At 70.4% G+C, this 54839-nt stretch carries 62 protein-coding genes and 2 tRNA genes (2 of these 64 cut by a window edge); 30 read left to right on the forward strand and 34 right to left on the reverse strand.

What is annotated here, in order from left to right; genetic code table 11:
* From VA596_RS19095 to VA596_RS19140, 10 genes are all read left to right on the forward strand, one after another.
* On the forward strand, positions 1-28 hold the end of the coding sequence (locus VA596_RS19095; RefSeq protein WP_323329002.1) for a dienelactone hydrolase family protein. The gene continues 602 nt to the left of window position 1, outside the view; the window shows 28 of its 630 coding nt (coding positions 603-630); its start codon lies beyond the left edge, outside the window; its stop codon occupies positions 26-28.
* A gap of 18 nt (positions 29-46) precedes the next feature.
* Positions 47-2026 (forward strand): acetoacetate--CoA ligase, encoded by a 1980-nt coding sequence (locus VA596_RS19100; RefSeq protein WP_323329004.1) that lies wholly within the window; start codon positions 47-49, stop codon positions 2024-2026.
* Between the two features lie 37 nt (positions 2027-2063).
* Positions 2064-3779 carry a phosphatidylglycerol lysyltransferase domain-containing protein gene (locus VA596_RS19105; RefSeq protein ID WP_323329006.1) on the forward strand — a complete coding sequence of 572 codons (1716 nt, stop codon included), beginning with the start codon at positions 2064-2066 and terminating at the stop codon, positions 3777-3779.
* Between the two features lie 66 nt (positions 3780-3845).
* Positions 3846-3935 (forward strand) — tRNA-Ser (locus VA596_RS19110).
* Positions 3936-3976: 41 nt separating this feature from the next.
* Positions 3977-4050, forward strand: a tRNA-Arg gene (locus VA596_RS19115).
* A 199-nt stretch (positions 4051-4249) separates the two neighbouring features.
* Entirely contained in the window at positions 4250-4792 is a 543-nt protein-coding gene (locus VA596_RS19120) for a hypothetical protein (protein WP_323329008.1), read from the forward strand.
* Positions 4793-4898: 106 nt separating this feature from the next.
* On the forward strand, positions 4899-5213 hold the full coding sequence (locus VA596_RS19125; protein WP_323329010.1) for a hypothetical protein: 315 nt from the start codon (positions 4899-4901) through the stop codon (positions 5211-5213).
* A 255-nt stretch (positions 5214-5468) separates the two neighbouring features.
* Positions 5469-7097 (forward strand): glycosyl hydrolase family 18 protein, encoded by a 1629-nt coding sequence (locus VA596_RS19130; protein WP_323329012.1) that lies wholly within the window; start codon positions 5469-5471, stop codon positions 7095-7097.
* Positions 7094-8446, forward strand: coding sequence for a cellulose binding domain-containing protein (locus VA596_RS19135; protein WP_323329014.1), 1353 nt, complete (start codon positions 7094-7096; stop codon positions 8444-8446). Before VA596_RS19130 ends, VA596_RS19135 begins: the two co-directional genes overlap by 4 nt.
* A gap of 105 nt (positions 8447-8551) precedes the next feature.
* On the forward strand, positions 8552-8935 hold the full coding sequence (locus VA596_RS19140; protein WP_323329016.1) for a VOC family protein: 384 nt from the start codon (positions 8552-8554) through the stop codon (positions 8933-8935).
* On the opposite strand, the gene VA596_RS19145 is transcribed toward VA596_RS19140, so the two are convergent.
* Positions 8922-10250, reverse strand: a complete 1329-nt coding sequence (locus VA596_RS19145; protein WP_323329018.1) for an aspartate aminotransferase family protein — start codon at positions 10248-10250, stop codon at positions 8922-8924. The genes VA596_RS19140 and VA596_RS19145 overlap by 14 nt on opposite strands.
* An 87-nt stretch (positions 10251-10337) precedes the next feature.
* Between VA596_RS19145 and VA596_RS19150 the strand changes: the two genes are divergently transcribed.
* Positions 10338-11249: a LysR family transcriptional regulator gene (locus VA596_RS19150; RefSeq protein WP_323329020.1), complete on the forward strand. Its 912-nt coding sequence runs from the start codon at positions 10338-10340 to the stop codon at positions 11247-11249.
* 4 nt (positions 11250-11253) lie between these two features.
* Complete coding sequence (gene hypF, locus VA596_RS19155) at positions 11254-13404, forward strand: carbamoyltransferase HypF (protein ID WP_323329022.1); 2151 nt, start codon at positions 11254-11256, stop codon at positions 13402-13404.
* Here the strand turns inward: hypF and hypB are convergent.
* The 16 genes from hypB to VA596_RS19235 all read right to left on the reverse strand — a co-directional run bounded on the left by hypB (position 13361) and on the right by VA596_RS19235 (position 25926).
* Positions 13361-14056, reverse strand: a complete 696-nt coding sequence (hypB, locus tag VA596_RS19160; protein ID WP_323329024.1) for a hydrogenase nickel incorporation protein HypB — start codon at positions 14054-14056, stop codon at positions 13361-13363. The two genes, hypF and hypB, sit on opposite strands and share 44 nt — an antisense overlap.
* Before the next feature lies 1 nt (position 14057).
* Positions 14058-14387 (reverse strand): hydrogenase maturation nickel metallochaperone HypA/HybF, encoded by a 330-nt coding sequence (locus tag VA596_RS19165; RefSeq protein WP_323329026.1) that lies wholly within the window; start codon positions 14385-14387, stop codon positions 14058-14060.
* Positions 14388-15464 (reverse strand): hydrogenase expression/formation protein HypE, encoded by a 1077-nt coding sequence (hypE, locus tag VA596_RS19170; RefSeq protein WP_323329720.1) that lies wholly within the window; start codon positions 15462-15464, stop codon positions 14388-14390.
* Positions 15465-15489: 25 nt separating this feature from the next.
* Positions 15490-16626 carry a hydrogenase formation protein HypD gene (gene hypD / locus VA596_RS19175; RefSeq protein ID WP_323329028.1) on the reverse strand — a complete coding sequence of 379 codons (1137 nt, stop codon included), beginning with the start codon at positions 16624-16626 and terminating at the stop codon, positions 15490-15492.
* Positions 16627-16635: 9 nt separating this feature from the next.
* The gene (locus tag VA596_RS19180) at positions 16636-16908 is read right to left on the reverse strand and encodes a HypC/HybG/HupF family hydrogenase formation chaperone (protein WP_323329030.1); all 273 of its coding nucleotides are present in this window, start codon (positions 16906-16908) and stop codon (positions 16636-16638) included.
* 4 nt (positions 16909-16912) lie between these two features.
* Positions 16913-17410: a hydrogenase maturation protease gene (locus VA596_RS19185; RefSeq protein ID WP_323329032.1), complete on the reverse strand. Its 498-nt coding sequence runs from the start codon at positions 17408-17410 to the stop codon at positions 16913-16915.
* Positions 17407-18555 (reverse strand): hypothetical protein, encoded by a 1149-nt coding sequence (locus VA596_RS19190; RefSeq protein WP_323329034.1) that lies wholly within the window; start codon positions 18553-18555, stop codon positions 17407-17409. Before VA596_RS19190 ends, VA596_RS19185 begins: the two co-directional genes overlap by 4 nt.
* Positions 18552-19181 (reverse strand): DUF6084 family protein, encoded by a 630-nt coding sequence (locus VA596_RS19195; RefSeq protein WP_323329036.1) that lies wholly within the window; start codon positions 19179-19181, stop codon positions 18552-18554. The genes VA596_RS19190 and VA596_RS19195 overlap by 4 nt, the downstream gene beginning before the upstream one ends.
* Entirely contained in the window at positions 19174-19791 is a 618-nt protein-coding gene (locus VA596_RS19200; protein WP_323329038.1) for a DUF5947 family protein, read from the reverse strand. Before VA596_RS19200 ends, VA596_RS19195 begins: the two co-directional genes overlap by 8 nt.
* Positions 19788-20309 carry a NifU family protein gene (locus tag VA596_RS19205; RefSeq protein WP_323329040.1) on the reverse strand — a complete coding sequence of 174 codons (522 nt, stop codon included), beginning with the start codon at positions 20307-20309 and terminating at the stop codon, positions 19788-19790. The genes VA596_RS19200 and VA596_RS19205 overlap by 4 nt, the downstream gene beginning before the upstream one ends.
* Positions 20306-22090 (reverse strand): nickel-dependent hydrogenase large subunit, encoded by a 1785-nt coding sequence (locus VA596_RS19210; RefSeq protein ID WP_323329042.1) that lies wholly within the window; start codon positions 22088-22090, stop codon positions 20306-20308. Before VA596_RS19210 ends, VA596_RS19205 begins: the two co-directional genes overlap by 4 nt.
* Positions 22091-22119: 29 nt before the next feature.
* A complete protein-coding gene (locus tag VA596_RS19215) occupies positions 22120-23169 on the reverse strand; it encodes an NADH-quinone oxidoreductase subunit B family protein (protein ID WP_323329044.1) in 1050 nt (349 codons plus the stop codon).
* The gene (locus VA596_RS19220; protein WP_323329046.1) at positions 23166-23855 is read right to left on the reverse strand and encodes a D-sedoheptulose-7-phosphate isomerase; all 690 of its coding nucleotides are present in this window, start codon (positions 23853-23855) and stop codon (positions 23166-23168) included. The genes VA596_RS19215 and VA596_RS19220 overlap by 4 nt, the downstream gene beginning before the upstream one ends.
* 18 nt (positions 23856-23873) lie before the next feature.
* Positions 23874-24110, reverse strand: coding sequence for a HypC/HybG/HupF family hydrogenase formation chaperone (locus VA596_RS19225; RefSeq protein WP_400539736.1), 237 nt, complete (start codon positions 24108-24110; stop codon positions 23874-23876).
* On the reverse strand, positions 24107-24727 hold the full coding sequence (locus VA596_RS19230; protein WP_323329049.1) for a D-sedoheptulose-7-phosphate isomerase: 621 nt from the start codon (positions 24725-24727) through the stop codon (positions 24107-24109). Before VA596_RS19230 ends, VA596_RS19225 begins: the two co-directional genes overlap by 4 nt.
* Before the next feature lie 143 nt (positions 24728-24870).
* Entirely contained in the window at positions 24871-25926 is a 1056-nt protein-coding gene (locus VA596_RS19235) for a tetratricopeptide repeat protein (RefSeq protein WP_323329050.1), read from the reverse strand.
* A 178-nt stretch (positions 25927-26104) separates the two neighbouring features.
* On the opposite strand from VA596_RS19235, the gene VA596_RS19240 reads away from it, so the two are divergent.
* The 4 genes from VA596_RS19240 (at position 26105) to VA596_RS19255 (ending at position 29701) form a co-directional block, all read left to right on the forward strand.
* The gene (locus VA596_RS19240) at positions 26105-26800 is read left to right on the forward strand and encodes an HNH endonuclease family protein (RefSeq protein WP_323329052.1); all 696 of its coding nucleotides are present in this window, start codon (positions 26105-26107) and stop codon (positions 26798-26800) included.
* 10 nt (positions 26801-26810) lie between these two features.
* A complete protein-coding gene (locus VA596_RS19245) occupies positions 26811-27449 on the forward strand; it encodes an alpha/beta fold hydrolase (protein ID WP_323329054.1) in 639 nt (212 codons plus the stop codon).
* Between the two features lie 142 nt (positions 27450-27591).
* The gene (locus VA596_RS19250; protein WP_323329056.1) at positions 27592-28341 is read left to right on the forward strand and encodes a 3D domain-containing protein; all 750 of its coding nucleotides are present in this window, start codon (positions 27592-27594) and stop codon (positions 28339-28341) included.
* 10 nt (positions 28342-28351) lie between these two features.
* Complete coding sequence (locus tag VA596_RS19255) at positions 28352-29701, forward strand: cellulose binding domain-containing protein (protein ID WP_323329058.1); 1350 nt, start codon at positions 28352-28354, stop codon at positions 29699-29701.
* A 92-nt stretch (positions 29702-29793) separates the two neighbouring features.
* On the opposite strand, the gene VA596_RS19260 is transcribed toward VA596_RS19255, so the two are convergent.
* Entirely contained in the window at positions 29794-30432 is a 639-nt protein-coding gene (locus VA596_RS19260) for a nitroreductase family protein (protein ID WP_323329061.1), read from the reverse strand.
* Between the two features lie 18 nt (positions 30433-30450).
* The gene (locus tag VA596_RS19265; protein WP_323329063.1) at positions 30451-31428 is read right to left on the reverse strand and encodes an aldo/keto reductase; all 978 of its coding nucleotides are present in this window, start codon (positions 31426-31428) and stop codon (positions 30451-30453) included.
* A 39-nt stretch (positions 31429-31467) separates the two neighbouring features.
* Between VA596_RS19265 and VA596_RS19270 the strand changes: the two genes are divergently transcribed.
* On the forward strand, positions 31468-31947 hold the full coding sequence (locus tag VA596_RS19270; RefSeq protein WP_410171914.1) for a MarR family winged helix-turn-helix transcriptional regulator: 480 nt from the start codon (positions 31468-31470) through the stop codon (positions 31945-31947).
* On the opposite strand, the gene VA596_RS19275 is transcribed toward VA596_RS19270, so the two are convergent.
* The 3 genes from VA596_RS19275 to VA596_RS19285 all read right to left on the reverse strand — a co-directional run bounded on the left by VA596_RS19275 (position 31942) and on the right by VA596_RS19285 (position 33620).
* A complete protein-coding gene (locus tag VA596_RS19275) occupies positions 31942-32364 on the reverse strand; it encodes an ATP-binding protein (protein WP_323329067.1) in 423 nt (140 codons plus the stop codon). The genes VA596_RS19270 and VA596_RS19275 overlap by 6 nt on opposite strands.
* A gap of 63 nt (positions 32365-32427) precedes the next feature.
* Positions 32428-33207 carry a SigB/SigF/SigG family RNA polymerase sigma factor gene (locus VA596_RS19280; RefSeq protein ID WP_323329068.1) on the reverse strand — a complete coding sequence of 260 codons (780 nt, stop codon included), beginning with the start codon at positions 33205-33207 and terminating at the stop codon, positions 32428-32430.
* Entirely contained in the window at positions 33204-33620 is a 417-nt protein-coding gene (locus VA596_RS19285; RefSeq protein ID WP_323329069.1) for an ATP-binding protein, read from the reverse strand. Before VA596_RS19285 ends, VA596_RS19280 begins: the two co-directional genes overlap by 4 nt.
* 161 nt (positions 33621-33781) lie before the next feature.
* Between VA596_RS19285 and VA596_RS19290 the strand changes: the two genes are divergently transcribed.
* The 3 genes from VA596_RS19290 to VA596_RS19300 all read left to right on the forward strand — a co-directional run bounded on the left by VA596_RS19290 (position 33782) and on the right by VA596_RS19300 (position 35556).
* Positions 33782-34090 (forward strand): WhiB family transcriptional regulator, encoded by a 309-nt coding sequence (locus VA596_RS19290; protein WP_323329070.1) that lies wholly within the window; start codon positions 33782-33784, stop codon positions 34088-34090.
* 265 nt (positions 34091-34355) lie between these two features.
* Positions 34356-34709, forward strand: a complete 354-nt coding sequence (locus tag VA596_RS19295) for an STAS domain-containing protein (RefSeq protein ID WP_247060053.1) — start codon at positions 34356-34358, stop codon at positions 34707-34709.
* Between the two features lie 58 nt (positions 34710-34767).
* Positions 34768-35556: a metal-dependent hydrolase gene (locus tag VA596_RS19300; protein WP_323329722.1), complete on the forward strand. Its 789-nt coding sequence runs from the start codon at positions 34768-34770 to the stop codon at positions 35554-35556.
* Positions 35557-35615: 59 nt separating this feature from the next.
* On the opposite strand, the gene VA596_RS19305 is transcribed toward VA596_RS19300, so the two are convergent.
* Positions 35616-36386 (reverse strand): nuclear transport factor 2 family protein, encoded by a 771-nt coding sequence (locus VA596_RS19305; RefSeq protein ID WP_323329073.1) that lies wholly within the window; start codon positions 36384-36386, stop codon positions 35616-35618.
* Between the two features lie 97 nt (positions 36387-36483).
* Between VA596_RS19305 and VA596_RS19310 the strand changes: the two genes are divergently transcribed.
* Entirely contained in the window at positions 36484-37029 is a 546-nt protein-coding gene (locus tag VA596_RS19310; protein ID WP_323329075.1) for a TetR/AcrR family transcriptional regulator, read from the forward strand.
* Here the strand turns inward: VA596_RS19310 and VA596_RS19315 are convergent.
* Positions 37016-38233 carry an MFS transporter gene (locus tag VA596_RS19315; protein WP_323329077.1) on the reverse strand — a complete coding sequence of 406 codons (1218 nt, stop codon included), beginning with the start codon at positions 38231-38233 and terminating at the stop codon, positions 37016-37018. The genes VA596_RS19310 and VA596_RS19315 overlap by 14 nt on opposite strands.
* A 139-nt stretch (positions 38234-38372) precedes the next feature.
* Here VA596_RS19315 and VA596_RS19320 point away from each other — a divergent pair, with 139 nt between their 5' ends.
* Positions 38373-38696: a hypothetical protein gene (locus tag VA596_RS19320; RefSeq protein WP_323329079.1), complete on the forward strand. Its 324-nt coding sequence runs from the start codon at positions 38373-38375 to the stop codon at positions 38694-38696.
* Positions 38697-38712: 16 nt separating this feature from the next.
* Here the strand turns inward: VA596_RS19320 and VA596_RS19325 are convergent, their stop codons facing one another.
* Together VA596_RS19325 and VA596_RS19330 are read right to left on the reverse strand one after the other, a co-directional pair.
* Positions 38713-40347, reverse strand: a complete 1635-nt coding sequence (locus VA596_RS19325; protein WP_323329081.1) for an ABC transporter permease — start codon at positions 40345-40347, stop codon at positions 38713-38715.
* Complete coding sequence (locus VA596_RS19330; protein ID WP_323329083.1) at positions 40344-41240, reverse strand: ABC transporter ATP-binding protein; 897 nt, start codon at positions 41238-41240, stop codon at positions 40344-40346. The genes VA596_RS19325 and VA596_RS19330 overlap by 4 nt, the downstream gene beginning before the upstream one ends.
* A gap of 93 nt (positions 41241-41333) precedes the next feature.
* Here VA596_RS19330 and VA596_RS19335 point away from each other — a divergent pair, with 93 nt between their 5' ends.
* From VA596_RS19335 to VA596_RS19350, 4 genes are all read left to right on the forward strand, one after another.
* Positions 41334-41828 (forward strand): GbsR/MarR family transcriptional regulator, encoded by a 495-nt coding sequence (locus VA596_RS19335; protein ID WP_323329085.1) that lies wholly within the window; start codon positions 41334-41336, stop codon positions 41826-41828.
* A gap of 9 nt (positions 41829-41837) precedes the next feature.
* Positions 41838-42515, forward strand: coding sequence for an SGNH/GDSL hydrolase family protein (locus VA596_RS19340; protein WP_323329087.1), 678 nt, complete (start codon positions 41838-41840; stop codon positions 42513-42515).
* Between the two features lie 412 nt (positions 42516-42927).
* On the forward strand, positions 42928-43533 hold the full coding sequence (locus tag VA596_RS19345) for an RNA polymerase sigma factor (RefSeq protein WP_323329089.1): 606 nt from the start codon (positions 42928-42930) through the stop codon (positions 43531-43533).
* Positions 43530-44009 (forward strand): carboxypeptidase regulatory-like domain-containing protein, encoded by a 480-nt coding sequence (locus VA596_RS19350; RefSeq protein WP_323329091.1) that lies wholly within the window; start codon positions 43530-43532, stop codon positions 44007-44009. The genes VA596_RS19345 and VA596_RS19350 overlap by 4 nt, the downstream gene beginning before the upstream one ends.
* Positions 44010-44012: 3 nt before the next feature.
* Here the strand turns inward: VA596_RS19350 and VA596_RS19355 are convergent, their stop codons facing one another.
* On the reverse strand, positions 44013-44753 hold the full coding sequence (locus VA596_RS19355) for a polysaccharide deacetylase family protein (RefSeq protein ID WP_323329723.1): 741 nt from the start codon (positions 44751-44753) through the stop codon (positions 44013-44015).
* Positions 44754-44896: 143 nt separating this feature from the next.
* Complete coding sequence (locus VA596_RS19360; protein WP_323329093.1) at positions 44897-45346, reverse strand: SRPBCC family protein; 450 nt, start codon at positions 45344-45346, stop codon at positions 44897-44899.
* Positions 45347-45414: 68 nt separating this feature from the next.
* On the opposite strand from VA596_RS19360, the gene VA596_RS19365 reads away from it, so the two are divergent.
* On the forward strand, positions 45415-47382 hold the full coding sequence (locus VA596_RS19365; RefSeq protein WP_323329095.1) for an FUSC family protein: 1968 nt from the start codon (positions 45415-45417) through the stop codon (positions 47380-47382).
* 23 nt (positions 47383-47405) lie between these two features.
* A complete protein-coding gene (locus VA596_RS19370) occupies positions 47406-47627 on the forward strand; it encodes an antitoxin (protein ID WP_323329097.1) in 222 nt (73 codons plus the stop codon).
* On the opposite strand, the gene VA596_RS19375 is transcribed toward VA596_RS19370, so the two are convergent.
* From VA596_RS19375 to VA596_RS19385, 3 genes are read right to left on the reverse strand one after another with little or no spacing between them, the layout of a single operon-like run.
* On the reverse strand, positions 47628-48605 hold the full coding sequence (locus VA596_RS19375; protein WP_323329099.1) for a prephenate dehydrogenase: 978 nt from the start codon (positions 48603-48605) through the stop codon (positions 47628-47630). It abuts the gene before it with no gap.
* A 26-nt stretch (positions 48606-48631) separates the two neighbouring features.
* The gene (locus VA596_RS19380; protein WP_323329101.1) at positions 48632-50644 is read right to left on the reverse strand and encodes an NADPH-dependent 2,4-dienoyl-CoA reductase; all 2013 of its coding nucleotides are present in this window, start codon (positions 50642-50644) and stop codon (positions 48632-48634) included.
* Positions 50644-51186 carry a PadR family transcriptional regulator gene (locus tag VA596_RS19385; RefSeq protein WP_323329103.1) on the reverse strand — a complete coding sequence of 181 codons (543 nt, stop codon included), beginning with the start codon at positions 51184-51186 and terminating at the stop codon, positions 50644-50646. The genes VA596_RS19380 and VA596_RS19385 overlap by 1 nt, the downstream gene beginning before the upstream one ends.
* Before the next feature lie 104 nt (positions 51187-51290).
* Here VA596_RS19385 and VA596_RS19390 point away from each other — a divergent pair, with 104 nt between their 5' ends.
* Positions 51291-52229, forward strand: a complete 939-nt coding sequence (locus VA596_RS19390; RefSeq protein ID WP_323329105.1) for a patatin-like phospholipase family protein — start codon at positions 51291-51293, stop codon at positions 52227-52229.
* Here VA596_RS19390 and VA596_RS19395 read toward each other — a convergent pair.
* The 3 genes from VA596_RS19395 to VA596_RS19405 form a co-directional block, all read right to left on the reverse strand.
* Positions 52226-52690 (reverse strand): hypothetical protein, encoded by a 465-nt coding sequence (locus VA596_RS19395; protein WP_323329107.1) that lies wholly within the window; start codon positions 52688-52690, stop codon positions 52226-52228. The genes VA596_RS19390 and VA596_RS19395 overlap by 4 nt on opposite strands.
* Positions 52691-52776: 86 nt before the next feature.
* A complete protein-coding gene (locus VA596_RS19400; protein ID WP_323329109.1) occupies positions 52777-53619 on the reverse strand; it encodes an SAM-dependent methyltransferase in 843 nt (280 codons plus the stop codon).
* Positions 53616-54065: a MarR family winged helix-turn-helix transcriptional regulator gene (locus tag VA596_RS19405; protein ID WP_323329111.1), complete on the reverse strand. Its 450-nt coding sequence runs from the start codon at positions 54063-54065 to the stop codon at positions 53616-53618. Before VA596_RS19405 ends, VA596_RS19400 begins: the two co-directional genes overlap by 4 nt.
* A gap of 155 nt (positions 54066-54220) precedes the next feature.
* On the opposite strand from VA596_RS19405, the gene VA596_RS19410 reads away from it, so the two are divergent.
* Positions 54221-54839 carry the 5' portion of an alpha/beta hydrolase gene (locus VA596_RS19410; protein ID WP_323329113.1) on the forward strand. 344 nt of this gene lie beyond the right edge of the window, so 619 of the gene's 963 nt are visible here — the first part of the coding sequence; the start codon lies at positions 54221-54223; its stop codon lies beyond the right edge, outside the window.

The raw sequence follows: 54839 nt of genomic DNA on the forward strand, positions 1-54839 counted from the left end.
CAACTGGTTCGACGCACACCTGCGTTAGGCGGATTACGCTCGGGGAGTGACGTACACCGCCGACGCTCCCGAAGTCCTCTGGCGCCCCGAGCCGGGCCACGTTGCCGACACCAAGATCGAAGCCTTCCGTCAGTGGCTGCGTGCCGAACGCGGTGTCGAGGCGGACGACTACACGTCGCTCTGGCGGTTCTCCGTCGAGCAGGTCCCGGACTTCTGGGCGGCGGTCGCGGACTTCCTCGGCGTCCGCTGGCACGACCGGCCGCGCGACGTCCTGTCGGGTGGGATGCCGGACGCCGTCTGGTTCGAGGGCGGCACGCTGAACTACGCCGAGCACGCGCTCACCCCCGGCGTCGCGGGCGCCGCGAAGGGTGACGACGAGACCGCGGTGATCTTCCACCGTGAAGACGGCTTCGCGGACCACCTCACCTACGGCGACCTGCGCGCGCAGGTCGCCGCCGCGCGGGCGGCGTTCGTCGAGCTGGGTGTCGGCAAGGGCGACCGCGTCGTCGCGCTGGCGCCGAACTGCCCGCAGACGCTGGTCGCGTTCCTCGCCGCGGCGAGCATCGGTGCGATCTGGTCGTCGTGCTCGCCGGACTTCGGTGTCCGCGCCGTCGCGGACCGGTTCGTGCAGATCGAGCCGAAGCTGTTCTTCGCGGTCAACGCCTACGCCTACAACGGCCGGCGGTTCGACATCCGCACCACCGTCGCCGACCTGCAGCAGAAGCTGCCGTCGCTGGCCGCGACCGTGCTCGTCGAGTACGTCGGCGACGGCCGCATGGAAGGCACGCACGACTGGGCTTCGCTGCTCGCGAAGCACGAAGGCGCCGCGCTGGCGTTCGAGCCGGTCGAGTTCGCGCACCCGCTGTGGGTGCTCTACTCGTCGGGCACCACCGGCCTGCCCAAGGGCATCGTCCACGGCCACGGCGGCATCACGCTGGAGCACCTCAAGGCGCTCGCGCTGCAGACCGACCTCGGCCCCGGCGACCGGTTCTTCTGGTTCAGCACCACCGGCTGGATGATGTGGAACTTCCTCATCTCCGGCCTGCTCGTCGGCACCACGATCGTGCTGTACGACGGCAGCCCGGGCTACCCGGACCTCAACGCGCTCTGGCACCTGGCCGAGCAGCACCGCGTCACGTACTTCGGCACGTCGGCGCCGTTCATCCAGAGCTGCCTGAAGGCCGGCATCAAGCCCGCCGAGCGGTACGACCTGACGGCGTTGCGCGCGGTGGGCTCGACCGGCGCGCCGCTGAGCGTCGAGGGCTTCCGGTGGATCGTCAACGAGGTCGGCAGCAAGGTGCAGATCTGCTCGGTCTCGGGCGGCACCGACCTGTGCGCGGCCTTCGTGGCGTCCGCGCCCGACATCCCGGTCTGGCTCGGCGAGCTCTCCTGCCCGGCGCTCGGCGCCGCGGTCACCGCGTTCGACGAGGCCGGCAACGCCGTCGTCGAGCAGGTCGGCGAGCTGGTCATCACTGAGCCGATGCCGTCGATGCCGGTGTTCTTCTGGAACGACCCGGACGGCTCGCGGCTGCGTGAGGCGTACTTCGAGATGTACCCGGGGTTGTGGCGCCACGGCGACTGGATCCGGATCACCAACCGCGGCTCGGCGGTGATCTACGGCCGTAGCGACTCGACGCTCAACCGCGGCGGCGTCCGGATGGGCACCGCGGAGTTCTACCGGGTCGTCGAGGGCTACGACGAAGTCGCGGACTCGCTGGTCGTGGACACCTCGGCGGCCGGGAACGAGGACGGCCGGCTGATCTGCTTCGTGGTGCTCGCGGACGGCGTCAAGATCGAAGACATCGAGCCCACGCTGCGGAAAGAGCTCCGTAGCGCCCTGTCACCGCGCCATGTACCCGATCGGTTCGTCGTGGTCTCCGAGATACCTCGTACCTTGAACGGTAAGAAGTGTGAGGTACCGGTGAAGAAGATCCTCGCCGGTGTGGCTCCCGACCGGGCCGTCAGCCGTGACGCGCTGGCCAACCCGGCGGCGCTGACGCCGTTCGTGGAGCTCGCCGGGGGGTAGATGGGGGAAGCATGATCGCCTGCAACGGGTTGCACAGGTGGTGACGGGGACTCGCGCGCAGACCACCTGGCGGGTGGCGGGGACCACTTCCGTGGGGGTGATCACCTGGGTGACCCGGCTGGCCGGGCTGATGACGCTCGTCGCGGTCCTGGTCCCGGCCGGGCGCCGGAACCTGCGCGGGCACCTGTCGGAGTGGCTGGAGCTGCCGCAGGAGGCGACGGTGGCCGCGGCGACCGTCGCGCTGGTCACCGGCGTCCTGCTGGTGCTGCTGGCCGCCGGGCTGCGGCGGCGCAAGCGGCGCGCGTGGCAGCTGGCCGTCGGCGCGACGGTGCTGCTCACGGTGTCGCACATCGGGCTCAAGCACGTCTTCGGTGCCGGCCTGGTGTCCGTCGTGCTGCTGGTCGGCCTGATCGCGACCAGGAGGTACTTCATCGCGAAGCCGGACCCGGTGGTCGGGCGCTGGCGCGCGGTGCGGAGCTTCGCCGAGCTGGCGCTGGCCGGGTTCGTGATCAACCTCATCCTGCTGTCGGTGGCCTCGCGCGCGGTGCTGGAGCCGATGAGCTTCGCGGACCGGATGGCGGAGTCGTCGCTGGCGCTGGTCGGCGTCAGCGGGCCGGCGGTGTTCCACGGCATGTGGCTGGAGGACCTGACGGCGGCCGTCGGCCTGCTCTTTGGCATCGCGGCGGTGCTGGTGTCGGCGTACTTCCTGCTGCGCTCGGCCGAGCCGGCGCCGAGGCTGTCCGACGACGAGGTCGAGCGCCTGCGCAAGCTGCTCGACGAGCACGGCGAGCGTGACTCACTGGGGTACTTCGCGCTGCGCCGGGACAAGTTCGCGGTGTTCTCCCGCACGGGCAAGGCCGCGGTCACCTACCGCGTGATCGCCGGCGTCGCGCTCTGCTCGGCCGACCCGCTCGGCGACCACGAAGCCTGGCCGGGCGCGATCGAGGAGTACCTGGAGGTCTGCAAGCGCAACGGCTGGGTCCCGGCCGCGATGGGCGTCTCGGAGCTGGGCGCGACGGTCTGGGCCCGCTTCGGCCTCGAAGTCCTGGAGATCGGCGACGAGGCCGTCGTCGACGTCGACGGCTTCACCCTCGACGGCCGCGTCATGCGCGGCGTCCGCCAGGCGGCGGCCCGCACGAAGCGCGCGGGCTACAAGGTCCTGGTGCGCCGGACCGAGGACCTGCGCCCGGGCGAGCTGGCCGAGCTGGAGGCCCTGGCCGCGAACTGGCGCGGCACGGACACCGAGCGTGGTTTCTCGATGGCACTGGGACGCATGGGGGACCAGGGTTCGGTGCTGGTGACGGCCGAGCAGGGCGGGCGCGTGCGGGGCGTCCTCCAGTTCGTCCCGTGGGGCGAGGCGGGGCTGTCCCTGGACGTCATGCGCCGCGACCGCGCGGCCGACAACGGCGTCAACGAGCTGATGATCTCGGAACTCCTGCTGTCGGCGGCCCGCCACGGCGTCACGCAGGTGTCGCTGAACTTCGCGGCCTTCCGCGCACTGATGGAGCAGGGCCAGCGCATCGGCGCCGGCCCGGTAGCCAAGACGGCGGCGAAGGTGCTGCACTTCTTCTCGCGCTGGATCCAGATCGAGACGCTCTACAAGTTCAACGCGAAGTTCCAGCCGCGCTGGGTCCCGCGCTACCTGGTCTACCCCGGCGTCCGCGAACTACCCCGGGTCGGCATCGCAACGTTCGAGGCGGAAGGCCTCGGCGGACGATCTCCACGCCTGCTCAGACTGCTGCGCCGGGCGTGACGGGGGGTGGTTACACAGGGGGTTCGGGGGGTGTGTAACCTATCTGAGCAGTGGTCGTTGGGCCCAGGAGGCTTCGCCTAGTCTGGTCTATGGCGCCGCACTGCTAATGCGGTTGGGGGTAACCCCCCCTCCCGGGTTCAAATCCCGGAGCCTCCGCTGGTACTCGGTTCGCCGGGTGCTAGGTTACAACTGAACACGCGCCCGTAGCTCAGCTGGATAGAGCATCTGACTACGGATCAGAAGGTCAGGGGTTCGAATCCCTTCGGGCGCACGTCTGGTTGAGACAGCAGTACAAGAAGCCCTCCTGCTTTGCAGGGGGGCTTCTTTCTTTTCCGGCGAATAGCCGGATCGGTTCTGCACTAACCCGTTCGGCCCCTTCTCGACGAGCTCGTCGAGAAGATCATCGACAGGGCGATCGAGTTCTCCAGATCACGCCGCCGGGAAAGCCGGAGCGGACGTCGGGCGGCCAGGTGCTCGGGTTCGGGATCTCCTTCGTCGACGGCTTCGAGTACGGGTCCGGCAACGACGCCGGCACGCGCGTCTACGGCCACTTCGAGTCGGCCCGCGAAGCCGCCTGGACCATCTCGATGACCAGCGAGGGCAACAAGGTCAGCGGCGTCGGCAACCCCGTGCTCAAGGACGTCGAATTCCTGCAGAAGAAGATCGGCGGGGACGACATGAACGGGGCGATGATCCTCGCGTTCGACCAGAACTTCTGCACCCCGCTGCCGGCCGTGATCCACGGCCAGTACGCCGTCGCCGCGCTCGCCGGGGCGACCCTGTGCGCCGAGCAGGAGATCTGGCGCAAGGCCCGGGAAGACGTCCTCACCATCGCCCGGCGCACCCTCGAGGCGATGGAAGACCAGGGCCGGGGCGTCGTCAACGACGGTCTCGCCATCGTCACCGCCGTGTTCGGCGTCGCCGCGCTCCCGGCGCTGGCCACGCTGCTCGACGCGGCCGGCCCGCCGAACAAGACCGAGGTCCAGTTCGCCGGCGCTCACCTGACGAGGTGATCGGCAAGGCGACGGAGGCACTGAAACGCTGACGAACCAGGCTCGCGTCGGTGACCTGAACTTCCTCGCCGCGGAAACGCTGCCCCACGTCGGGCACGAGTTCTCCGTGGCATCCGACGCGCTCAACTCCGGTGGCGAGTGCTCCCGCGAGTGGATGCGGCCGGCCGAGATCGGCGTCTCTGACTCGCCGGACGGGCCTCACGCGGCCTGGGCCGCGCTGGTGTCACTGGCCGAGGACCTCGTGCTCGACCTCGCGTGGGAGATCAAGGCGAGCGCGGAGCACCTGGAGATCGCGTCTCACCGGATCGGGCAGAACGAGGCCGAAGTGGAGGCGGCCCTGCGCCGGCACGCCGCGAAACTCACGGGCAGCGGGCGCGACCCGATCGGTGGCGCCGACGAGTGGCTGAACGAAAACCGCTGACGCGACCCGGCCGTAGCCGTCCCGTGAATCGGCTGCTTTGCGTAACTGGACTGGACCAGTAAACGCGCAACGCCGATCACGGAAATCAGCCGTTCGGCCGCCTTTCGGCACTCTCCGTACTCGTGCTTCCATAATTGGTCTGGACCACGTACCGTCTTCGCAAACGGCACAAAAACACCAACTGGTCCCCGTCGGTGGTGTTCGTGAACGCCGTGCCCGGAACGTCGCACAAAGCACCTGCGTCAAGGGAGACGAATGTCCAGAAAGAGATGGCACCTCCTCGGTCTGTTCACCGCGGTCGGCGCGATCACCGTCGGCCTGATCACCGTGCCGGCGAGTGCCGCCGGTGGGGTCAGCGCCAGCTACACCAAGGGCTCCGACTGGGGCACCGGCTACGAGGGCAAGTACACGATCAACAACGGCTCCGGCTCGACGCTGGCCGCCTGGACGGTGGAGTTCGACCTCCCGTCCGGCGCGAAGATCGCCTCCCTCTGGGACGGCAGCTACACCGCGGCCGGCCAGCACGTCACCGTCAAGAACAGCTGGAACGGCAACGTCGGCAACGGCTCGACCGCCAGCTTCGGCTTCAACGTCAGCTACTCCGGCACCTACTCCGCGCCGGCGAACTGCCGGTTGAACGGCGGCTCCTGCGACGCCGGCGGTGGCACCCCCACCACCACGCCGACGACCCCGACCCAGCCGACGACCACCCCGACGACACCCACCACGCCGACGCAGCCGACGACGACCACGCCGCCCCCGCCCGGTGGGCAGAAGAACGTCGGCTACTTCGTGCAGTGGGGCGTCTACGGGCGCAACTACCACGTCAAGAACATCGAGACGTCCGGCTCGGCCAGCAAGCTGACCCACATCAACTACGCGTTCGGCAACGTCAAGAACGGCCAGTGCACGGCCAACGACGACCCGTACGCCGACTACCAGAAGACCTACGACGCCTCGACCAGCGTCGACGGTGTCGCCGACACCTGGGACCAGCCGGTCGCCGGCAACTTCAACCAGCTGCGCAAGCTGAAGAAGCTGCACCCCGGGCTGAAGATCATCTGGTCGTTCGGCGGCTGGACGTACTCCGGTGGCTTCGGCCAGGCCGCGCAGAACGCCGCCGCGTTCGCGCAGTCCTGCTACAACCTGCTGAAGGACCCGCGCTGGGCCGACATCTGGGACGGCATCGACATCGACTGGGAGTACCCCAACGCGTGCGGCCTGAGCTGTGACGCCAGCGGGGCCGCGGCCTACAAGAACCTGATCTCCGCGCTCCGGTCGAAGTTCGGCTCGTCGTTCCTGGTCACCTCGGCCATCTCGGCCGACGGCACCAACGGTGGCAAGCTCGACGTCGCCGACTACGCCGGTGCGGCGCCGTACCTCGACTGGTTCAACGTCATGACGTACGACTACTTCGGTGCCTTCGCCGCGCAGGGCCCGACCGCCCCGCACTCGCCGCTGACGTCGTACTCGGGCATCCCGACGCCGGGCTTCTACTCCGACGCCGCGATCCAGAAGCTCAAGAGCAAGGGCGTTCCGTCGAGCAAACTGCTGCTGGGCATCGGCTTCTACGGCCGCGGCTGGACCGGCGTCACGCAGGCGACCCCGGGCGGCACGGCGACCGGCCCCGCGGCGGCCACCTACGAGCCGGGCATCGAGGACTACAAGGTCCTCAAGAACAGCTGCCCGTCGACCGGCACGATCGCCGGCACCGCGTACGCCAAGTGCGGCAGCAACTGGTGGAGCTACGACACCCCGGCGACCATCGGCGGGAAGATGAGCTACACCAAGCAGCAGGGCCTCGGCGGCGCGTTCTTCTGGGAGCTGTCCGGTGACACCACCAACGGTGAGCTGATCACCGCCATGAAGAACGGCCTGTCGTGACCCGCCGGTGGTTGCCCGCACTCGGGCTGGCGGCCGCGGCCGCCACGATCGGCGCGATGGTCGTGATCGCTCCGGCGAACGCGGCGGGCGGCGTGTCCGCGACCTTCGCGAAGGGCTCCGACTGGGGCACCGGCTACGAGGGCAAGTACACGATCGCCAACGGCTCGGGCTCGACGTTGCCGATCTGGACGGTGGAGTTCGACCTGCCGAGCGGCGCGAAGATCGCGTCGCTCTGGGACGGCAGCTACACCGCGTCCGGCCAGCACGTCACGGTCAAGAACACGTGGAACGGCAACGTCGGCAACGGCGGTAGCGCGAGCTTCGGCTTCAACGTGACGTACTCGGGTTCGTACGCCGCGCCGTCGAACTGCAAGCTCAACGGCGGGTCGTGTGCGGCCGGGGGGACCCCTCCCACCACGACCACACCGCCGCCTACGACGACGCCTCCGCCGACCACCACGCCCCCGAACCAGCCGGGCGGGCGCGGCGCGCCGTACCTGTACATGGGCTGGGGCAGCCCGCCGAACCCGCAGACGGTGATGAACGCGACCGGGGTCAAGTGGTTCACCATGGCGTTCGTCAACGCCTCCGGTGGCTGCAACCCGGCGTGGGACAGCAGCCGTCCGCTGCAGGGCAGCGCCGACGCCACCGCGATCTCGCAGATCAAGGCGGCGGGCGGCCAGGTCGTGCCGTCGTTCGGTGGCTGGAGCGGCAACAAGCTCGGGCCGAACTGCTCGACGCCGGCCGCGCTGGCCGGCGCCTACCAGCAGGTGATCAACGCGTACGGCCTCAAGGCGATCGACATCGACATCGAGAACTCCGACGAGTTCGAGAACGAGGCCGTGCAGGACCGCATCCTGAACGCGCTCAAGATCGTGAAGCAGAACAACCCCGGGATCCAGACGATCCTGACCTTCGGCACCTCGACGACCGGCCCGAACTACTACGGGAACCGGCTCATCGACCAGTCGAAGGCGCTGGGCGCCGGGATCGACATCTACACGATCATGCCGTTCGACTTCGGCGGCGGCGCCAACATGTACGCCAGCACCACCGGCGCGGCGAACGGCCTGCGGGACAAGCTGAAGTCGACGTTCGGCTGGAACGACGCCACGGCGTACAACCACCTGGGCATCTCGGGCATGAACGGCCTGTCCGACCAGCAGGAGCTGACCGATCTTTCGACGTGGACCCAGATCACCAACTGGGCCAAGACGAACAAGATCGGCCGCCTGGCGTTCTGGTCGGTCAACCGCGACCGCGGGTGTCCCGGCGGCGGTGTGCAGTCGGCGTGCAGCGGCATCGCGCAGAACGACTGGGACTTCACCAGGGTGACGGCGGGCTTCTGACGCCGCCGGAGAAAAGAGGCCTCCTTGCCGGCTCCCCGGGCCGGCAAGGAGGTTTTTTTGTATACCGGGCGGATCCTGTCCGGTATCGGCTCTAACGTCGTCGGCATGACCACGAAGATCGCTTCCCTCCGCATCATCACCGACGACGTCGCGCGGCTCGTCGGCTTCTACGAGCACGTCACGGGCCTGACCGCGACCTGGGCCACGCCGGACTTCGCCGAGGTCGAGACGCCGTCGTTCACCCTCGCCATCGGCAGCACGCGCACGGTCGGCATCTTCGCCCCGGGCTCGGCCCGCCCGGCCGCCAACCACAGCGCGATCGTCGAGTTCCTCGTGGACGACGTCGACGCCGAGTACGCGCGGCTGCAGCAGAGCGGGCTGGAGTTCGTCACCGAGCCCACGACGATGCCGTGGGGCAACCGGTCGTTGCTGCTGCGCGACCCGGACGGCACGCTGGTCAACCTTTTCCGGCCGGTCAAAGCGTCTTGACGGCGTCTCCGATCGCCTCGTCGAGGATGGACAAGCCGAGGGAAATCTCCTCTTCGGACGCCGTCAGCGGCGGGGCGATCCGGAACACCCCGCCCATTCCGGGCAGCTGCACGATGTTCATGTGCAGCCCCAGTTCGAGGCAGCGGCGGGTGACGCGCGCGCCCAGTTCGTCCGAGCTGCGCTTGGTTTCGCGGTCCACCACCAGTTCCAGGCCGGCCAGCAGGCCGCGGCCGCGGATGTCGCCGACGACCTCGTGCCGGTGCGCGATGCGCTCGAGGCCGTGGCGGAGCAGGCCGCCCAGCTGCAGGGCGCGCTCGTCGAGGTGGTCGCGGGCCAGGACGTCGAGCACGGTGTTGCCGACGGCGGCGGGCAGCGGGTCGGCGACGTGCGTGGTGAAGAACAGGAACCCGCGGTCGTGCGCCTCCTGTTCGATCTCGGCGCTGGTCAGGACGGCGGCCAGGGGCAGGCCGGCGCCGAGCGTCTTCGACAGGGTGAGGATGTCGGGGACGACGCCGTCGCGCTCGAAGGCGTACCAGTTCCCGGTGCGGCAGAGGCCGGTCTGGGCCTCGTCGACGATGAGCAGCATGCCGCGTTCACGGCACTTCTCCCGCAGGGCGGCGAAGTAGCCGGGCGGCGGCTCGATGATGCCGCCGGAGCTGAGGATCGGCTCGACGATGCACGCGGCCAGGCTGCCGACCGACTGCGCGTCGATCATCTCGAACCCGAAGTCGAGCTGGCGGCGCCAGTCCAGGTTGCCGTCGGCGTCGGTGAAGTCCGGACGGTACGCGTTGGGCGCCGGGATGGCGAAGTTGCCGGGCGCGGCGGGGCCGTACCCCTTGCGGCCGGCGCTGTAGGTGGCGCTCGCCGCGGCCTGCGTCATGCCGTGCCAGGACCGGGCGAACGAGACGATCTCGTGCTTGCCGGTGACGAGCTTGGCCATCCGGATGGCCGCCTCGTTGGACTCGGCCCCGGTGGTCAGCAGCAGCGCCTTCTCCAGCGGCGCCGGGAGCGTCTCGGCTAGGCGGCGCGCGAGGTCGACGACCGGGCGGCTCAGCATGCCGCTGAACAGGTGGTCGAGCTTCGCGGCCTGCCGCCGGACGGTGTCGACGATCTCGGGGTGCGAGTGCCCGAGGATCGCGCTCATCTGGCCGGACGTGAAGTCGAGGATCCGGCGGCCGTCTTCGGTGAAGACGAAGCTGCCTTCGGCGTGGTCGATGATTTCGTGGGTGAAGGCGCCGCCGTAGCGCACCAGGTGCTTGTCGGCGTCGGCCCAGAAGACGTCTGCGGAGGTGGTTTCGGAAGTCGGAGCAGCCATGCCTCCGACGGTAAGTCCGGTTCGAGCGTCACGTCCATCTCACAATTCCGACTGTCTTGTTCGGTTTTCCTGCACAACAATGAGCGGATGTTGAACCCGTGGCGCCTGCGGCTCCTGAGTCGCCTCGACACCCTGGGCACGGTCCGTGCGGTCGTGCAGGACGCGAACCTGAGCGCGTCGAGCGTGTCGCAGCAGCTGGCCGTTCTCGAAGCGGAAACCCGCACCCAGCTGCTGGAACGCACCGGCCGCCGGGTCCGGCTCACGCCGGCCGGCCTGATGCTGGCCCGGCGCGCCCGGGCGATCCTCGACCACATGGACACGGTCGAGGCGGAGCTGCGCGGCCTCGGCGACGAGCCGGTCGGCCTGGTCCGGCTCGGCGCCTTCCAGAGCGCGATCCACACGATGGCGGTCCCGGCGGTGACCCGGCTGGCGGCGGCGTACCCGCACCTGGACGTCGAGCTCCTGGAGCTGGAGCCGCACGAGAGCATCCCGGCCCTGCGCGGCGGCGACGCGGACGTCATCATCACGACGACCGACTTCGTCGAGCTGCCCCTGGGCCCGGACCTGGACATCGTCCCGCTGGCCACCGACCCGATCGTGCTGGTGACGGCCTCGGGCGGCCCACCCGTCTCCCTGGCGGCGTTCGCCGACGAGCCGTGGGCCCTGGACGTCCCGCAGTCGTACATGGCGAACCTGACCCTGCGCCTGTGCCGCGAGTCGGGTTTCGAGCCGCGGGTGGTGTGCCGCTTCGCCAACTACCTGATGACGCTCCAGCACGTCGAGGCCGGCCTGTCGATCGCCCTGCTCCCGGGCTTGGCGGTGGACCGCCGCTACCGGGTGGCGACACGCGAGCTGACGACCCCGGTGAACCGCACGATCGTGGCAGCGGTCCGTCGCGGCTCACCGTTGCGAGCGGCGGTCAACGTGGTGCTCGACGCCCTGCGGCAGCAACCGGACCTCCCGGCGCTGGCCGAATGGTCCGGTGCAGGCGCAGACTGAGCGCGTGCGGGTGGCTGTCCGGGTTTTCGGGGTTGTGCAGGGGGTGGGGTTTCGGCCCTTCGTGCACCAGCTTGCCTCGCGGCTCGAACTCGCCGGGTTTGTGGGAAACGACGTTCGCGGGGTTTTCGCCGAGGTTGAAGGGGAGAGCGTCGAGGCCTTTCTGGCGGCGCTCGAGGCCGAAGCGCCGCCGCTGGCTGTGGTCGACGAGGTTCAGGTCCGGGAAATCGCGGCCAAGGGTGACGTCGGGTTCGTCATCGTCGGGAGCCCGGGTGGGGGTGTTGCCGACACGCTGATCTCCGCTGACTCCGCCACCTGTGACGATTGCCTGCGTGAGCTGGGGGATCCCGCCGATCGGCGTTACCGGTATCCGTTTGTCAACTGCACCAACTGCGGGCCGCGGTTCACCATTGTCACCGGGGTTCCTTATGACCGGCCGTTCACGACCATGGCCGGGTTCGGGATGTGTGCCGCGTGCAAACGGGAGTACGACGACCACGCGAACCGGCGGTTTCACGCCCAGCCTGTTTGCTGCCCCGCCTGTGGCCCCCGGCTGCGGTTCGAGCCGGGCGACGGCGATCCTCTAACGCAAACCGTGGAGGCCCTCAAACAGGGGAAAGTCGTGGCCGTCAAAGGGCTGGGTGGCTATCACCTCGCGGTCGGGGCTCGGCATGAAGAGGCGGCTCGGAAGCTGCGTGCGCGGAAACATCGGGAGGACAAGCCCTTTGCCGTCATGGTCGCTGATTTGGGGCAGGCCAGGGAACTCGCCGAAGTCGACGAGATCGCCGCGGAAGTGCTCAGTAGTCGACAAAGGCCCATTGTCTTGCTGCCGAAGAACGGGGAGCTTGCTCAAGGCGTCGCGCCCGGGAATCGGCGGGTTGGGGTGATGCTGCCCTACACGCCGCTGCACCATCTGCTGCTCCAGGAGACCGGGCCTATCGTGCTGACCAGCGCGAACATCTCCGATGAGCCCATCGTCTACCGCGATGAGGAACTCAAGCGGCTGGGCACCATCGCTGACGCCGTGCTCACCCACGATCGCCCTATTCACATCCGGACCGACGACTCCGTCGTGCGGATAGTGCGGAACCAAGCCCAGCTGCAACGGCGTTCGCGGGGGTACGCGCCCGAGCCCGTCAGTCTGAAACACGCCACGAAACAGCACCTTCTCGGCTGTGGCGCCGAACTCAAGAACACCTTCTGTCTGGCCAAAGGCCGCCACGCGTTCGTCTCGCACCACATCGGGGACCTCGAGAACTACGAGACGCTCAAGTCCTTCACGGAGGGCATCAACCACTTCGAACGGCTTTTCGCGGTCGACCCCGTGCTCATCGCGCATGACCTGCACCCCGAGTACCTGTCCACGAAGTACGCGCTCGAGCAGGACGTCGAACTGCTGGATGTGCAGCACCACCACGCCCACATCGCCTCCTGCATGGCCGACAACCGCGAGGACGGGCCCGTGCTCGGGGTTGCCTTCGACGGGACCGGGTTCGGGCCCGACGGCACCATCTGGGGTGGCGAGTTCCTCCTCGCCGATCTCACCACCTACGAGCGCCTCACCCATCTGAAGCAGGTGAGAATGCCCGGCGGGGCTCAGGCCATCCGGCAGCCCTGGCGGATGGGTGCGTCCTATGTGGACGCTCTCGGGCGGCCCGCTCGGGAAGACGTTGTCAAGCTCATCCGCAGCGGCCTCAACTCACCGTTGACGTCCAGCGCGGGACGCCTTTTCGACGCGGCCGCGGCATTGCTCGGCGTCCGGGAGACCGTCAACTACGAAGGTCAGGCCGCCATCGAGCTGGAGCAGCTGGCCGACCCGGCCGAGATGACCGCCTACCAGGCGCGGATCGACGACGTCGTGCACGGCGAGGACCTCATCGCCGCTCTTCTGGACGACTCCAGCGGTAAGGCGACGAGGGCCGCGCGGTTCCACAACGGTGTTGCCGACGCCATTGCCCGGACCTGCGACCGGTTCCGTGAGCACAGCACCACCGTCGCGCTGTCCGGGGGCGTGTTCCAGAACGTCCTGTTGCTCGATCGGACCGTGGAACGACTGGAACGGCACGGCTTCCGGGTGCTGACCCACCGGAGGGTGCCCACCAACGACGGTGGGATCAGCTTCGGGCAGGTTGCCGTAGCCAGTCGTACCACTCGGTGAGGCCGTCGCCGCGGGTGGCGCTGACCTGCACTATCTCCGCCGTGGGGTTCACCCGGCGGACGTCTCGTTCGAACTCCGGGACGTCGAAGTCCACGTAAGGCAGCAGGTCGACCTTGTTCAGCAGCACCAGGTCCGTCGCCGCGAACATGTGCGGGTACTTCAGCGGCTTGCCCGGCCCCTCGGTCACCGAGAGGATCACCACGCGCGCCGCCTCGCCGAGGTCGAACAGCGCGGGGCAGACCAGGTTGCCGACGTTCTCGATGAACAGCGTCGAGCCGGGAGAAGGACCAAGCGAGTGCAGCGCCCGGTGCAGCATCGACGCGTCCAGGTGGCAGCCGGCGCCCGTGTTGATCTGGACGACCGGGGCGCCCGTGGCCTTGATGCGCTCGGCGTCCAGCAGCGTCTCCTGGTCACCCTCGACCACCGCGCACGGTGTGTCCAAAAAGGAGATGGTGCGCTCCAGCAACGTCGTCTTCCCGGCGCCCGGGGAGCTCATCAGGTTGATCGCGAAGACGCCGGACGCGCTCAGGTGCGCGCGGTTGTGAGCCGCCAGGTCGTCGTTCTTCGCCAGGATGTCCTGCTCCAGCACCACCGTGTGGCTCCGGTCGGTGATGCGGACGTCGGAGTCGGAACAGCCGCAGGTGTCGCACATTTCAGACCACCTCTACCGATGTGATGCGCAGTTCGCGCCCGGCCAGCACCTCGACGTTCGCGCTGGTGCACGGGCAGAGCAGGATGAAGTCGTCCAGGGTGAACTCGGCGCCGCAGTCGCGGCAGCGCGCCCGCCCGGACGGCTCGTCGATCTCCAGGCGGGCGCCGTCCAGCGACGTGCCGCTGCACAGGACGTCGAAGCAGAAGCGGACGCTGTCCGGCACCACACCGGACAGCCGGCCGATCTCCAGCCGGACGCACGACACGCTCGCCTCGCCGAGGCGGGCGACGACCGCGTCGACGACCGACTGCGTGATCGACATTTCGTGCATTCAGCAGATCCTCGGCAGCGGGTCCCCGACCAGCAGGTCCACGATCCGGGTGCCGCCGAACGCCGTGTTCAGCAGCACCAGGCCCGGCGGGTCGTCGGCGACGCGGCCGATCACCGCCGCATCCGCGCCCAGCGGGTGCGAGCGCAACGCCGCCAGCGCGTCCGACGCCTGCGCGCCGTCGACGACCACCACGATCCGGCCTTCGCACGCGACGTACAGCGGGTCGATGCCGAGCAGCTCGGACGCGCCGCGGACCTCGGTGCGGACCGGGATGGTGTTCTCGTCGACGACCACCGCGACGTCCGCCGCCTTGGCGATCTCGTTGAGGATCGTCGCGACGCCGCCGCGGGTCGCGTCCCGCATCGCGCGCACGCCCGGCACCGCGGCCAGCAGACCGGCGACCAGGTCGTGCACCGGCGCGGTGTCGGACTCCAGGTCGGCGTCGATGTCCAGCTCGCCGCGCGCCAGCATGATCGTGACGCCGTGGTCGCCGATCGGCCCGGAGACGAGGACGGCGTCTCCGGGCTTCACGGTGGCCACCCCGAGCCCGCTGCGCGTGAGGACGCCGACGCCCGCGGTGTTGATGTAGACGCCGTCGGCCTTGCCGCGCTGGACGACCTTCGTGTCGCCGGTGACGATCTGGACGCCGGCGGATTCGGCCGCCGCCTTCATCGACTCGACGATCTTCAGCAGGTCCTCGACCGGGAAGCCCTCCTCGAGGATGAACCCCGCGGTCAGGTACAGCGGCCGCGCACCGGAGACGGCGAGGTCGTTCACCGTGCCGTTGACCGCCAGGTCGCCGATGTTGCCGCCGGGGAAGAACAGCGGCGAGACGACGTAGGAGTCCGTGGTCAGCGCGAGCCGGGCGTCGCCGATGGTCAGCGTCGCCGCGTCTTCCAGGGGCTCCAGCAACGGGTTGCGGAACGCGTCGAGGAACACGGCCTCGATGAGCGTCTGCGTCGCCTTGCCGCCGGCGCCGTGGGACAGCGTGATGCGCTCCTCGCGGACCTTCGCGCGCCGGCGGCGGGCGCGGTCGATCCGGTCGAGCACCTGCTGCTCGCGGTCGGACGTCGTCATCGGCACCGGGATCGTCGAGCGCCGCTCAGACGTGCTCATGCCGGCTCGCCTCCCGGACGCGCGTGCGGCTGAACCGCCCGAAGTTGTAGTACGCCGCGCAGGCGCCCTCGGGTGAGACCATGCACGTCCCGATCGGCGTCTCCGGGGTGCACGCGGTGCCGAACACCTTGCACTCCCACGGTTTCAGCACGCCCTTGAGCACCTCGCCGCACTGGCACGCCTTCGGGTCGGCGACGCGCAGGCCGGGGATCTCGAAGATCCGCTCGGCGTCGAAGGACGCGTACTTCTCGCGGACGGCCATCGCCGAGTGCGAGATGAACCCGAGGCCGCGCCACTCGAAGTACGGCCGCAGCTCCATGACCTCGTTGATCGCCTTGAGAGCGACCATGTTCCCGTTCCACGGCACGACCCGCGAGTACTGGTTCTCCACTTCGGACCTACCGGAGGACAGCTGCACCATCAGCATGTAGATCGACTGCAGGATGTCGAGCGGTTCGAACCCGGCGACGACCACGGGCTTGCCGTAGTCGCGCGCGATGAACTCGTACGGCCGGCAGCCGATCACCGTCGAGACGTGGCCCGGGCCGATGAAGCCGTCGAGCCGCAGGTCGGGGGAGTCGAGGATGGCCTTGATCGCGGGGATGATCGTGACGTGGTTGGCGAAGACCGAGAAGTTCTCGATGCCCTCGGCGGCCGCACGCAGCAGCGTCATCGCGGTGGACGGCGTGGTCGTCTCGAAGCCGATGGCCATGAACACGACCCGCAGGTCCGGGTTCTGCCGGGCGATCTTCAGCGAGTCCAGCGGCGAGTACACCATCCGGATGTTGGTGCCCTCGGCGTTCGAGTCGAAGAAGTTCCCGCCGGAGCCGGGCACGCGCATCATGTCGCCGAACGACGTCATGAGCACGCCGGGCTGCCGCGCGATGTGGATGGCGTCGTCGACGCGGCCCATCGGGATCACGCACACCGGACAGCCGGGCCCGTGCACCAGCGTGACGCTCTCGGGCAGGTAGTCCTCCAGGCCGTGCTTGTAGATGGTGTGCGTGTGCCCGCCGCAGACCTCCATGAACTTGTACTGGCGGCCCGGCTCGCACAGCGACGTGATCTTCGCGGACAGCGCCCGCGCCTTCTCGGCGTCGCGGAACTCGTCGACGAAACGCATGACGACTCCTTATTCGATCTGGGATTCCAGCAGCGCGGCCATTTCGTCCTCGTACGCCTTGCCGATGCTTTCGAGGAAGTCCAGCGCGGCTGCCGCCTCCGCTTCGTCTATTTTGGACAGTGCGAAGCCGACGTGGATGAGGATCCAGTCGCCCGGCTTCGGCGGGTCGTCGTCGAGCAGGCCGATGTTGATGAGCCGCTTGACGCCGCTGACCGAGACTTTCGCGAGGTCCGGTCGATCCTCGCTGATCTCGATGATCTCGCCCGGAATCCCGAGGCACATGGGCTCAGACCTCCGTCTTCTGCTTGTCCGGCAGCTTCGGGCTGGCGCCCCAAGCGAGTTCCGTGACGGCGCGGACCGCGGCCGGAACAGCCGCTGTCACTTCGGGCGACAGCCCGATCCCTTCGTCGAGGCACGCGGGTTCGCAGCCGACGATCAGCACGCGCCCGGCGTCCCCGCCGAGCAGCCGCAGCAGCCGGAACACCGCCTCGGGCTGCATGCCGTGGGCGTCGATCGAGGCTGACGCCGCGAGGTCGTCGACGTCGGCTTCGATGAGCGACAGGGTGCCGGGCAGCTTCCCGTGCGGGGTGGCGTCGAGCAGGATCGTCGTGTCGTAGCCGCCCAGCAGGTCGTAGGCCAGGTGCATGCCCGCGATGCCGTAGTCGGCGATCTGCACCCACTCCGGCAGGTCGGTGCCTTCGAGCTCCTTGATGACCTCGACGCCGAAACCGTCGTCGCTCAGGAAGATGTTGCCGATGCCCGCCACCAGTACTCGTGGTCTCATTCCGCGACCTCCAGGGGCTCGATCTCGTCGGGGGAGAAGTACCGGTACCGGCCGTGGGCGTGCTGCAGGTCGGCGCCGGGGTCGTCGTCGAGGGTGACCGCGACGTGCGTGCCGCCGTCCACATCGGACAGGACGAGCCGGACGGTGGCGGCCCGCCCGGTGAGGAACATGTCCTGGGCGTCCGCGCCGCGCAGGTTCGGCCGCAGCCGCACGTGCGATCCCGCGGTGACGCGGACGCCCGCGACGGTCACCGACGGCTCGACCGGTCGTACGGACCGGACCGCGCCGTGCAGTCGTTCGAGCAGCTCGGGCGGCATCGCGTCGACCCGGTCGACGAGCGCCGCCGCGCGCGGGTCGGTGGCCCGGGCCTCGCGTTTCTCCTCGTCGGTCAGGGTCATCGTGCGCAGCGTGAGGATCTCGTCGATCTCGGTGCCGTCGAAGAGGTCACCCGGGCTTTCCGGTGCGATCGCCGGGTCGTCGTAGAGGATGATCGGCGACGCGAGGATCACCGTGCTGCGCGAGGTGTCGCCGATGAGCACCGGCCAGAGGCGTTCCTGCGTGCAGGCTTCGACGGCGGGTTTCGCCCACTCCGGCGGGTCCAGCATCGACAGGAAGTGCCCGGTGTCGACGCCGAGCACGAGGTGGGCGGCGAGCAGCGCGTGCCGGAGCGCGTGCTCGCGGACGCCGTCGGCGGGCCACGACGTCGTGTTCCGCAGTTCGACGCGTAGCCGGCTGCCGCCGAACGGCCCGTCGAGCGGGTCGACCCGGGCGGTGAGGACGCCGGACAGCTCGTTCGTGCCCTCCAGCTCGCCCGGCACGTGGAACGGCGACTCGAGCGGGAGTTCCGAAAGCGGCAGCTCGAAGTCGATCTCGTGCTCGACGGCTTCGTCCCACCCGAGCCGTGTCCGCGTCTGCAGGAACCGCAGTTTGACGTGCAGGATCGTGTGCGCGAGCGGCTCCAGCAGGCACTCGACGCGCGCCGACGCGTGCTCGCCGATGTCGGCCGAGGCGTACGACGGCGGCATCAGCACACCCCACTGCCAGCGCACCTTGTTCTTCCCGGCCGACGCGCGGTACGGGTAGAGCAGGTACCCCTCGTAGAGCACGGCGTCCCCGACCGCGCGGGCCTGTTCGAGCACGTTCACGGCTCACCGGCCAGCAGTCGGTCCATCGCCGCTTCCCACGTCGGGATCGCGTGCCGCGCCTTGTACCGGAGCAGCGCGTCCACGGTCTCCTTGGGCAGCTTGATCCACGCGACGTTCGGGAAGTAGCGCTCGACCAGCTCGTCCCACACCTTCACCGGCATCCGGTACTCGGCCTGGGCGTGCCATGGCACCTGCTCCACCCAGAACCCGGGCCCGCCCTTGCCGAACACCGTGCCGCTGAACAGCAGCACCATCGGCACGACACCCTCGGTCAGCGCGTGGAAGTACTTGCCGGCCGCGACTTCCAGGTCGTAGGTGCACGGGACTTCGGCGTCGATCTCGGTGGCGCCGGTGAAGCCGGGCACCATGACCGACACCGTCGTGAACTGGAACGGCTTCAGCGTTTCGCCCCAGCGGGAGCGGTCGCCGAAGAGGTGGGTGAGCAGCTCGGACTCGTCGTCGGCGTACCGGCGCCGCTGCGGCTCGATGCGGATCTGGACGCGCAGCACCATCGCGTGGATCGGCTGCCCGGACAGCTCGGTGATCCGCAGCTTGAACGCCAGCGTCGGCGAAGCCGCGTACTTCAGCGGCTGGACGTCGATGCAGTCGAAGGTCAGCTCAGCCATCCGCCACGACCTCACTGCGGTCCCGCAGGTTCGCGAAGAACCCGTCGATGGCCTCGTGCGCCTCGGTACCGCCGTCGAAGCCGCGCCACGTCGTCCGGACGATCCCGACCAGCTCGTAGCAGACGTCGATCGGCACCAGGAAGCACTCGAAACCCAGGTCGAGCTTGTTCAGCAGCAACGCTTCGACGTCTTCGGCGACGTCGGCGAACCCGGGGGTCTCGGCCAGCAGCTCGTCCCAGGTGCCGAGCGGCAGGAGCGACTCGGTCGCCCCCGCCGGGCTCGGGTAGAACGCGACCGTCCGGTCCTGCACCGAGTTGCGGAACAGGAACGCCGTCTTCACCGGGATCCCGGTCGACTCCCACAACGCCGTGCCGGGGCCGAACCGCGGGGCGTGCCGGAACCGCTGCGGCACCGCGCGGTGCCGCTTCCCGCCCGCCCCGCGGTGGGTGAAGAGCAGGTAGCAGCCCCGGCAGGTGCACATGATCGCCCGGGATTCGAGGTCGATCACGTGCCCGTGCTCCGTGCCGATCGGCTCGGCGCACAGCTCGCACCGTTCGCCGGGTGCGGTCCGCTGGACGGGGGTGCGGAACCGGCGCAGTCCGCCCGTCACGGGACCTCCACGGGGCAGTCGACCAGCGGCAGCAGCGGACGTCCGCCCGGGCCGGTCTGCTCGGGCACCACACCGGCCACGACGACGTCGGAGATCTCCGGCGCCGCCTCCCGCACCACCTTCTCGATGGCGTACTTCGCGGTGACGGTCGACGACGGGCAGCCGTCGCAGGTGCCCTGCAGCTGCAGCTTCAGGACGCCTTCGCTGTCGATCTCGACCAGCTCGACGTCGCCGGCGTGCGAGCCGAGGAACGGCCGGACCTTGTCGAGCGCCTCGGCGACGCGCTCGTGCGTGGACTTCGGGTGCAGGTCGTGCAGCACGAGCAGGCCCCGGACGTGGTCGTCCTCGGCCAGCCGGTCCAGCAGGGGACGGCCGGCGATCTCCACGATCCGTTCGAGGCCGGCGCCGTAGAACTCGAGCAGCGTGTGGACGAGCTCCTCGGCGATTTCGGCGTCCGGGCCGGAGAACTCGCCCAGCAGCCGCTCGATGCGTTCCCCGACCTGGCCGACGTCCGTCATGCGATCTCCCCGCCGAACGCGTGCGGGGTGTGCAGCCGTTCGACGACCTTGCCCTTGCCGGTGTACATGTGGACGCCGCAGGGCAGGCACGGGTCGAAGCTGCGGACCGCGCGCATGATGTCGATGCCCTTGAAGTTCTCCTGCGTGTTCTCCTCGAAGATCGGCGTGTTCTGCACGGCGTCCTCGTACGGCCCCGGCGTGCCGAAGTTGTCGCGGACACTGCCGTTCCACGGGGTCGGCGGGTACGGGTGGTAGTTCGCGATCTTGCCGCCCTTGATCACCATGTGGTGCGACAGCACGCCGCGCACCGCTTCGGTGAAGCCGCAGCTCACGCCCTCGTCCGGGACCTTGAACGGCTCCCACGTCTTCGTGTTGCCCTTGCGGACCTCACCGAGGGCCTGTTCGGCGAAGTGCAGCGCCATCGCGGCCGAGTACGCCTGGAAGTACGTCCGGGCGCGGTTGCGCTCGAGCGCGTTGCTCCACTGCGGGATCTTCCACTCGAAGCTGACCTCGGGCTTGGTCGCCGTGCGCGGCAGGTTGATCGTCACGCTGTGCCCGGTCGACTTGACGTACGGCGTGTCGACGAGCCCGGCGAGCGCGGTCACCCACAGGCGCGCGATCGGGCCGCCGCCGGTGTCAAGGGCCAGGTGGTCCTTTCCGTCGAACCAGCGCGGCGACATCGTCCACGAGTACTTGCTGTCGAAGTCGCGCTTGGCCGGGCGCGGGATCGTGTGCTGGTTCCACGGGTGGCGCTGGTCGACCGGGTTGCCCAGCGGGTCCTGCGTGACGAACATCGGCTGGTCGGCCCAGTCCTCGTAGAACGAGCTGCCGAGCAGGATCCGGATGCCGAGGTTGATGTCGAGCAGGCTGGTGGTGACGAGCTTGCCGTCGACGACGACGCCGGGCGTGACGAACATCTTCCGGCCCCAGGACTCCATGTTCTCGTAGCTGAAGTCGCAGTGCTCCGGGTCGTTCAGGCTGCCCCAGCAGCCGAGCAGGATCCGGCGCCGGCCGACCTCTTCGTACCCGGGGATGGCTTCGTAGAAGAAGTCGAACAGGTCGTCGTGCATCGGCAGGCAGCGCTTCATGAACTCGACGTAGCGCATGAGCCGGGTCAGGTAGTCGGTGAACAGCTGCACGGTGGCGACCGTGCCGACGCCGCCCGGGTACAAAGTGGACGGATGGACGTGCCTGCCCTCCATCAGGCAGAACATCTCGCGCGTGCTGCGGGAGACCTGCAGCGCCTCCCGGTAGAACTCGCCCTCCAGCGGGTTCAGCGAGCGCATGATGTCGCCGATGGTCTTGTACCCGTGGTCACGCGCGTGCGGCGCCTCGGTGCGGTTGGCCTGCTCCAGGACACCGGGGTTGGTCTCGGCGACCATCTTCTCGCAGTAGTCCACCCCGACCAGGTTCTCCTGGAAGATGTTGTGGTCGAACATGTACTCGGCGGCCTCGCCGAGGTTGAGGATCCACTCGCCCAGGTGCGGCGGGCGGACGCCGTAGGCCATGTTCTGGGCGTACACCGAGCACGTCGCGTGGTTGTCGCCGCAGATCCCGCAGATCCGGCTGGTGATGAAGTGCGCGTCGCGCGGGTCCTTGCCCTTCATGAAGATGCTGTACCCGCGGAAGACCGACGACGTGCTGTGGCACTCGACGACGCGCTTGGCCGCCCAGTCGATCTTCGTGTAGATCCCGAGGCTGCCGACGATCCGGGTGATCGGGTCCCAGGCCATCTCGACGAGGTCGGTCCGGCCCTTGGTGCTGACGCCCTTGTCCGTCATCTTCACTCCTTTGAAGTGTTACGGCCCTTTCAGCGCCATGAGGACTTGTAGCCGGTGTCGAGCTTCCTGCCCGTGTGCCGCCACTTGGGCTCCTTGTCGAGCTTGCGTTCGGTGATCTGCCGCAGCCGCCGGATCACCGACCCGTACGCGCCGCTGGCCAGCGACGACACGTGCGCCCCCGGGGGTTCGTCCATGAACGGCATGAACTTGTCCGGGAAGCCGGGCATCGTGCAGCCGATGCAGATGCCGCCGACGTTCGGGCAGCCGCCGACGCCGTTGATCCAGCCGCGCTTGGGCACGTTGCACTTGACGACCGGGCCCCAGCAGCCCAGCTTCACCAGGCACTTGGGGGAGTCGTAGGTGTCGGCGAACTGCCCCTGCTCGTAGTAACCGCCGCGGTCGCAGCCTTCGTGCACGGTCGCGCCGAAGAGCCACTGCGGCCGCAGGTGGTCGTCGAGCGGGATCATCGGCGCCTGGCCGGCGGCCTGGTACAGCAGGTAGGTGATGGTCTCGGACAGGTTGTCCGGGTGGGTCGGGCAGCCGGGCACGCAGACGATCGGGATGCCGGCGCCGGACTTCCAGTCCCAGCCCAGGTAGTCCGGCACGCCCATGGCGCCGGTCGGGTTGCCCTCCATCGCGTGGATGCCGCCGTAGGTGGCGCAGGTGCCGACGGCCAGCACGGCCAGCGCCTTGGGCGTCAGCCGGTCCAGCCACTCGCTGGTCGTCATCGGCTGGCCGGTCTCGGGGTTGTTCCCGAAGCCGCACCAATAGCCCTCTTCCTTGATCGCTTCGTTCGGGATCGACCCCTCGACGACCAGGACGAACGGGTCCAGCTCGCCGCGGTCGGCCTTGTGGAACCACTCGATGAACGTGTCGGCGCCCGTCTCGGGGCCGCACTCGAAGTCGATCAACGGCCAGTGGACCGCGATCTTGGGCAGGCCGGGCAGGGCGCCGAGGACGATCTCCTCGATGCTCGGTTGCGTGGCGGCGGTCAGCGCGACGGAGTCGCCGTCGCACGACAGGCCGGCGTTGATCCAGAGGATGTGGATGGGCTTCTCTTCTTGCTGGGCGTGCGTCACGGCTGATCAACCCCAAGCTCGTCGAGCGCACCGAGGGTGAGTTCCCACAGCGCGTGGTAAAGGGTCGTCTGGGCTTCCTGGATGCGGTGCACGGAAGGCGACGGGACGACGAAGAGGTGGTCGACGCTGTCGAGCTCGGCCATCTTCCCCCCGTCGTAACCGGAGATGCCGACGGTCACCATGCCGCGCCGGGCGGCTTCGTCGAAGGCGCGCAACAGGTTCGCGGAGTTCCCGCTGGTGGACAGGCCCACCGCGATGTCGCCGGCCCGCCCGAACGCGGCCAGCTGCCGGGCGAACACGACGTCGAACCCGATGTCGTTGGACAGGGCGGTCACCACCGCGATGTCGTTCGTCAGCCCGAACGCGGGCAGGGGACGGGCGTCCCCCGCCGGGCTGAGGAACAGGCTCGCGAGGTCTTGGGCGTCGGTCGAGCTGCCACCGTTGCCGAACGCGAGCAGCCGGCCGCCGCCGGCGAACGCGCGGGCGACGTCCTGTGCGCAGGCGAAAAGGCGCTCGCGGTCGGCCGCCAGCACCCTCGCCCGCAGGGCGACGATCTCGTGCACCTTGTCCACAGTGGACTTTTCGACCTGATCGAGGACGGCGTCGACGTCACTGGTTCCCGCGTACAGGAACGGGTACAGCGCTTCGAGACCGTCCGCGCCCACGGGGGTGTGTTCCCGCGTCATGGCGCGTCAACTCCTCGGCTAGGAATTCTCCAGGCGAGCGATGGCTTCTCCGGCGTGCACCAGGATTCGGTCGCCGACGCCGGCCGAGACCAGCGCCACGCTCACCTCTTCCCGGCCGGAGCCGGTTTCCACGACGGCGAACCCGAGGTCCAGGAGTTCGACCACGGTCACTTCGACCGCGGTGTCGGAGCAGGTGATGCACACCCCGTCGTGACAGACGGGGGTGGCGACTCTGTCGGCGTCACGGGCGCTCACGACGCCACCTCCGGGGTCAGGACACCGGGTTGCTCGAAGAAGACGTGCACCAGCTCCCACAACACGTGGTAGGTGGTCACGTGCACCTCCTTGACGACCCGGGGGTCTCCCGAGCGAGCGATGAAGACGTGGTCCAGCCCAGTAGTCGCGGCAATCGCGCCGCCGTTACCACCCGTCAGGGCGACCGTGAGCATGCCGAGGTCACGGGCGGTTTCCAGGGCCCGTCGGACATTGACGCACTCGCCGTCGGTCGAGATACCCAGCGCGATGTCGGCGGGCTCGCCGAGGATCCGCAGCTGGTGGGCGAAGACGTCCTCGAGGCCGACGCGGTTGGCGACGCCGGTGACCGTCGCGACGTCGGCGGTCAGCGAAATGGCCGGCAGCGCGCGCTTGCCGACGATCACCGGGTGCACGAACTCCACGGCCACGTGCTGGGCGTCGGTGCTCGGGCCGCCGTTGCCGAAGACGACGAGCTTGCCGCCGCGGTGGAAGCGCCGGGACATCCCGTGGCAGGCTTCCGCGACCGTCCTGGCGTCGTCGGCCAGCGCGAGGACCGGCGCCCGGCGGCGCTCGAAAAGCGCGTCGACGGAGTCCGGGTGATTCGGTGACCACGGCATCGCGGCACTTCCTCGGGGAGCTGCTCGGTGGTGGGAGCCATCCCAGGCTAGAGGTGTGAGTTGGATCACACAATAGATCTACCCGGGTGATTCGTCGTCCGTTCGGGTCAGCAGAGCGTCACTTTCCGCTCGTTCATCCGGATTCAGTGCTGGTGCTCGTGGTCTCCCTGGGCGTGCTCCGCGCGGGCTAGCCACAGCTCGGCCTCATGGGCGGCGCCCCGCGACCGCAGCATCCGGGCGAGGCTCAGCATCCCCTGGACGTCGCCGGTTTCGGCGGCGCGGCGAAACCAGTGCTCGGCTTCGGAGAGGTCGTCCCGGTGCTCGGCGAGGTGCCCGAGGTTGGTCAGGGCCGGCACGCTGCCGTGCTCGGCGGCCTTGCGGTACCAGGCCGCGGCCTCACCCTCGTCGCCGCGGTTGCGGGCCAGGACACCGAGGTTGGTCATCGCGGCCGGGTCGCCGTGCTCGGCGGCGTCGAGGTACCAGTGCTCGGCCTCCTCGATGTCGCCGCGGCGGTGCAGCAGCAGCCCGAGCCGGACGACGGCCTCGACGTTGCCGGCGATCGCGCCCTGCCGGTACCAGGACTCGGCGTCGCCGGGCCGGCCCATCCGCTCGGCCTGCCTGCCCAGCTGGCACGCGCCCCCGAGGTCGCCGGCCTGCACGGCCGAGCGCCACCAGCGGGCGGCCTCCGCCGCCTGGCCGCGGTCGCGCAGCAGGATGCCCAGGTCGATCATCGCGCCGGTGAAGCCCGCGTCGGCGGCCTGCCGCAGCCACGACTCGGCCTCGTCGGTCTTCCCCTGCTCGCGCAGCAGGTGCCCCAGTGCGGCCATCGAGGGCAGGTCGCCGGTGCGCGCGGCCTCGCCGAACCAGTGCTGGGCGTCGTCGCGCTTGCCCCGCCGCTCGTAGGACCGCGCGAGGTTCAGCATGCCGTGCGGGTCACCGGCCAGCGCCGCCTCGTGGAACCAGCGCTCGGCGTCTTCCGGCAGGCCACGCTCGTGGAGCAGGTGCGCCAACGCCGTCATCGACGTGCGGTCCCCGCCCATCGCGGCCTTGCGGAACCATGACTCGGCCTCGTCGATGTCCCCGCGCTCGCGCATCGCCGCACCCATCCGGGCCATGGCGACGACGTTGCCGCCTTCGGCGGCCTTGCGCTGCAGGTACTCGTCGAAGTTCGAGTTCCACTTCTTCAGCCGACCGGGCATCGGCCTGCTCCCTCCGGCTCGTCCTGCTCCGGTAGTCGCAGTTCATGGGCTCGATGTGACATCCCCGCCGTGGGTGGGCGAGATCACATTCGTGCCAGGTCGTCGTGTCGGCGCGGTTGTCCCTCGTCGACAGCAGCGAGACTACGCCGCGCGGACCCCCAGGTGAGAGGAGAAAATCTTGGCGACCCGCAGCTTTCGGCTCAGCGTGACGCAACGGATCCTGCTGGTAGTCGCGATCCTGGCGGTCGCGCTCTTCGGGTACTGGGTGACGAGCAGGGGCGCGGGGGCGACCCCGACCGCGGCACCGACGTCATCGACGTCTTCCGGGGCGCCGGTGCCGGTCGACGCGGCCGATGCGGCGAAGCAGCTCGGTGAGCTGACCATCGCCGCGCGGACGTCCATGGACGGCTACTCCCGTGAGAAGTTCCCGCACTGGGCGAGTCAGGGGTCAAGCTGTGACACCCGGGAAGTCGTGCTGAAGCGCGACGGCGTGGACGTCAAGACGGACAAGGAATGCCGGGCTACTTCCGGTACCTGGAAAAGCGTTTACGACGACGAGACGTGGACCAAGCCGACCGACCTCGACATCGACCACATGGTCCCGCTCGGGCAGGCCTGGGCGAGCGGCGCGAAGGCGTGGACGACCGAGAAGCGCGGGCAGTTCGCCAACGACCTGACCCGCCCGCAGCTGTTCGCCGTCACCGACAACCTCAACCAGCAGAAGAGCGACAAGGCGCCGGACCAGTGGAAGCCGCCGCTCGTGGCGTTCTGGTGCACCTACGCGACCGACTGGATCGTCGTGAAGCACTACTACGGACTGACCGTGACCCAGGGCGAGAAGACCGCCTTGACGGACATGCTCCGCCGCTGCTGAGCTGGCCGGCATGACGACGTTCGCGCTCATCCACGGCGGCGGGGGCAGCGGCTGGGACTTCCACCGGCTGGTGCCCGAGCTCGAAGCCCGCGGCCACGACGCGGTCACCCCGGACCTGCCGATCACCGACCCGGCGGCCGGGCTCGCGGAGTTCACCGAGACCGTGCTGGCCGCGCTGGGCGACCGCACGGACGTCGCCGTCGTCGGGCATTCGTACGGCGGGTTCACCGCGCCGCTGGTCGCGGCCGAGGTGCGGGCGCGGGTGCTGGTGTACCTGGCCGGGATGATCCCGGCGCCGGGGGAGCAGCCGGGGCAGTGGTGGGGGAACACGGGTTTCGCGGCGCCGACGGGGCTGAGCGAAGCCGAGACGTACTTCAACGGCATGGCTCCTTCGCTGGCGGAAGAGTGCCAGAAGCGGGTGCGGGACCAGGTGAGCAAGGAGTGGGACGAGCCGTGGCCGCTGCCCGCGCACCCGGACGTCCCGACCCGGGTGGTCCTCTGCCGCGACGACCGGTTCTTCACGCCGGACTTCCAGCGCCGCATCGCGAACGAGCGGCTGGGCGTCGAGCCGGACGAGGTCGACGGCCCGCACTGCGCGCCGCTGAGCCACCCCGCGCAGATCGCCGACCTGCTGGTCGGCTACCTCTGAGCCGTTCGGGCTACCGGGAAACTAAAAGGTCTAGACCTATTGACTGTGTGGTCCAGGCCACTTAACGTCTGTTTCGCGGTGAACCCGCGCCTCCCACCTGCGTCACCTCCGCCCCGGTCCCCGCCATGGAGGTCTCCCCGTCATGCGCTTCGCCAGGATCCTCGCCTTGACGGCCTTCGCCGCCGGCAGCCTGCTCGTCGTTCCCGCCGCCCCGGCGTCCGCCGCGGCTTTGCCCGCGTGCCAGCACTTCTACACCGGCACGATCCCCGACCGCCCGGTCACCGGCGGCCACGGCCCCGGCACGCTCGTCGGCGCCGTGAACGTGGCGAACCGGCTGCCCGCGCCCGGTTCGGTCAGCGGCGGCCTCGGCACCGACGGCAAGGTGACCTTCACCTTCGCCCGGGTCAGCGGCGCCAAGGCCTACCGCGCGTTCCGCAACGGCCAGGCCCTGCAGTGGATCAGCGACTGGGGCCAGCCGACGCTCACGGTCACCGACGCGAGCCCGTGCCAGAACGCGAACTACCAGCTCTACGCGATGACGGCCGAGGACAACTCGCCCGGCTCGCTCGGCCAGATCTCCACCGCCTACCGCCTCGACGGCGGCAACCGGCTCGCGGCCTACCGGATCCCGGCCGGCACGACGCTCAGCTACCGCGTCACGTCCTACAACGACGTCGCGCAGACCGCCCTCGGGTACAGCGCCGGGCCCGGGTTCTGCGCGGTCGACGCGCGGAACATCCCGTGGGGCACCAGGTTCTCCGTCCCGGGCTACGGCGAGTGCTATGCGGCCGACATCGGCAGCTGGATCAAGGACGACATCGTCGACGTCTGGCTGCCCGGCTCCCAGGCCGACGCCTGGGGCATCCAGCGCCTCACCCTGACCGTGCGCTGAGAGGAACGCCGTGAAGTCGAAACTCGCGCTCGCCGCGCTCGCGGCCGTCGTGCTCCCGGCGGCGGCGCTGCTCGTCGTCTCGCCCGCGACGGCCGCCACCTCGCCGTCCGCGGCGTTCTCCACGGACTCCAACTGGGGTTCCGGTTACCAGGCCAAGTACACGATCAGCGCGGGCTCGTCGGCGCTGACGAGCTGGAAGCTGGAGTTCGACCTGCCCTCCGGCTCGACGCTCGGGTCCTATTGGGACGCGCTCGACACCGCGAGCGGCTCGCACCACTCGTTCGCCAACCGCGAGTACAACGGGAACGTCGCGGCCGGGGCGTCGACCAGCTTCGGGTTCCTGGTCAGCGGCAGCGGCCTGCCGGCGAACTGCAAGCTGAACGGCCAGCCGTGCGGCGGCACCACCACACCCACTACGACACCGACGACGCCCACCACGCCCACGACTCCCACCACGCCGCCGACCACCACCACGCCTCCGCCGAGTGGTGGCAGCGCGCGCGTGTCGCCGTACATCGACATCACGATGGCGACGCCGTCACTGGTCTCGGTGGCCAACGCGACCGGTCAGAAGAACTTCACGCTCGCCTTCGCGCTCGGCAGCAGCCTCGGCTGCGACCCGCAGTGGGGCGGCACCGTCCCGCTGCTGGATGCGCGGATCATCAACGACGTCACCGCGTTGCGCGGTCTCGGTGGCGGCGTCACGGTCGCTTCGGGGGGCGCGCTGGGCCCGTACCTGGAGAACGTCTGCGGCTCGGTGGACGCGCTCTACAACGCGTACGTGAAGACGCTGGACGCGGTGGGCAGCAACAGCCTGGACGTCGACGTCGAGGCGTCCATCCCGACGGCGACGGTCAACCAGGCGCTCCTGCGGCTGCAGCAGCAACGCGGCACGCACATCAGCTACACCATGCGGATCCAGGGCCAGGACTACGGGATGGACCCGTTCTCGGTGTCGATCCTGCAGGACGCGGCCGCGCGCGGGCTGAACGTGGTCGTCAACCCGATGCTGATGGACTTCGGCTACAGCGGCTCGTGGGGTGACGCGCTGATCTCCGCGGCCAACGCGACCCTGGGGCAGCTGAAGACGATCTGGCCGTCGAAGTCGGACGCGCAGATCAAGGCGCTGCTGGGCTTGACGCCGATGATCGGCCGCAACGACACGGGCTCGGTCACCGACCAGGCCGCGGCCCGGCAGCTGCTGGCCTACGCCCAGTCGAACCACGTGGCGAGCATCGGCTTCTGGTCGGCGGGCCGCGACAACGGCGGCTGCCCCGGCGGCGGCGCGGTCGCCAACTGCTCGGGCATTTCCCAGTCGGCGTACGAGTTCACGAACATCTTCAAGGCGTACACCGGCTGAGCACGAGAGCCACCCGACCGCCGAAAGGCCGTGACGGCCTCCTTGCCGACGTCCCCCCTTCGCCCCGGCAAGGAGGCCTTCATGGCGGTGGCTCACCAGCGATCGACGTGCAGAACCTCCTCCAGCGGCAGCCGGGCCGCCGGCTTGAACGTCTCGCCCGTGTAGAACGCCGTCGGGATCAGGGCCGCCTGGTGCACGTTCTTCGGCAGGCCCAGCACCTCCGCCGCCTCCTGCTCGTACTTCAGGTGCAGCGTCGTCCACGCCGTGCCCAGCGTCACCGAGCGGGCCGCCAGCATGAAGCTCCACACCGCGGGCAGCAGGGACGCCCACAGGCCGGCCTGGTTGCCCGCCGGCAGCTCGTCCGACGCCGTCTCCAGGCAGGGGATCACCAGGACCGGGACGTCGCCCATCTTGTCGGCCAAGTACGCCACGCTGGAGCCGACCCGCTGCTGCACCGGGGCCCGCGAAGGGTCGTCCGCGAACAGCTTGCCCGCCGCGTTGCCCGACTCCAGGTACTCGTGGCAGGCCCGGCTGTAGATCGAGCCGAGGGCCGCCCGCTGGTCCGCGTCCGTGACGACCAGCCACTGCCAGCGCTGGGTGTTCGAGCCGCTCGGCGCCTGCAACGCCACCTGTATGCAGTGCTTCACCAGGTCGATCGGCACCGGCCGGTCGAGGTCGAGCCGTTTGCGGACCGTCCTGGTCGTCGTCAGGAGCTCTTCGGGCGTCATCATCGGCCCATCATGCCGGGCCTACCAGCGATCGTGCACCAGCGGCCGGATGAGCTCCTCGTACGTCGCGCGGACCCCGGCCGCCGCTTCCTCGGGCAACGGCGCCAGCGCGGCCGCCGCCGTGTTCGCCGTGGCCTGCGCGGCGTTGCGCGCGCCCGGGATGACCGTGCTCAGGCCCGGCTGGTCGAGGATCCAGCGCAGCGCGAACTGGGCCAGCGTCTGCCCCTCCGGGACCAGCCCGCGCAGCCGCTCGACGGCCTCCAGCCCGACGTCGTAGGGCACGCCGGCGAAGGTCTCACCGACGTCGAAGGCTTCACCGTGACGGTTGAAGTTCCGGTGGTCGTCCGCGGCGAACGTCGTGCTCGCCGTGTAGCGCCCGGACAGCAGCCCGGACGCCAGCGGCACCCGCGCGATGATCCCGGCGCCCGCGTCCGACGCCGCCGGCAGCACCCGCTCCAGCGGCTTGAGCCGCAGGCAGTTGAGGATGATCTGCACCGACGCGACGTTCGGCCGCGCCAGCGCGGCCAGGGCCTCGTCGCAGGTCTCGACGCTCACGCCGTACGCCTTGATCCGGCCTTCGTCGACCATCGCGTCGAGGGCGTCGTACACGGCGTCCGTGGAGTACACCGCCGTCGGCGGGCAGTGCAGCTGGACCAGGTCGAGGGTGTCCATGCCGAGGTTGCGGCGCGACCGGTCGTTCCACTCGCGGAAGTTCGCCGCGACGTAGTTCTCCGGCACCTGCTCGACCCGGCGGCCCATCTTGGTCGCCACGAACACGTCCGGGTGGTCCGCGCGGAAGCGGCCGACCAGCCGCTCGCTGCGGCCGTCGCCGTAGACGTCGGCGGTGTCGAAGAAGGTGACGCCCGCGTCGGCCGCCGCGTGCAGCACGGCGAGGGCGTCGTTCTCGTCGACCTCGCCCCAGTCCGCGCCGAGCTGCCAGCAGCCGAGCCCGACGACCGACACCTCACGGCCGAGACGGGTGATCTTCCGGTTCTCCATGCCGCGATCCAAGCACACCTATGATCGGCCGTCATGGCCATGACTTCGGGCCCGGACGGGCTGGGGACCCGGCTGCGGCACGTCCTCGAGCTGCTCGACGGCGACGTCGCGACGTTCCTCGCCGACATCGGCCTCGACGGCTACCGGCCGCGGTACTCACCGGTGGTGCGCGCGCTGCTGGCGAAGGGCCCGCTGGCCATCCGCGACCTCGCCGCCGAGATGCGCGTGACGCACTCGGCGGCCAGCCAGACCGTCGCGCAGATGCACCGCGCCGGCCTGGTCGCCCTCGAACCCGGCGCCGACGCGCGGCAGCGGATCGTCTCGCTCACCGAGCAGGCGCGCGGACTCCTGCCGCTGGTGGAGGCGGAGTGGGCGGCGACGACCGAGGCGTCGGAGGCGCTGGAAGCCGAGCTGCCGTACTCGCTGCGCGCCGTGCTGGACGCGATCGTCGAGGCGCTGGACCGCAAGCCGTTCCGGCAGCGGATCGGGGAGACCGAAGCCGCCCGCGAACTGCTATGAGACTTCCGGGATCCGGAAGACCGCCCAGACGTACTTGCCGCCGTCGCAGCGCTCGAAACCCCAGTCCTCGGACAGCGCCTGGACCAGCACCAGCCCGCGGCTGCGGGCCTTGGCCGGCGACGGCGCCCGCAGCTCGGGCAGCCTCCGGCCGACGTCGTACACCCGCAGCGTCAGCCGGCTGTCGGCGTACTCCAGCTCCATCCGCTCCGGGCGCTCGCCGTGCTCGAAGGCGTTGGTGACCAGCTCCGAAGCCGCCAGCAGAACGTCGTCCAGCTGCGCTTCGCACAGGCCGAAGCCGAGCATGGCCGTGCGGACCTCGCGACGGGCCAGTGCCGGGGCGGTGACATCGGCCGGGAGAAGCACCGTCAGCGGGGCAGCCTGCACAGCCATGCGCTGCGGCATCTTCGACGTCGTCATCGGGTCCCCCTCCCAGTGAGTTTCGGTACTGTCCGCGAAGTACCCAAGCTCGCGAACAGCTAATCAGGTGCCGTCGGCGAGCTCGGATTCGTCCAGGCCCGAACGCAGCTTCTTCAGGGTCGCAGCCAGCAACCGCGACACCTGCATCTGGGAGACCCCGACGCGGCGCGCGATGTCCGACTGGCTCATCCCCGAGCCGAACCGCAGCGCGACGATCTTGCGTTCGCGCTCCGGCAGGCTGTCCAGCATCGGCCGCAGCGCCTCCCGCAGCTCGGCCTGGCCCAGCTCGGCGTCCGGCGCCCCGAACCGCGTGTGCGCCGCGTTCTCCAGCAGGTGGTCGAGCGACGCGCCGTAGCGGCCTTGACCGGCGCGAAGGCCTTCGTAGACGTCCTCGACGGGCACGCCGAGCCGGGCCGCGATCTCACTCGGCCGCGGCGCGCGCGAAAGCTGCACAGTGAGCTCTTCCCGCGTGGCCGAGATGTGCGCGTTCAGCTCCTTGAGCCGTCGCGGCACCCGCACCGACCAGCTGTTGTCCCGGAAGTGGTGCCGCAGCTCACCGGAGATGGTGGGCACCGCGAACGCCAGGAAGTCCGTGCCCTGCGTCGGGTCGAACCGGTCGACGGCGTGGATCAGCCCGACCGTGGCGATCTGCACCAGGTCTTCCATCGCCTCGTCGCGGTTGCGGAACTTGCGGGCCAGGTTGCGGGCCAGTTCGAGGTGGTTGCGCACCAGGGTGTCCCGGATGCGCTCCCGTTGCGGGGAGTCCGCCGGCAGCGCGGCGAGTTGGGTGAACAGCGCGCCGACGTCGGGGTTGCTCCCGCTGCTCCTGGCGGGATCGCTCACGACCCGGCCGCCTGGCTCTCCCGGACGAGGTCGACCCGGGACAGGTAGCGCCCGTCCTCGGGGGTCACGGTGTGCTCGGCCGACGTCGCGAGCGCGGTCAGCAGCTGCCAGGACAGGCCGGTGTCGTCGTCGTGTTCGGGCGAATCCGACAGGACGGACACCGAAACGACGATGCGCCGCCCGCTCCACGAGAAGACACAGGTGAGCTTGCCGTCGGCCGCGGCGGGGAGCAGCAGCGAGCAGGCTTCGTCGACGGCCATCCGCAGGTCCTCGACGGCGTCGAGGTCGAAGTCCTGGCGCATCGCGATGTCGGCCACGATGGTTCGCAGCGTCGGCACGACGTGCGGGATCGCGGCCGTCCGCACCTCGATGACCTGCGCACCTTCCGGCACGAGCGGGGCGTTGTCCTCCACGTTTGTTCCTTTCTCCGCACTCGCGCTGGGTGACTGGCGGTGTCTCTCACGCCCGGTCAGCGAGATGCCCGTGGGGTGAGCAAACCAAACCCGGGTTTGATCCGCTCCACCGGCGGGCACATAGCGCTCGACGTGCTGATCCGGGGAAAGGCAGGGACGAGATGGCTGACGTGAGCCGGCTGCCCAATGTGGTTGCCGAAGAATGGGAATGGCAGCTGCGCGGCTCGTGCCGGGGTGCGGACAGCAGCCTCTTCTTCCACACGGACAACGAGCGGGGTTCGGCGCGGGAGCGGCGTGAGACGCGGGCGAAGGCCATCTGCCAGGCGTGCCCGGTGCTGGCCCAGTGCCGTGCGCACGCGATGACCGTCCAGGAGCCCTACGGCATCTGGGGTGGCCTCGGCGAGATCGAACGGCGGCAGCTGTTCCTCCGTCAGCGCCGGGCGGCCCGGAAGGCCGTCGGTGCGCACTAAACCATGCTCTCGGCAGCACTCTGAACAGGCAGGATCGGATCGCACGTGAGCACTCCGCACCAAAGGGTGGCGGCCGTGGCGGGCTCGGCCGCTCACTGGGTTAGGGTTGGCCCCGGAGTTGCCTTGACCGTGTCCGGTGCGGGGTCGATCCTCGCGATGCGCCGGGGTCCTGCCCCGGACCGTGGAAGGCACGGTGACATGGTTGCCGCTTGAGACAACAGGCGCGTACCCGGCGCAGGAGCAGCGCCTGACGAGGAGAAACTGCATGCCCGCAGCCGACCAGAACGCCACCCCGCCCGGGTTCGGCATCACGCTGGACACCGAAGCGACGGAGCCCCGGGTGGTGGTCACCGGCGAGCTCGACCTGCTCACAAGTCCGCAGCTGCAGGAGGCCTTGGCCGGCCTGATCGCGGACAAGCGCGCGCAGCGGGTCGTGGCCGATCTGACCGGGGTGACCTTCTTCGATTCCTCCGCGCTGAACGTGGTGCTCCGCGCCCAGCGCCAGGCCGGCGAGCAGGACGTCCAGCTCGCGGTGGTCCCGAGCCCGGCGGTCAGCCGGGTGATCGAGCTCACCGGCGTGGCCGAACACCTGAGCGTGTCGGAGGACCCGCAAGCCTGATCCCCCGCTACGGTCCTGCGGACCTACTCGGTTCGCGGACTCTGGGGGCGGCACGATGATGGGGCGCACGCATGCCCTGACCGGCTGGTGCGCGGGGCTGGCCATCGCGCCCGCGGTCGGCGCGGGCTCGGTGCACCAAGCGGTGGTCTTCGCCGCGACGACGGCGGGCTTCGCCCTGCTGCCCGACCTGGACCACCCCGGCGCCAGCGCGTCCCGTCTGCTGGGCTGGCTGACCGGCGCCCTCTCGTGGGTGCTGCGTCGCGTCTCGGCGGGGTTCTACGCCCTGACGAAGGGCCCCCGCGACGAGAACGTCACGGGCAAGCACCGCCACCTCTCCCACACCGTCCTGTTCGCGGCCGGCCTCGGCGCGCTGACGTCGTGGGCCACCGAAACGGGCGGCCCGTGGGCCGTGGTCGGCGTGGTGATCTTCGGGTTGATGCTGGCGGAAGGCGCACTGGGCGACTGGTTGCTGCCGGTGAGCGGCGCGGCGGTGGCGTGGTGGTTCTTCACCGCCCCACCGGATCGCGCGGGCGAGCTGGAGTCGATCACCGGCTGGCTGGGCATCGCGGTGGCGGCGGGCTGCCTGACCCACTGCCTCGGCGACGCCCTGACGGAGGCCGGCTGCCCGTTCCTCTTCCCGGTACCCATCGCGGGCGAGACCTGGTACGAGATCCGGCCCCCGAAGGTCCTGCGCTTCCGCACGGGCAAGAAGGTCGAGAAGCGGCTGATCTTCCCGGTGTTCGCGCTGGCCGGCATCCTGCTGATCCCGGGGGTGTGGCAGTACACGAGCAGCACCTTCCAGCGCTTGTTCATCCCCCCGACGAGCCAGCAGGCGACGACTCCCTGACTTCGGACGGCTGAGGCGCGGCCGGGCCGGTCGGGGCGGCCGGACTGCAATGGGAACCCCTACACCGCAGGCGACGACTCCCTGAACCGGCGGATCCGTTCCGCCGAGGCGGCGGTGTCCGCGTAGTCGCGGGAGTACGTGATCCGGCCGCCGTCGACCGTCATGACCATCACGTACGACGCGGCGAAGGTCTCGCCGGCCATCTCCTGGTGCAGGTCGAACTCCGCCACCAGCACCGCCGGGTCGGACGTCTCGTGCACGACGACGTGGTCCGCCTTGACGATCCGCCGGACCGTGGCCGCGGCCCGGAACCGGCGCCGCAGCTCCTCGCGGCCCTTCGTGAAGCGCTCGACCCCGGCCGGAGTGAAGGGCATCTCGAGCACGACGTCCTCGGCGTACAGGTCGGCGAGGTCGTCCCAGCGGTTCTCGACGGACGCCGCCAGGAACGCGTCGAACACCGCCCGCGCTGCCGTCGACGCGCCCGCGACGTTCGGGTAGTCGCGGTACGAGGTGATCTCGCCGTCCGCCACCGTCACGATGCCCACCGACGACGGGAACCGGAACGTGGGGCCGACGGCGACCAGCTCGAGCACGAAGCCCGTCGCCGACGGCGTCACGGTGACCTCGGTCTTCTCCAGGCCCAGCGCGCGGCCGCGGACGCCGCCCGCGGTCAGGGTCGCCAGGATCGCGTCGCGGCCTTCGACGCGTTCGGATCGGAACGGCAGCTCGTAGACGGCGTCTTCGGCGAAGACGTCCGAGAGCGCCGAGGCGTCGATCGTCTCCAGGGCGTGGCGGACGACTTCGACGATTTCGGGGACGGTGCGTGGCATCGGAATTCTCCTGGAAGGATGGGCGTTGAATCGGAACGGTGCACCCGCTTACGACGATACGGAGCCATCGTTCCGGTTGTCAACGAGGAGGAACTCGATGGAGAAGACCGGCCTGCGCGCGGACGCGCGGCGCAACCGGGCGAAGGTCCTGGCTGCCGCCGAAGAGGCGTTCGCCGCCGAGGGGCTGGCGGTGCCCCTCGACGACATCGCGCGGCTGGCCGGGGTCGGGGCCGGCACCGTCTACCGGCACTTCCCCAGCAAGGAAGCGCTGTTCCAGGCCGTCGTCCTCGAGCGCATCGACCAGTTCGCGGAGGAGGCGCGCGCCCTCGCCGCCGCCGACGACCCCGGCGAGGTGTTCTTCGACTACTTCGTCCGCGTCATCAAGCAGGCTTCGCTCAACCGCGCCCTCTGCGACGCCCTCACCGAGTCCACCGGCACCGGCTTCAAGGCCGACGCGGGTGACGAGTTCCGCGTCGCCTTCGCGGTGCTGCTCGAACGCGCTCAGGCCGCCGGCGCCGTCCGCGCCGACATCGACGGGGACGACCTGCGTGCGCTCATCGTCGGCTGCCTCGCCGTCGAGCGGTACGCACCGGGGAGCCGGCACCTGGTCCGCGTGGTCGTCGACGGCCTCAGGACGCCGTGACCGGCAGGTCGCGCAGCTTCCGCAGCGGCGCCAGGAGCGCGACCGACACGAGGATCCCGGCGGCCGCGACGTGCAGCGTGGCCCGCATGCCGAGGACGCCGGCCAGCCCGCCGCCGGCGAGGCTGCCGAGCGGGATGGCGCCGCAGATCAGCGTCCGGACGGTCGCGTTGACCCGGCCCAGCAGCTCCGGCGGCGTGATCGCCTGCTGGAAGCTGGTGCCGAAGACGCTCTTGACGATCACGCCGTAACTCGAACCGAACCCGGCGACGACGTAGCAGGCGAGGGCCCAGCCGCGGTCGGTGAGTGGGTAGAGCTGGTAGGCCAGGCCGAACAGCAGGGAGCCACCCAGGAAGGCGCGCACCGGGCCGACGCCGTCGCCGAGCCGGCGCGCGGTGAGCCCGGCCGCGAGCGCGCCGGTCAGCGAAGACGTGCTGAGCAGGCCGATCACCCAGGGCGCGAGGCCGAGATTCCGGCTGAGGAAGACGATCACGATCGCCAGGTGCATCGACTGGAAGAAGCTCGTGACCGCGTAGTACGCGCTGATGGCCCGCAGGATCGGGTGGCCGCGGACCACCCGCAGGCCGTCGCCGATCTCGCGCAGCAGGTGCCGCTCCCGCGGTTCCGGCCGCACGTCGGGCGTCCTGATCCGGCGCAGCCACAGGGCCGACCACAGGTAGCTGAGGGCGTCGGCGGCCAGCGCCGTCGCGTTGCCCAGGGCCTGCACGACGAACCCGGCCGCGCTCGGGCCGGCCACCGCGGCCATCGACAGGTTCGTCGCGAGCCGGGCGTTGGCGTCCGGCAGTTGCTCGCGCGGCACCAGGCGCGGCAGGTAGGTCTGGTGGGCGATGTCGAAGAACATCGTCAGGAAGCCGACGCCGAAGACGACCGCCAGCAGCTGCGGCAGCCCGAGGACGCCGAACAGCGCCGCCACCGGGATCGAGCCGATCAGCGCGGCCCGGCCGAGGTCCGCGGCGATCAGCACCGGGCGGTGGCGCACGCGGTCGCACCACGCGCCGGCCTGCAGGCCGAGCACCAGGTAGGGGAGGCTCTCGGCGGTCCGCAGCAGCGAGACCTCGAAGACCGACGCGCCGAGCACGGTGGTCGCCAGCAGCGGCACGGCCAGTACGTCGATCCGGCTGCCGAGCTGGCTCACCAGGTCGGCCAGCCACAGCCGCCGGAAATCCCGGTTCCGCAACGCCCCCATGATCGTGAACCTGGCACATGAGCGCACCGGATGCAATAAAGTTGAGTCAAATACGCTCAATGCGAACAGTGTGTAACAAGAGCTAAGATCGACGCGAATTTCCTCGTACCAGCGCTCTGCGTGGCGAGGGGGTGTCCGGATGTCCACCCGACCCAGCTGGGGCTCCGCCGTCGTCATCGGGCTGGCGGGCTTCGCCACCGGATTGCTGGTGGCCGCCCTGCTCGTCGCCGGCCGGGCGACCGTCAAATCGCCGCAGATCAGCGGCCCGCCACCGACTCCGTCGACCACCGTGGTGCCGGTCACCGTGACGGCCCCGGCACCCCCGGCCGCGACGGTGACCGACGTCGAAACCTCGCCGCCGGTCACCTCGACCACGGTCGTGCAGGTGACGGTCCCGCCGACCACGCCGACGACCACCCCGACCCCGACGTCGACCTCGCTGGTGGCCACCAGCGCGGACTGACTCAGCGCGGATCGACTCAGCCGACGTCGCGGCGGCGCCACCCGGCCAGCCCCGCGCCCAGCGCGACGGCCGTGACCACCAGGAGCCAGACGAGCGGCGTCGCCACGAGCTCGTGGCCCGGGATCTTCGGCGGGTGCTGGAACGGGGAGACGTCCAGCGCGCCCTGCGGCAGGTCGAGGATCGGGCCGAGCAGGCTGATCAGCAGGGCCAGGGCACCGACGCCCCAGGCCGCGGCCGAGTAGGCCGGCAGCAGGCCGAAGATCGCCACCGCCAGGGCGATCACCACCCACGTCGCGGGCAGCTGGACCAGCATCCCGCTCAGCATGTCGCCGACCGAGCCGCCGACGTCGTGGGTGCGCAGGCCGTTGGCCAGCCCCAGGAACAGGCCGCCGGCCAGCAGGAGCAGCGCCGTGCCGAAGAAGGCGAACAGCAGGTGGCCCCCGGCCCAGCGCAGCCGGCCGACGCTGGTCGCCAGCACCGGTTCGAGCCGGATCGCCGTCTCCTCGCCGCGCATCCGCAGCACGGCCTGGATGCCGTACAGCGACGCGACCATCGCGAACATGCCGGCCATCGTGGCGAGGAACGCCTGCGTGAGGCTGTGCGCGCCGCCGAGCCGTTCCATGATCTGCAGCGCCTGCGGGCTCGAGCCGACCAGGCCGCCGATGCCGCTCGCGATCGAGCCGAACACCGCCCCGACGACGGCCATCCCGATCGTCCAGCCGAGCAGCGGGCCGCGGTGCAGCCGCCACGCCAGCGCCAGCGGCGACCGCAGGCTCGCGGCCGCGCGCGGCGGGCCCGGCCGCGGCGGCAGGATGCCGACCCCGACGTCACGGCGGGGGAGCAGCCAGTACGCCACCGCGCCGACCACCAGGGTCAGCGCCACCGGCAGCAGCAGCACCCACCAGCGTTCGACGGCGAACGCGCGGATCTGCTGCACCCAGCCGATCGGCGAGAGCCACGACAGCCAGCGAGCGTCCACAGTGGAGTCACCGGCGCCGCGCAGCAGGAACGCGGCGCCGACCACGGCCGTGCCGATCCCGTTGGCCGTGCGCGAGTACTCGGCGAGCTGGACGGCGACCGCCGCGACGGCGGTGAACACCAGCCCGGCCAGCGCGATCGACGCGCCGAAGGCGAGCGACCCGGCCGCGGGCAGGCCCGCGCCGACCATCGAGCCGACCTGGATCAGGCCGATCAGCACGCTCGCCCCGGCGGACGCCAGCACCCCGGCGGTCAGCGCCGCGTACCGGCCGACGACCGCGGACGCGAGCAGCTCGGCGCGCCCGGTGTCCTCCTCGGCGCGGGTGTGCCGGGTGACGGTGAAGACCGCCATCAGCCCGATCAGCAGCGCCAGGAACCCGCACATGCGCCAGGCGATGAACCCGCCGGCGGTGGTCAGGTCGAACGGCGGCCCGTAGAGCAGCGCGTACGACGGGTTGGCGGTCGCGCCCGCCTGCAGCCCGGCCCGGTCGGCGGCCGTCGGGTAGAACTGCGCGAACGTCTTGACGGTGCTGGCCGGGACGACGCTGAGCAGCACGACCCAGATCGGCAGGATCACGCGGTCGCGGCGCAGCGCGAGGCGCGTCAGGTGCCAGGTGCCGGCCAGCTCGTGCGCCGGCGCGACCGTGGCTTCACGGGAGAGGGTCGCGGTCATTTCGCGCTCGCCTCGGTCGTGTAGTGCCGCAGGAACAGCTCTTCCAGCGTCGGCGGCTGGCTGACCAGGCTCCGCACGCCGACCTGGGTCAGCTGGCGCAGCGCGTCGTCGAGCGAGCGGGTTTCGACGTCGAACCGGACGCGGTTGCCGTCCACCTTGAGGTCGTGGACGTTCTCCAGCTTCGCCAGCCCGTTGGGCGGCCCGGCCAGCTCGGCGGTGATCGACGTCCGGGTCAGGTGCCGCAGCTCGGCGAGCGTGCCCGACTCGACCGTGCGGCCGTTGCGGATGATGCTGACCTTGTCGCAGAGCGCTTCGACCTCGGCCAGGATGTGGCTGGACAGCAGCACGGTGCGGCCCTGTTCGCGCTCCTCCTGGATGGCGTACTGGAACGTCGCCTCCATCAGCGGGTCGAGGCCGGACGTCGGTTCGTCGAGGATCAGCAGGTCGACCCGCGACGCGAGCGCGGCGACGATGGCCACCTTCTGCCGGTTGCCCTTCGAGTACGTCCGCCCCTTCTTCTTCGGGTCGAGGTCGAACCGCTCGACGAGGTCGGCGCGGCGCTTCTCGTCGAGCCCGCCGCGCAGCCGGCCGAGCAGGTCGATCACCTCGCCGCCGGAGAGGTTGGGCCAGAGGTTGACGTCGCCGGGCACGTAGGCCAGGCGGCGGTGCAGGCTCGCCGCGTCCTTCCAGGGGTCCCCGCCGAGCAGGCGGACGTCCCCCGAGTCGGCGTGGAGCAGGCCGAGCAGGACCCGGACGGTGGTCGACTTCCCGGCGCCGTTCGGGCCGAGGAAACCGTGTACTTCCCCAGTAGGTACCTGCAGATCGAGGCCGTCCAAGGCCTTGGTCCGGCCGAACGACTTGTGCAAGCCGGAGATCGCGATGGCATTTTCCATGCTTCGGAAGCTACACTGATTTCACGAAGTTGTGAAGTTAAGAAAATGTCTGGATGGAGTGATCTTGAGGGACCGGTACGGGAGGATGGGCCGATGACGACGCCTGACACGAAGAGAGATGAAGACGCCGTCCGCCGGTACGTCGAGAGCCTCGCGCTCGTGCTCTCGCAGATCGGGATGCAGCGCATGTCCGCGCGGGTGTTCGCGGCCCTGATGACCACCGACGAAGGCCGGCTGACCGCGGCCGACCTCGCTTCGCAGCTGTCGGTCAGTCCCGCGGCCATCTCCGGCGCCGTGCGGTTCCTGGAGCAGATCGGCCTGGTCGCCAAGGAACGCGAGCCCGGCGAGCGCCGCGACCACTACCGCCTCTTCGACGACCTCTGGTACGCCACGTTCCTCAAGCGCGACCGCATGATCATCATGTGGCGCGACGCGGCCGAGAACGGCATCGAAGCTCTCGGCGAGGGCTCGCCCGCCGGCGAACGGCTGGCCGAGATGCGGGACTTCCTGTCGTTCATGCTCGGAGAGCTCAACGACATGTACGAGCGCTGGCACAAGCTTCGCGAGGCGAAGAACAGCGCCAGCTAACGTCGAGGCGTGATCCTCCTCCTCGCCGCTCAGGCGGTGTACGTCAAGCGGACGACACCGCGGCTGCCCGGGGCCGCCGGGCCCACCGAGGGCCTCGTCGACGGCGCCGGCGAGCCCTTCCGGCTGGCCGTCCTCGGCGAATCCACTGTGGACGGCGTCGGCGCGGCCACCCACGGGGAGGCGCTGACCGGCTGCCTCGCGCGTGAACTCGCGAACGGCGGCCGGGCCGTGCGCTGGCAGGCGGTCGGCCGGACCGGGGCCAACGCCCGGACCGTGCGCGCCGAGCTGGCGCCGCTCGTGGAGCCCGCCGATCTCGTGGTGGTCGCCCTCGGCGTCAACGACACGATCGAGCTGCGGACCGCCGCGGGCTACCGCCGTGACCTGCTGGCCCTGGTCGTCGACCTGCGACGCCGGCTCGGCCCGGTCGACGTCGTCCTCGCCGGGGTGCCGCCGATGTCCCGGTTCCCGTCGCTTCCGCGGCCGCTGCGGGACGTCCTCGCCGCCCGGTCCACCGCGCTCGACGCGGCGGCGGCCGCCGTGGCGCGCGTCCCCGGCGTCACCCACGTGCCGATGGCTCCCGATCTCCTCGACCCGGCGGCCTTCGCGCCGGACCGCTTCCACCCCGGGCCGGCGGGCTACGCGCGGTGGGCGCAAACGCTTGCCGCCGCACTCTCGGTGATCAAGTAGCCGCGTTCGGTCAAGCTTCGAAAAAACTTCGGCGTTCGTGTATCTGGGGGTCCCCCCACTGCGTCCTGTGGAGCAGCCAAGCACGGAGATCGGATCGGGCAGGGGGTTGCCGGGTTCGGAGGAAAACGCGGTGGCCGGGAGCCGAGGGGGCCCCCGGACGCCGTCGGCCGGGTGCCCTTCGGGTGAGGGGTCATCCGGCGGGGTCCGTTGGGGAGCGGGCCCGTGAGGGAGGGGAGTACCGGTCGGCGCGGGTGCGCGCCGACCGGTACCTCCCACGAAACCGTTGACCGCGAGCGACCGACGAAGTTAGAGATCGATGTATCCCAGATCCACCTGCACGCTCCTTCCCCCCGAAGGACCCGCGATACTGCCGAAGCCGACTCGAAGACGTTTGCGAAGAGGGGCAGATACGGTGACCGACGTGCAAACCGCAGAGGTTGATCCTCCTTGGGAGGGCCTGACCGGCGCCGAGCTGCATGCCGCCTGCATGCACGCGGCGAGAGAGGGCGACCGCCAGGCGATGGCCCGCCTGGTCGACGAGCTCACCCCGCTCGTCTGGCACGTGGCCCGGGCGAACGGGCTCGACCGCTCGGTCGCCGAGGACGTCGTCCAGACCGTGTGGCTCGCGCTCTTCAGCCAGCTCGGGAAGCTGCGTGATCCCAAGGCCCTCGCCGCCTGGTTGATCACGACGACCCGGCGCGAGGCGACGCACCCCCACGGCCGCCGCATGCAACCCGTCCCGCTGAGCGACGAGGTGGCCGAAGCCATGCCCAGCACCCAACCGGCTCCCGAAGACGAAGCCGTCCGCGCCGACCGTGACCGCCGGGTCTGGCGCGCCTTCGTCCGGCTGCCCCACCGCTGTCAGGAGTTGCTCCGGCTGACCGTTCTCGCGGGACGCGCGGAGTACCAGCTCGTCGCCGAAGCGTTGCGGATGCCACGCGGCAGCGTCGGACCGACCAGAGGGCGCTGCCTCGACCAGATGCGCGATCTCCTCGCCAGTGAAGGGGGCAGCCGATGAACGAAGTCGGGGCACCGGGAGGCACGGCCTCCGCGGACGACGAAATCCTGCTGGCCGACATCGGCCGCTTTCTCGACGAGCTCGATCCCGTGCCGGACGACCTGGTGCAGCGGGTCCAGTTCGCGCTCGCGCTGGAGGACCTCGACGTCGAGGTCGCCCGCTGGGAACGGCTCGACACCCTGGCCGGCGTGCGCGGCAGCGGCACCGGCACGATCACCTTCACCGTCAGCGACCTGACCGTGATGATCAACCTGACGAAGATCGGCAAGCAGCACCGCATCGACGGCTGGCTGGTGCCGGCCGGGCAGTACGGCGTCGAGGTGCGGGTCGCCGAGCACGGGACGACGTCCACGACCGCCGACGAAGGCGGCCGGTTCGTGCTCGACAACGTGCCCCGCGGGACCACGCAGATCCTGGTGCACCTGGGTGACGTGACGTGCCGCCGGACGGTCGTCACGCCCACCGTGGTGCTCTAGCGGTCAGCCCAGGAAGTCGGCGAGGGGGACGGGTGTGAGCCCGTCCTTCTTCGCCTGCTCGACGAACGCCGTGTAGTCCTCTTTGAACGTCTTCCGGAAGTGCATCAGCACGATGTCACCCGGCTTGAGCTTGTCGCCGGCCTGGAACTGGACGTGCCCGTCGTTGACCGCGGCCGTCCACAGCACCGCGACGCGCATCCCGCACGCGGCCGCCGCGCGCAGCGTGGTGTGGTCGTAGTTGCCGAACGGCGGCCGGAACAGCGACGGCCGCACGCCGAGGCTCTTCTGGAAGTCGTCGGCGTCGTCGCAGATCTCCTTGCGCTGGAACTCGAACGGCTTGCCCTTGAGGTTCGGGTGGTCGACCGTGTGGTCGCCGAGCGTCGCGCCGGTCGCGTCGAGGATCTGCTTGAAGTAGGCCTCGTGGCCCTTCACGTACTTCTCGTTCAGGAACAACACCGGGTGGGTGCCGGACTGCTGCATCAGCTTGAGCGCGTCCGGGTCCTTGACCGCGCCGTCGTCCATCGTGAGGAAGACGTACGGCTTGTCGGTGGTGATCCGCTTGACGACCTGGACCTCGCCGTTGGCCGCGGCCGGCGCCTTCTGCTGCACGGTGCCGAACGCGTAGGGCGCCGACGGCCTCGTGCCGGTGCGGCCACCGGGGGCCGGGTTCGGCTGGCTCGGCTCGGGCGGCGCCGGCTGGGCGCTCGAACACGCCGCGAGGGCCAAAGCCGCCGCGGCCACCACCGCTGTCACTCTTCCGTGTCGCTTCTTGCGCAACATCCCCACGTCCCCCTTTCGAAGGGTAGTCGAGGACTACCCGAAAGAGTGACGTGAAGGTGGGGCCCGAAGTTGCGTCAAACGATCTTGTGTGGCCTGACGCACCCAGGTCAGTGCCCGGTTTCGGCCGCCTTGACCAGCTTTGCGGAGAACAGCCGGATGGCGCTCTTGAGCCCGGCGGCCAGGAGTGGGCCGCTGCCGCGCACGGGCTCGGTGAACGAGCCGGTCCAGCGCAGGTGCGTGCCGCCGTCGACGGTCGGGGTGAAGAACACCTCGGCGCGGTAGTCCTTGATCGGGTTGGCCCCGAAGAACGTGTAGACGTGCCGGCGGTCCTGCTCGTACTCGACCGTCTCCTCCTTGATCAGCACCGGCCACAGGCCGACCGCGCGGACGGCGCCGACGCCGTTCGGCTCATCGGTGCCGCGCCGGGCCCAGCTCGCCTGGACGATCAGTGGTTTTCCCCACTCCGCCCAGCGCGGGCCGTCCGCCTCGCGCGCGAACAGCGCCGACGGCGGCGCGGTGCTCGTGCGGTTGACCTCGAAGGAGTACTTGCGGCCCACCGGAACCTCCCACGTTGTTGACAGGTTGATAATTAAGCGCTGACGGCAGCGTAGGTCAAGATGGGGGCGTGAGCACCCCGCGCCCCGACATCGCCGCGCCGCACTGGCTGGTCCAGCTGCTGCGGAGCAAGCCGGTCCCGGTGCCCTGGAACATGGTCGCCCGGGCCGTGATCGCGCTCGCCGTCCCGCTGGCCGTGGGGTACGCGGCGGGCGACATCGCCGTCGGCGCGCTGATCTCGACCGGTGCCCTGCCCGCCGTGCTGTCCGAGTCGGCGGGCCCGTACCGCTACCGCGCGCGACGCCTCGGCGGCGCGACGCTCGCCGCGACCGCCGGGTACGTCGTCGGCCTGCTCACCGGCGGCACGCCCGCGCTGTCCGTGCCGGCGGTGATCCTGGTCGCCGCGGTGTCCGCGCTGATCAGCGCGGCCGGCAGCAACGCCTCGGTCGCCGGGCTGCAGATGTTCGTGTTCTGCGTGCTCGGCACCGGCCAGCACGCGACCGGGGTGCGCGTCGAAATCCTGCTCGGCTACTTCTGCATCGGCGCCGTCTGGAGCCTGCTGGTCGCGCTCGTCACCTGGACGGTCCGCGCGACCAGCGCCGAGCGCAGCGCCGTCGCGCACGTCTACGTCGAGCTGGCCGCGATGCTCTCGGCGACCGACGAAGCCGTCTCGCGGGTGGCCCGCCACCGGCTGACCACGGCCATGAACACCGCCTACGACCAGCTGCTCACCGCGCGCTCGTGGCTGTCCGGCCGCGACGCCGCGTACCGCCAGCTGCTCAACCTGCTCTCGGCGACGACCCCCGCGGTCGAGGCGTCGGTGGCGATCGTCAACGCCGGGCGCCGGGTGTCCGGCGACGTCATCGACCACTTCGTCGCGCTGTCGGCCGCCGTGCTGGCGAGCCAGCCGCTGCCCGAACCGCCGCCGGAACCCGACGACGACGCCGACCCGCTGCTGGCCGCCCTGTACGCCGGGCTGGTCCGGATCGGGAAGGGTGACGACCGGAAGCGCCGGGAGCCGACCCCCTGGTACCGGCGCCTGCGCACGTGGGCGGGCTCGCTCGCGTCCGGCCCGCTGACCTGGATCGCCGCGGCCCGGCTGACGCTGTGCGTCGCGATCGCCGAGGTCGTCGGGCTGCTCGTGCCACTGGAACGCTCGTACTGGATCACGCTGACCGTCGGGATCGTGCTCAAGCCGGACTTCGGCTCGGTCTTCGGCCGCGCGGTGCTGCGCGGGATCGGCACGCTCGTCGGTGTCGGGATCGGTGCCGTGGTGCTCGCCGCGGGCGGGCGCGGCTGGATCCTGGTGGCGCTGATCGCGATCTTCGCCGGCGGCGTCGCGGTCGGGAAGGTGCGCAACTACGGCATCCTCAGCGCGTTCGTGACGCCGTTGATCATCCTGCAGATGGACCTGGCGAACACCGGGAGCTGGGACGTCGTCGTCGCGCGGCTGGTCGACACGGTGCTGGGCTGCGTGATCGTCCTGGTCTTCGGTTACCTGCTGTGGCCCGGCAGCCGCCGTCCCCAGGTCGGCGGCCGGCTGGCCGACGGGCTGGACGCCGTCGCGAAGTACGTCGAGTGCGCGCTGGTCGAGGCGTCTTCGGGGGACGCGCGGCTGGCGCGGTCCCGGGCCCGGCGCGGCGCCTACCGGTCGCTGGCCGACCTGCGGACGGCGTTCCAGCAGGTCGTCGTCGAGCCGTCCGCCAACGGCCGCCAGGCGGTGGCGTGGTGGCCGGTGATCGCGGCGCAGGAGCGGGTCGCGGACGCCGTCACCGAGGTCGGCGTGACGATCGGGCGAGGGGTGACCCCGCCGGCCTCGGGTGACGTCGAGCTGATCACCACCGCGCTCGACGAGCTGGCGTCGTCGATCCGCGAGCAGCGGGCGCCGGAATCGGTGCCGCTGCCCGACAGCGAGCAGCTGGCCGGGGTGGTCGACCAGCTCGAGTCGGCGTTCGACGCGGTCCGCGGGCCGGACCTGGTCGAACACACGCCGTTGCGGCTGGTCAGGCGGTTTCTGCCCTATCACAGGCGTACGTGACACGCGTGCGGTTCAATGCACACATGGGAATCGACTTCGACGCGTTGAAGGGCAAGGCCGAAGAGGCCCTGCGCGAGCACAACGACAAGATCGAGCAGGGGCTCGACAAGGCGGCCGACTTCGCGAAGTCGAAGTTCGCCGGCCACGACTCGCAGATCGACGGCGGCGTCGAGAAGGCGAAGGACTTCCTCAACAAGTTCGACGACACGCCCGACAACCCGCCCCCGGCCCCGCCGGCCCAGTAACTACTGGACCTCGCCGGTCGCGATCCCGTCCGCGAGGCCGGTGATCCGGCCGCCGCGCTCGCCGAGCGCGATCAGGCCGTCGCGGGCGTCCGGGGCGGTCAGGCTGATCCGGACGCCCGCCCGCTCGACGTCCAGGCTGGCCGCAAGCGCTTGCGCGCCTTCGTGTCCCGCGTTGATCGTCGCCGCCAGGCCGCCGGTCGACGCCAGCGAACCGCGCGCGGCGCCGAGCCGGCCGAGTGCTTCGTCGACGATCGGGAGCAGCGCGTCCCGGTTGCCCTCGGTCATCGCGCGCACGAGGTGCGGGTTCGACCCGGCGACGCGCGTCCCGTCGCGGTAGGAGCCGGCCGCCAGCGACATCGCCAGCGGGCCGCCCTCGGCGCCGATGGTGGCGAGGATCGCGGCGAGCAGGTGCGGCAGGTGCGAGATCCGCGCGACGGCCTCGTCGTGCGACTCCGCGGGCAGCGGCACGACGTGCGCGCCGAGGTCGAGCACGAGCTGCGCCACCTCGGCCCAGGCTTCGAGATCCGTGTCCTCTTCGACGGCGACGACCCACGCCGCGCCGCGGAACAGCGAAGCGTCACTGGCCAGCCAGCCCGAGTGCGACGTCCCGGCCATCGGGTGGCCGCCGACGTACCGCGTGTACGGCACCCGGCGGCGGACGGCGTCCAGCACCGGCGCCTTCACGCTGGTGACGTCGGTGAGCAGGCAGTGCGACGCGTGCTGGGCGACCAGGCGCAGCAGGTCCTCGACGGCCGGCAGCGGCACGGCCATGACCACCAGTGCGTCGTCCGCGGCTGCCCGGTGCAGCGCGGCCTCGACGTCCGTCGTGACGTCGAAACCCGCTCTGCTCGCCGCGTCGGCGTCCACTTCGGAAACCGCCGCTCCCCACGCCGTGCGGCCGCTGGCGGCCGCCGCGCGCAGCAGCGACCCGCCGATCAGCCCGAGCCCGATCACGCATACGTCTCGCACGGGGTTCATCCTGCCAGTGCGGGCGCCGTCCCGGGCTACAGCGCGGCCGCGAGCCGCGTTCCCTGGTCGATCGCGCGTTTCGCGTCGAGTTCGGCGGCGACGTCGGCCCCGCCGACCACGTGCACCGGCCGCCCGGCCGCCGTCAGCTCGTCGGCCAGGTCCCGCACGGGCTCCTGACCGGCGCAGACGACGACCGTGTCGACCTCCAGCAGCCGCGCCCGGCCGTCGACGGTGATGTGCAGGCCGGCGTCGTCGATCCGGTCGTAGGTGACGCCGGGAATCCGTTCGACGCCCTTCGCCTTCAGCGCGGCCCGGTGCACCCAGCCGGACGTCTTGCCGAGCCCGGCGCCGATCCCGGACTTCTTGCGCTGCAGCAGGTAGACCTGCCGCGGCGACGGCTCGGGCTTCGGCTCGGCGAGCCCGCCGGGTGCCTGTTCGGGATCGGTGACGCCCCACTCGGCCATCCACGCGTCGAGGTCCAGCGCGGGGGAGTCCGCGTGCGTGAGGAACTCGCTGACGTCGACGCCGATCCCGCCCGCGCCGATCACCGCGACCCGGTCGCCGACCGGCCTCCCGTGCCGGACGACGTCCACGTACGACAGCACCTTCGGGTGGTCGATGCCGGGCAGCGACGGCACGCGCGGCGCGACGCCGGTGGCCACCACGACCTCGTCGAAGTCCGCCAGGTCCGTCGCGGTGACGCGGGTGCCGAGGTGCAGCTTCACGCCGGTCACCTCGAGCCGCCGCCGGTAGTAGCGGATCGTCTCGGCGAACTCCTCCTTGCCGGGGATCCGGCGCGCGATGCCGAACTGGCCGCCGATCTCCTCGTCCGCTTCGAACAGCTCGACGCGGTGGCCGCGTTCGGCGAGCGCGGTGGCGGACGCCAGCCCGGCCGGCCCGGCGCCGACGACGGCGACGTGCTTCGAGCGCCGGGTCGGGGCGAGCGTCAACGTCGTCTCGTGGCCCGCACGCGGATTCACCATGCAGGACACCAGCTTGCGCTTGAAGGCGTGGTCGAGACAGGCCTGGTTGCAGGCGATGCAGGTGTTGATCTCGTCCTCGCGCCCGCTCTCGGCCTTACGGATCCACTCGGGATCGGCGAGGAACGGCCGGGCCATCGACACCAGGTCGGCGTCGCCGTTCGCCAGCGCCTCCTCGGCCACCTGCGGCATGTTGATCCGGTTCGACGTCACCACCGGGATCCCGACGTGCGGCTTGAGCTTCCCGGTGACCCAGGTGAACGCGGCGCGCGGCACCGACGTGACGATCGTCGGCACGCGGGCCTCGTGCCAGCCGATGCCGGTGTTGATGATCGTCGCCCCGGCGGCCTCGACGTCCTTCGCGAGCGCGACGACGTCCTCCCAGGGCTGGCCGCCTTCGACCAGGTCCAGCACCGAAAGCCGGTAGATGATGACGAAGTCGGGCCCGACCTTCTCCCGCGTCCGCCGCACGATCTCGACGGCGAACCGGCGGCGGTTCTCCGGACTGCCGCCCCAGGCGTCGGTGCGCTTGTTGGTGCGCTCGGCCAGGAACTGGTTGATCAGGTAACCCTCGGACCCCATGATCTCGACGCCGTCGTAACCCGCTTCGCGGGCGAGCGCGGCGCAGTCGGCGAAGGCGCGGATCTGCTGGTGCACGCCGTAGCCGGTCAGCGCGCGCGGCCGGAACGGGTTGATCGGCGCCTTGCGACTCGACGCGGACACGCTCAGCGGGTGGTAGGCGTAGCGGCCGGCGTGCAGGATCTGCAGAGCGATCTTGCCACCGGCCTCGTGCACCGGAGCGGTGAGCTGCCGGTGCTGCCGTGCCTCGGCGGACGTCGTCAGCTTCGACGCGAGCGGCAGCAGCCAGCCGGTGCGGTTCGGCGCGAACCCGCCGGTGACGATCAGCCCGACCCCGCCGCGGGCGCGCTCGGCGTAGTACTCGGCCAGCTCGGGGAAGTGCGCGGCCTTGTCCTCGAGACCGGTGTGCATCGACCCCATGATCACCCGGTTGCGCAGGGTCGTGAAGCCGAGATCCAGCGGGGCCAGCAGGTTCGGGTAGTCGGTCATCAGGCGTCCTTCTCGTGGTGGAGAGCAGCGAGAACTTCGTCGAACCACTCGACCTGGCCCTCCTCGACGCGGATGCCGCCGCGCAGGACCAGGTACTGGTGCAGGTGCCGGCCTTCGAGACCGGCCGGGGCGGGGAAGTCGCGCTTCTCGATCTGCCGGTAGACGTCGAGGCGTTCGGCGTGGGCCGAGCGGTGCCGGACGATCTCGGCCGCGACGGCGCCGGGGTCGCCGAAGGTGGCGCCGCGGATCTTGACCGCGAGTTCGACCGGCCCGGCCGACGGGTCCGGCTCGGCGAGCCAGCGGACGAGCTCGGCGCGTCCGCCTTCGCCGACCGTGTAGACCTTCTTGTCCGGCCGCCCCGACTGCGCGACGACGTCGACGGCCACCCAGCCGGCCTCTTCCATCCGCTTCAGCACGCGGTAGATCTGCTGGTGGGTGGCGCTCCAGAAGAGCCCGATCGACTTCTCGAAGCGGCGCGTGAGCTCGTAGCCCGAGCCGGCGCGCTCGGACAGCGAAACGAGGATCGCGTGCTCCAAGGCCATGGTCCGAGGGTGCTATGCAACTAGGTGCAGTGCAACGAGGCGCGCATCACTTCACCCGCGCGAGTGACACAAATCGGGTCGACGAATCGGCGTGAAAGACCAGGATGGGAGGAGTGCACCCGGTACTCGAACTGATCTCCGAACGGATGGCGACCGGCAGTGTCCCGGGCGAACGCACGGACGGCCGGCGCCTCGCGCTGGCCATCGAAGGCGGGAGCAGCCGCGGCACCTACTCGAGCGGCATGGTCCTGGCGCTGGACGAACTGGGCGTGACGCCCGCGTTCGACGCCGTCTACGGCTCGTCGGCCGGCGCGCTGAACGGCGCCTGGCTGCTCTGCGGCCGGTCCTCGACGGGCGTGCGGACCTGGTGGAACCCGGTCGTCATGCGCCGGATCATCAACCCGCTGCACACCCTGCGCGGCCGCGCGGTGATCGACCTCGAATACCTCGTCCACCAGGTCTATTCGGTGCTGGAGCCGATGGACTTCCCGGCGATCCTGGCCAACCCGGTGACGTTCCACCCGCTGGCCACCGACGCCGACACCGGTGAGTCCACCGACCTGCACCCGTTCCTCGACGACGTCGACGCGATCAAGGTGGCGCTCGCCGCGTCGTCCTGCATGCCGGTGCTGGCCGGGCCGCCGATCCCGATGGCCGGGCGCCGGTTCGTCGACGCCGGGGTCGCCGAGCCGATCCCGTTCCGCACCGCGCTCGCCCAGGACTCGACCGACGTCCTGGTGCTGCGCACCCGCCGCGCCGACGAGCTGCCGCTGCGGCCGCCGCGGGTGCAGGACGTCGTCGTCCCGCGGTTCCTGCGCCGCCAGGCGCCCGGCACGATCGCCGCCTGGCACGACACCTACCGCCGGGACGTCGAAGACGAGGAGATCCTCGCGAGCGACCCGCGGATCCTCAGCGTCCGGCCGCCGATGGGCGCACCGGACGTGGCCGTGCTGGAACGTGATCCCGAGGTCCTGCGCAAGGCCGTCGACCTGGGCAAGAGCGCCGTCCTCGACGTGCTGGAAGGCCTGCGCGAAGCGTCCTAGACCCGCACGGCGTGGTCCGCACGCGACTGGACGACCAGCCGCTGCGTGCCCAGCGAAACGGCCAGGTAGAGCAGGATCGATGCGGTGCCCAGGCCCTTCGCGCTGCTGTCGATCAGCGCGTCGAATCCGATGTGGACACCGATGCCGACCAGCCACAGCAGGATCGTGAGCCACGTGCCCTGCCGGAACAGCTGCCCCTCCTGGCGCCAGAGCCGCACGGTGTACCCGCGGACGACACCGAACCCCGCGGCCAGCACCAGGCTGCCGACGAGCAGGGCGATCACCGGGCCCGACGACGACGCGTTCTTGAAGAACGTGGTCAGCTGGAGCACCCCGAGCACCAGCAGGATCAGCAGCACGGTCGGCCTGCGGTCCTCCCGCACCGGGCGCTTCTGCGTCTGGCGCCACAGGATCCAGGCCACGACGACGAGTCCGACGAGGACGTTGACCGAGCTGTTCACGAGGGTTCCCCTTCCGCGGTGCCTGGACACCACGGTGCTCGCGCCGTCGCCGCGGAGCGTCAACCCGGGGGTGGAAGCCGGGTGGATCAGGGCTTGCGGGCGATGCCGCCGATCACCCGCGACTCGGACGGCGACGCCGCGAACACGGTGCGGGCGTCCGGGTGCCACGCCGGCGCGTAGACGAGCCCGGGCTCCAGCATCGGCCAGCCGCCGAAGAAGCGTCCGAACTCGGCCATCGTCCGCAGGAAACCCGGGTTGGTCGTGGTCTCGTAGTACTCGAGCAGGTCGACCAGCGCCTGCCGCTCGTCGTCGTTGACCGGGTTCTCGTTGGTCATCTGCGACAGCACCAGCAGCGACCCGGGTGCGAGCTTCTCGCGGTAGAAGGCGAGCAGCTCGTCGGGGCCCTGGTCGTCCTTGACGAAGTGCATGACGGCGTTGATCACCAGCGCGATCGGCTCGTGCACGTCGATGATGCCGGACGCGGCCACCCGGTCCCAGAGGTCCTCGGGCTGCAGGAAGTCCGCGGCGATCGCGTGGTGGCGCTGCGGGTCGGCGGTGTCGGCGAGCAGCAGCGTCGAGTGCGCGAGGGCGATCGGCTCGTTGTCGATGTAAAGCACGCGGGTGTCGAGCTCTTCGCGCGTCTCGTCGGCGACCTCGTGGACGTTGCCCGCCGTGGGCAGGCCGGAACCGATGTCGGCGAACTGCCGGATCCCGGCGCGCACGCACTCGCGCACGGCGCGGCCGAGGAACTGGCGGCTGGTCAGGCAGTAGTCGCCCATGAGCGGCAGCCGGGCGCGGACCTTCTCCGCGAACGCGCGGTCGATCGCGTAGTTCGTGTTCCCGCCGATGAAGTAGTCGTAGATCCGGGCGGCGGAAGGCCGGTCGAGGCTGCTTTCGACGGCCTTCAGCGCGTCGTCGTGGTTGATCATGCCGGGGACCGGGCCTCTCGGTAGGCGTTCACCGACTCCGTCAGGCGGTCCAGCTCGGCCCGCATCCGGGCGACGCCGTCGTCGTCCAGCCCCATCGCGGTACCGATGACGTCCGGGATGCCCTCGGCCTTCTCGCGCAGCGCCTTGCCGGTCTCGCTGAGGCTGACCATGACCGCGCGCTCGTCGTCGGCCTGCCGGTTGCGCTCGACCAGGCCGGCCGCGTGCAGGCGCTTGAGCAGCGGCGACAACGTCCCCGAGTCGAGGCTCAGCTCGGCGCCCAGGTCCTTCACGAGCCGGTTGTCCCGCTCCCAGAGCGCCAACATGACCAGGTACTGGGGGTAGGTCAGGTCGAGGTCCTCCAGGACGACCCGGTAGAGCGCGGTCACCGCGCGCGACGCCGAGTACAGCCCGAAGCAGAGCTGGTCGTCCAGTCGCAGCGACGCCATGGCGTCCTCCTCTCTCGTAACTCTCCATGGTCCCGTTCTCGGTCCGGCGATGCAACCTAAGTGCCCTTAATCTCATTGGACGTCATTCAGTTGTGCACAACTCAGTTGCGAGCTACCTTCAGGAGGTCAGCTTCACCGCCCCCGAGGAGGACGACATGACCGCCAACCCGCACAACCTCGCCCTGGAACCGGCCGCGCAGGCGTTCGCCGAGGCCACCGACCAGCCGCCGTACCTGTTCCAGCTGCCGCCGGAGGAGGGACGCAAGGCCGTCGACGGCGTCCAGGACGGCGAGGTCGCCATGGCCGACGCCGAGATCGAGGTGCTCCGGGTGCCCGGCGGCCCGACCGGTGAGGTCGAGACCCGGATCGTCCGCCCGGCCGGCGTTTCCGGGCCGCTGCCGGTCATCGTCTACGTCCACGGCGCGGGCTGGGTGTTCGGCGACTTCCACACGCACCAGCGCCTGGTGCGCGAGCTGGCCGCCGGTACCGGTGCCGCCGTCGTCTTCCCGGAGTACGACCGCTCGCCGGAGGCGCGCTACCCGGTCGCCATCGAACAGAGCTACGCCGTGGCGAAGTGGGTCGCCGAGCACGGCGCCGAGAAGGGGCTGGACACCACGCGCATCGCCGTCGCGGGCGACTCGGTCGGCGGGAACATGACCGCGGCGCTGACGATCCTCGCCAAGCAGCGCGGCGACGTCACCTTCCGCCAGCAGGTGCTCTTCTACCCGGTCACCGACGCGAACTTCGACACCGAGTCGTACACGAAGTTCGCCG

Source organism: Amycolatopsis heterodermiae, from assembly GCF_034929455.1.
In the GTDB taxonomy this organism is placed as follows: Bacteria; Actinomycetota; Actinomycetes; order Mycobacteriales; family Pseudonocardiaceae; genus Amycolatopsis; species Amycolatopsis heterodermiae.

Coding starts and splice junctions, on each gene's coding strand:
- VA596_RS19130 (WP_323329012.1), top strand. CDS start 5,469: ATGTCCAGAAAGAGATGGCACCTCCTCGGTCTGTTCACCGCGGTCGGC.
- VA596_RS19140 (WP_323329016.1), top strand. CDS start 8,552: ATGACCACGAAGATCGCTTCCCTCCGCATCATCACCGACGACGTCGCG.
- VA596_RS19145 (WP_323329018.1), bottom strand. CDS start 10,250: ATGGCTGCTCCGACTTCCGAAACCACCTCCGCAGACGTCTTCTGGGCC.
- VA596_RS19150 (WP_323329020.1), top strand. CDS start 10,338: ATGTTGAACCCGTGGCGCCTGCGGCTCCTGAGTCGCCTCGACACCCTG.
- hypB (WP_323329024.1), bottom strand. CDS start 14,056: ATGTGCGACACCTGCGGCTGTTCCGACTCCGACGTCCGCATCACCGAC.
- VA596_RS19165 (WP_323329026.1), bottom strand. CDS start 14,387: ATGCACGAAATGTCGATCACGCAGTCGGTCGTCGACGCGGTCGTCGCC.
- hypE (WP_323329720.1), bottom strand. CDS start 15,464: ATGACGACGTCCGACCGCGAGCAGCAGGTGCTCGACCGGATCGACCGC.
- hypD (WP_323329028.1), bottom strand. CDS start 16,626: ATGCGTTTCGTCGACGAGTTCCGCGACGCCGAGAAGGCGCGGGCGCTG.
- VA596_RS19180 (WP_323329030.1), bottom strand. CDS start 16,908: ATGTGCCTCGGGATTCCGGGCGAGATCATCGAGATCAGCGAGGATCGA.
- VA596_RS19185 (WP_323329032.1), bottom strand. CDS start 17,410: ATGAGACCACGAGTACTGGTGGCGGGCATCGGCAACATCTTCCTGAGC.
- VA596_RS19195 (WP_323329036.1), bottom strand. CDS start 19,181: ATGGCTGAGCTGACCTTCGACTGCATCGACGTCCAGCCGCTGAAGTAC.
- VA596_RS19205 (WP_323329040.1), bottom strand. CDS start 20,309: ATGACGGACGTCGGCCAGGTCGGGGAACGCATCGAGCGGCTGCTGGGC.
- VA596_RS19210 (WP_323329042.1), bottom strand. CDS start 22,090: ATGACGGACAAGGGCGTCAGCACCAAGGGCCGGACCGACCTCGTCGAG.
- VA596_RS19220 (WP_323329046.1), bottom strand. CDS start 23,855: ATGACGCGGGAACACACCCCCGTGGGCGCGGACGGTCTCGAAGCGCTG.
- VA596_RS19230 (WP_323329049.1), bottom strand. CDS start 24,727: ATGCCGTGGTCACCGAATCACCCGGACTCCGTCGACGCGCTTTTCGAG.
- VA596_RS19235 (WP_323329050.1), bottom strand. CDS start 25,926: ATGCCCGGTCGGCTGAAGAAGTGGAACTCGAACTTCGACGAGTACCTG.
- VA596_RS19245 (WP_323329054.1), top strand. CDS start 26,811: ATGACGACGTTCGCGCTCATCCACGGCGGCGGGGGCAGCGGCTGGGAC.
- VA596_RS19250 (WP_323329056.1), top strand. CDS start 27,592: ATGCGCTTCGCCAGGATCCTCGCCTTGACGGCCTTCGCCGCCGGCAGC.
- VA596_RS19260 (WP_323329061.1), bottom strand. CDS start 30,432: ATGATGACGCCCGAAGAGCTCCTGACGACGACCAGGACGGTCCGCAAA.
- VA596_RS19265 (WP_323329063.1), bottom strand. CDS start 31,428: ATGGAGAACCGGAAGATCACCCGTCTCGGCCGTGAGGTGTCGGTCGTC.
- VA596_RS19270 (WP_410171914.1), top strand. CDS start 31,468: ATGACTTCGGGCCCGGACGGGCTGGGGACCCGGCTGCGGCACGTCCTC.
- VA596_RS19275 (WP_323329067.1), bottom strand. CDS start 32,364: ATGACGACGTCGAAGATGCCGCAGCGCATGGCTGTGCAGGCTGCCCCG.
- VA596_RS19290 (WP_323329070.1), top strand. CDS start 33,782: ATGGCTGACGTGAGCCGGCTGCCCAATGTGGTTGCCGAAGAATGGGAA.
- VA596_RS19295 (WP_247060053.1), top strand. CDS start 34,356: ATGCCCGCAGCCGACCAGAACGCCACCCCGCCCGGGTTCGGCATCACG.
- VA596_RS19300 (WP_323329722.1), top strand. CDS start 34,768: ATGGGGCGCACGCATGCCCTGACCGGCTGGTGCGCGGGGCTGGCCATC.
- VA596_RS19305 (WP_323329073.1), bottom strand. CDS start 36,386: ATGCCACGCACCGTCCCCGAAATCGTCGAAGTCGTCCGCCACGCCCTG.
- VA596_RS19310 (WP_323329075.1), top strand. CDS start 36,484: ATGGAGAAGACCGGCCTGCGCGCGGACGCGCGGCGCAACCGGGCGAAG.
- VA596_RS19315 (WP_323329077.1), bottom strand. CDS start 38,233: ATGGGGGCGTTGCGGAACCGGGATTTCCGGCGGCTGTGGCTGGCCGAC.
- VA596_RS19320 (WP_323329079.1), top strand. CDS start 38,373: ATGTCCACCCGACCCAGCTGGGGCTCCGCCGTCGTCATCGGGCTGGCG.
- VA596_RS19325 (WP_323329081.1), bottom strand. CDS start 40,347: ATGACCGCGACCCTCTCCCGTGAAGCCACGGTCGCGCCGGCGCACGAG.
- VA596_RS19330 (WP_323329083.1), bottom strand. CDS start 41,240: ATGGAAAATGCCATCGCGATCTCCGGCTTGCACAAGTCGTTCGGCCGG.
- VA596_RS19335 (WP_323329085.1), top strand. CDS start 41,334: ATGACGACGCCTGACACGAAGAGAGATGAAGACGCCGTCCGCCGGTAC.
- VA596_RS19350 (WP_323329091.1), top strand. CDS start 43,530: ATGAACGAAGTCGGGGCACCGGGAGGCACGGCCTCCGCGGACGACGAA.
- VA596_RS19370 (WP_323329097.1), top strand. CDS start 47,406: ATGGGAATCGACTTCGACGCGTTGAAGGGCAAGGCCGAAGAGGCCCTG.
- VA596_RS19375 (WP_323329099.1), bottom strand. CDS start 48,605: ATGAACCCCGTGCGAGACGTATGCGTGATCGGGCTCGGGCTGATCGGC.
- VA596_RS19380 (WP_323329101.1), bottom strand. CDS start 50,644: ATGACCGACTACCCGAACCTGCTGGCCCCGCTGGATCTCGGCTTCACG.
- VA596_RS19385 (WP_323329103.1), bottom strand. CDS start 51,186: ATGGCCTTGGAGCACGCGATCCTCGTTTCGCTGTCCGAGCGCGCCGGC.
- VA596_RS19390 (WP_323329105.1), top strand. CDS start 51,291: ATGGGAGGAGTGCACCCGGTACTCGAACTGATCTCCGAACGGATGGCG.
- VA596_RS19400 (WP_323329109.1), bottom strand. CDS start 53,619: ATGATCAACCACGACGACGCGCTGAAGGCCGTCGAAAGCAGCCTCGAC.
- VA596_RS19405 (WP_323329111.1), bottom strand. CDS start 54,065: ATGGCGTCGCTGCGACTGGACGACCAGCTCTGCTTCGGGCTGTACTCG.